Source organism: Diaphorobacter sp. LI3, assembly GCF_022807955.1.
Classification (GTDB): Bacteria; Pseudomonadota; Gammaproteobacteria; order Burkholderiales; family Burkholderiaceae_C; genus Diaphorobacter; species Diaphorobacter nitroreducens.
In genome coordinates this window covers 2540744-2595472 of record NZ_CP094346.1, presented here as the reverse complement: position 1 = coordinate 2595472, position 54729 = coordinate 2540744, and the positions used below count along the sequence as shown (strand labels likewise).

Sequence of the window (54729 nt, the reverse complement as noted above, 5' to 3'; positions counted from 1 at the left end):
GGCATCGGCATCGCCCCGGGTGCCAACCTGTCCGACAGCGTGGCGATGTTCGAGGCCACCCATGGCACGGCCCCCAAGTACGCGGGAAAGGACTATGTCAACCCGGGCTCCGAGATCCTCTCGGCCGAGATGATGCTGCGCCACATGGGCTGGACCGAGGCGGCCGACCTGATCATCAGTTCCATGGAGAAGGCCATCCAGAGCAAGAAGGTGACCTATGACTTTGCGCGCCTCATGGACGGGGCCACGCAGGTGAGCTGCTCGGGCTTCGGGCAGGTGATGATCGACCACATGTAAGCGCCCCGGCAACCACGGGTGCGTGACTGGGCCCGCCGCTGGTCGGCGGGTTTTTTTTTGCCCTAGCGCAAGGTCAGCGCCCAGCAAAAAGGCCATCCCAACAGATGCTGGAATGGCCTTGAATGGCTCCTCAACCTGGGCTCGAACCAGGGACCTACGGATTAACAGTCCGGCGCTCTACCGACTGAGCTATTGAGGAATGATCGGTGTTTGTTTTTGGCAGGCCTTGTGCAATTGCAAGGCTTGGAATTTGGCTCCTCGACCTGGGCTCGAACCAGGGACCTGCGGATTAACAGTCCGTCGCTCTACCGACTGAGCTATCGAGGAACAAGACTTAGATTATATACATAAAAAAGTGCTGCCTTGACGCTGTGCTGTGCAAGGGATGCGAAGGGCGATGTCAGCGCTGCGGCTCAGGGCGAAGCCACAGCCACACCAGTACGCAAGCCATGCTGACCACCGCGCTGATGGACGCCCAGCGCGGGATATGCACCACCAACAGCACGAGCGCGCACAGGGCCATCAGGAGGGTGGCGCTCCACTTCGCATGGCGGCTCACGCGCCCGCCGTTGGCCCAGTTGCGCAGCATGGAGCCGAACAGGGGGTGGAACCACAGCCAGCGGTACAGGCGCGGCGAACTGCGCGCGGCCGCCCAGCCTGCCATGAGGATGAACACCGTGCTGGGCAGGCCCGGCACGACGATGCCGATCACCCCCATCGCCAGGCAGAGTGCGGCAAACACCAGCAAGAGCCAGCGCGCCAGCGCGGGCAGGGGCGCTTGCTCAGGGACGGGCGGCAGTGGCTCGGGCGGCGGGGACATGCCCGCCATTGTGCAGGTGTTGCCGGGCGTTATGCTCCAAGGCAGGGACGCCGCCATGCCTTTCGCCATGCCCTGCGCTTGGCGGCTGCAGCCCGCATACCCACCATGACCATCCGCACCATCCTGAAGATGGGCGACCCGCGACTGTTGCGGGTGGCCCAACCCGTTACCGCATTCGATACGCCCGCGCTGCACCAACTGGTGAACGACATGCGCGAGACGATGCAGGCCGTGAACGGCGCGGGCCTGGCAGCACCGCAGATCGGGGAGGATTGGCAGGTGGTGATCTTCGGCTCCGGCGAGCGCAACCCGCGCTATCCCGACCGCCCCATCGTGCCGCCCACGGTGCTCATCAATCCCGTGATCACGCCGCTGGGCGCCGACGAGGAGGACGACTGGGAGGGCTGCCTGTCCGTGCCGGGCCTGCGCGGCAAGGTGCCGCGCTTTGCGCGCATCCACTACCGCGGCGTCGATCTGCTGGGCGCGCCCATCGACCGTGTGGCGGAAGGTTTCCACGCGCGGGTAGTGCAGCACGAGTGCGACCACCTGATCGGCAAGCTCTACCCAATGCGCGTGCGCGATTTCACGCAGTTCGGTTACACGGAGGTGTTGTTTCCGGAGATTGGTGCGGTAGAAGACGATTGAGCGCTCAATCAGGCTGTAGCGCCCTTGTGGCAAGCGCAAGCAGCTATCGAAATCATAGTCATTGATCGGCCAGCGCCTGCAGTAGCTCGGTCTCGATCTGGATCTGTCGCGCGTTGTTCTGCATCTCCGGGCCCTGCACCAGGAACACGTCCTCCACCCGTTCGCCCAGCGTGCTCACCTTGGCCAACTGCACGCTGAGGCCGTGGCGCGAGAGTACACGCGCCACCAGGTACAGCAGGCCGGCACGGTCGCTGGCGGAAATGCTGATGAGCCAGCGCTGGGCCTTTTCGTCAGGGCGCAGCGTGACGCGCGGCGCGATGGGGAAGCTCTTGACGCGACGCGACACGCGCTTGCGCGTAGGCTCGGGCAGGGGCCGCGGGTCTTCGATGGCGCGCAGCAGGTCGTTCTCGACCATGTGAATGAGCTCGCGGTAGGCGCCTGGCTGGCTGGAGGCAACGACCTGGAAGGTGTCCAGCGCATGGCCGTTGTTGGCGGTGTGCACACGCGCATCCAGGATGGAAAAGCCCGCACGGTCGAAGTAGCCGCAGATGCGCATGAACAGGTCGCTTTGGTCCGGCGCATACACGAGCACCTGCAGGCCTTCACCCGCCAGCGACTGGCGTGCGCGCACCACCGGCTTGCCGGCGCCCACTTGGCGCGAGAGGTGGCGGGTGTGCCAGGCGATGTCCGCCGCCTCGTGGCGCATGAAATAGCTCACGTCCAGCGTATCCCACAGCTTCTTGTGCGCCTCGTGGGGTTGGGAGGCCAATGCCAGCAGCACCAGCGCCTCGCGTTTGCGCGCCTCGATCTCGGCGGCGGCGTCGGGTGCGCGCCCGCCCAGGGTGCGCAGCGTCGCGTGGTACAGGTCTTCCAGCAGCTTGCCCTTCCAGGCGTTCCACACCTTGGGGCTGGTGCCGCGGATGTCGGCCACGGTGAGCAGGTACAGGGCGGTGAGGTAGCGCTCGTTGCCCACGCGGCGAGCGAAGGCGGCGATCACGTCGGGGTCGGACAGATCCTGCTTTTGCGCCACCTGGCTCATGGTGAGGTGCTCGGCCACGAGGAATTCAATGAGCCGCGCGTCCTCGCGCGTGATGCCGTGCGCCGCGTGCTGGCGGCAAAAGCGCCGCACTTCCTGCGCGCCGATCTGTGAATGGTCGCCGCCGCGCCCCTTGCCGATGTCGTGGAACAGCGCAGCGATGTAGAGAATCCACGGTTTGTCCCAGCCTGCGGCGAGCTGTGAACACGACGGGTATTCATGCGCGTGTTCGGCCATGAAAAAGCGCCGCACGTTGCGCAGCACCATCAGGATGTGCTGGTCCACCGTGTAGACATGGAACAAGTCGTGCTGCATCTGCCCCACGATGCGCCGGAAGGGCCACAGGTAGCGGCCCAGCACGGAGGTCTGGTTCATGAGCCGCATAGCATGCGTGATGCCTGCGGGCTGCTGCAGGATCTGCATGAATAGCGCGCGGTTCGCGGGGTCGCGCCGGAATTCACTGTCCATCACGCCACGCGCGTTGTAGAGCGCTCGCAGCGTGCGTGCCGACAGATCCTTGAGCCCTACAGTGGTCTCGTAGAGCAGGAAGGTTTCCAGGACGGCGTGGGGTTCTCTTTCGTACAGGTCGTCGCTGGCCACTTCGATCATGCCGGCCTTCTCGAAGAAGCGCGGGTTGATCGGACGCAGTTCATGCGTGGAGGGGTTCAGTCGCTCCTCGATGCCCAGCAGCAGGATCTGGCACAGCTGCGACACGGCCTTGGCGGCCCAGTAGTAGCGGCGCATCAGCGTCTCGCTGGCACGCATCGCCAGGCGCTGGCCGTCCGGTGCGGTGGAGCGGTAGCCGAAGGTCTCGGCCACTGCGGTCTGCAGATCGAACACCAGGCGGTCTTCGCGCCGGCCGGCCAGCGCATGCAGGCGTGCGCGGATCAGGAACAGCAGCGCCTCGTTGCGCTCGATCTGCTGCACCTCGAACGGTGTGGCCAGGCCGCTGGCCGCCAGTTCTCGCCAATTGCGCCCCAGGCCCGCGGCGCGCGCCACCCACTGGATGAGCTGCAGGTCGCGCAGGCCGCCGGGCGACTCCTTGCAGTTGGGCTCCAGCGCGTAGGGGGTGTTTTCGTATTTCGTATGGCGCTGGCGCATCTCCAGCGTCTTGGCGACCAGAAAGGCGCGCGGGTCCATCTGCGCGTCGTAGCGCTGGCGGAACGCATCGAACAGCGCGGCGTTGCCGCACAGCAGGCGCGCTTCCAGCAGCGATGTCTGCACCGTCACATCGGCGGCGGCCTCGCTCACGCATTCAGCCACGCTGCGCACGCTGGACCCAACCTCCAGCCCCGCGTCCCAGCAGCTGCCGATGAAGGTCTCGATCGGCGTGCAGGGCGCCGCACCTGCATGGCCCGCGGCCACGCTCATGCCGTCCGGCAGCAGCAGCAGCACGTCCACGTCGGAATAAGGGAACAGCTGTGCGCGTCCGTAGCCCCCCACGGCGACCAGCGCCATGCCTTCAGGCAACTGCGCGCGGTCCCACAGCCGGCACAGCAGGCCGTCGGTCAGCGAGGAGAGGCGATGCAGCAGGCTGCGCACGCCGCGCGTGGACGCTCCGGGCGCGCGCAGGGTTGCCAGCAGGGCGGCCTTGTCCTGGCGGTAGGCGTCGCGCAGCGCATGCAGCTGCGCGAGATCCGGTGCGGTGGCGGGGGAGCAGGGGGGGATGGAAGGCATGGAGGACGTTTAGCAAGAACCGTGCATGCCTTGCGGCGCTCTGGGCGCGGTGGCCTGGCTCAGGTCGTGGTGGCGGTGACGAAGGCCGGCAGCGCGGGGGAGCCGGCGGAGAGGGTCAGCACGTCGTAGCCGGTCTCGGTCACGAGCACGGTGTGTTCCCACTGCGCCGACAGGCTGTGGTCTTTGGTGATGATGGTCCAGCCGTCCTTGCCCAGCTCCTTGATGTCGCGCTTGCCCAGGTTGAGCATGGGCTCGATGGTGAACGTCATGCCGGGCACCAGCTCCTCGCCCGTGCCGGGGCGGCCATAGTGCAGCACCTGCGGGTCCTCATGGAATTTTTGGCCGATGCCGTGGCCGCAAAACTCGCGCACCACAGACAGGCCGTGGCCCTCGGCGAACTTCTGGATGGCGTGGCCGATGTCGCCCAGGCGCGCGCCCGGCTTGACCTGCTGGATGCCCAGCCACATGGATTCGAACGTGAGCTGCGACAGCCGCTTGGCCGCAATGGAGCATTCGCCGATGAGGTACATGCGACTGTTGTCGCCATACCAACCGTCCTTGGTGATCACGGTGACGTCCACATTGACGATGTCGCCCTTCTTGAGCGGCTTGTCGTTGGGAATGCCGTGGCAGACCACATGGTTGACCGAGGTGCACAGGTGGCCGGGGTAGGGCGGGTAGCCCGGAGGCTGGTAGCCGATGGTGGCGGACACGGTGCCCTGGGCGGCCATGCATTCCGCGCCCAGGCGGTCGATCTCTGCGGTGGTGATGCCGGGCTTGATGTGTGGGGCAATGTAGTCCAGCACTTCGGACGCCAGGCGGCAGGCCTCGCGCATGCCGGCGATGCCCTGCGCGTCTTTGATGGTGATGCTCATGGCGCAAATTATCCCATCGGCCTTTGCCCCCTGTGGGCGCGGGGCGGGCAAGGGCGGGTGCCGCCGGCTAAAATAGCGGGCTCCCACCAACACGCGCTGCCGGCGCGGCGGCCCCATTCAGCGGCTGCCTCAACCAGCAGGCGAAACGCCTCTTTCTGCCACCACACAGGCCGCTACCGTGACCTTGCACATCACCCCGCTGGAGGGCGGCAATGCCCTCAGCACCTTCCGCGCCCAGCAACTGCAACCCGCCCTGGCGGCCATTCATCCCAAGATCGACGGCATTGCGGCGCGCTTCGTGCACCTGGTGGCCGGCGACGCCGCACCCGATGCCGCCGCGCGCGAGCGCCTGGCCGCGCTGCTGACCTACGGCGACCCATACGCCGGCCCGCGGGACGGCATGGTGCTGTATGTCACTCCGCGCCTGGGCACGGTGTCGCCCTGGGCGTCCAAGGCCACGGACATCGCCCACAACTGCGGCCTGGCGGTGCGCCGCATCGAGCGCATCACCGAATACCGCATCAGCCTCAAGGGCGGCCTGCTGGGTGGCAAGCCCGAGTTGAGCACCGAGCAGCTGCAGCAGGTTGCGGCGCTCTTGCACGACCGCATGACGGAATCGGTGGTCACCACGCTGGACGAGGCACAGCGCCTGTTCACCGAGCTGCAGGCCGAGCCCATGGCCTTCGTGGACGTGCTGCAGGGCGGGCGTGCGGCGCTGGAGGCTGCGAACAAGGCCTGGGGCCTGGCCCTGGCCGACGACGAGATCGACTACCTGGTCAACGCCTTCACAGGCCTGGCGCGCAACCCCACCGACGTGGAGTTGATGATGTTCGCCCAGGCCAACAGCGAGCACTGCCGCCACAAGATCTTCAACGCGCAGTTCACCATCGACGGCGTGGCGCAGGACAAGAGCCTGTTCGGCATGATCCGCAACACCGAAGCCGTGTCGCCCCAGCATACCGTGGTGGCCTATGCCGACAACGCCTCCATCATGGAAGGCAGCGAGGTCGAGCAATTCATCGCCAAATTCGAGTCTTTCGCCCAACAGGTAAGCGCTCCAAGCTATCAAAAGCGTAGTGCAACCCACCATGTTCTGATGAAGGTGGAAACGCACAACCACCCGACGGCCATCTCGCCGTTCCCCGGTGCCGCCACCGGTGCGGGGGGCGAGATCCGCGACGAGGGCGCTACCGGCCGCGGCTCCAAGCCCAAGGCGGGCCTGACGGGCTTCACCGTGTCCAAGCTCTGGGGCAGCGAGGTGGGCAAGCCCGAGCACATCGCCAGCCCCCTGCAGATCATGACCGAGGGGCCGCTGGGCGGCGCCGCGTTCAACAACGAGTTCGGCCGGCCCAACCTGACGGGCTACTTCCGCGAATACGAGCAGGTGGTCGGAACGGGCGAGGGCGCCATCATCCGCGGCTACCACAAGCCCATCATGATCGCGGGCGGCCTGGGCACGATCGACGCGCGGCTCACCCAAAAAATCCTGTTCCCCGCCGGCACGCTGCTGATCCAGCTGGGCGGCCCCGGCATGCGCATCGGCATGGGCGGCGGCGCCGCCAGCTCCATGGCCACGGGCACCAACGCGGCGGAGCTGGACTTCGACTCCGTGCAGCGCGGCAACCCCGAGATCGAGCGTCGTGCGCAGGAGGTCATCAACCACTGCTGGGCGCAGGGGGCGGACAACCCCATCCTGGCCATCCATGACGTGGGCGCGGGCGGCCTGTCGAACGCCTTCCCCGAGCTGACGAATGACGCGGGCCGCGGCGCGCGCTTCGACCTGCGCGCCGTGCCGCTGGAGGAGTCCGGCCTGGCGCCCAAGGAAATCTGGTCCAACGAGAGCCAGGAGCGCTATGTGCTGGCCATCGCGCCCGAGTCGCTGGCGCAGTTCACGGCCTTCTGCGAGCGCGAGCGCTGCCCCTTCGCCGTGATCGGCACGGCCACCGAGGAGCGCCAACTGGTGCTGGAAGACACGGCGGTCACGTCCGGCGACCAGAAATATCCTGTGGACATGCCCATGGACGTGCTGCTGGGCAAGCCGCCCAAGCTGCACCGCGATGTGACCAGCGTGCAGCGCAGCTTCGCGCCGCTGAACGTGGACGGCCTGCCGCTGGAGAAGGCCGTGATCGAGGTGCTGGCCCACCCCACGGTGGCCTCCAAGCGCTTTCTCATCACCATCGGCGACCGCGCCGTGGGCGGCCTGACCCACCGCGACCAGATGGTGGGCCCCTGGCAGGTGCCCGTGGCCGACGCGGCCGTGACGCTGGCCGACTTCCGTGGCTTTGCCGGCGAGGCCATGGCCATGGGCGAACGCACGCCGCTGGCGGCGCTCAATGCGCCCGCGTCGGGCCGCATGGCGGTGGCGGAAAGCATCACCAACCTGTTGGCGGCACCCATCGAACTGCCGCGCGTAAAGCTGTCGGCCAACTGGATGGCGGCCTGCGGCGAGCCCGGAGAAGACGCCGCGCTGTACGAGACCGTGAAGGCCGTGGGCATGGAGCTGTGCCCGCAGCTGGGCATCTCCATCCCCGTGGGCAAGGACAGCCTGTCCATGCGCACCCAGTGGAGCGAGGACGGCGAGACCAAGAAGGTCACCTCGCCCGTCAGCCTCATCATCACCGCGTTCGCCACGCTGGCCGACGTGCGCGGCACGCTCACGCCGCAGCTCGACGCCAAGGAAGAGGACACGACCCTCGTGCTGATCGACCTGGGCCGCGGCAAGATGCGCATGGGCGGCTCCATCCTCGGGCAGGTGCTGAACCAGACCGGCGACGAGACGCCCGACCTGGACGACGCCAAGGATCTGATCGCCCTGGTGGATGCCGTGAACGCGCTGCGCGCTAAAGGTGCGATCCTGGCCTACCACGACCGGGGCGACGGCGGCCTGCTGGCTACCGTGGCCGAGATGGCCTTTGCCGGTCAGGTGGGCGTGGCGCTGAACGTGGACATGCTCATCACCGAGGGCGACGGCATCACCGACAGCCGCATGGACAGCGGCGAGGGCAAGAACTGGGGCGCCCAGATCAGCGGCCGGCGCGAGGAGCGCACGCTGCGCGCGCTGTTCAACGAGGAACTGGGCGTGGTGCTGCAGGTGAGGACCAGCGAGCGCAACGAGGTCATGCAGACGCTGCGCGCGCACGGACTGTCCACTTGCAGCCACTTCGTGGGCAAGACGCGCCCGCTGTCCTCGCCCATCGACGCGGGCAAGGGCGAGTTGCAGGTGTGGCGCGATGCCAAGGCCGTGTTCAGCGCCAGCCTGCCGGACCTGCACCAGGTGTGGGACGCGGTGAGCTGGAAGATCTGCCAGCAGCGCGACAACCCCGCCTGCGCTGACAGCGAGCACGCCGCGGCCGGCGATCCCGCAGACCCCGGCATGCACGTGCAGCTCACGTTCGACCCATTGGACAACGTGGCCGCGCCGTACATCGCCACAGGCGCGCGCCCGCGTGTGGCGGTGCTGCGCGAGCAGGGCGTGAACTCGCATGTGGAAATGGCCTACACCTTCACCGAGGCGGGCTTCGAGGCGTTCGACGTGCACATGACCGACCTGCAGACCGGCCGTGCCGACCTGGCGCAGTTTGCTGGCGTGGTGGCCTGCGGCGGCTTCAGCTACGGCGACACGCTGGGCGCGGGCATCGGCTGGGCGCGCTCCATCACGTTCAACGAGCGCCTGTCGGCCCAGTTCCAGCAGTTCTTCGCGCGTGGCGATACCTTCGCCCTGGGCGTGTGCAACGGCTGCCAGATGTTTGCCGAACTGGCCGACATCATCCCTGGCGCGCAGGACTGGCCGCGCTTCACCACCAACCAGAGCCACCGCTTCGAGGCGCGCCTGTCGATGGTCGAAGTGCTGGAATCGCCCAGCATCTTCCTTCAGGGCATGGCCGGCAGCCGCCTGCCGATCGCCGTCGCGCACGGCGAGGGCTATGCCAACTTCCAGTACCGTGGCAATGCCGACAAGGTGGTGCGTGCCATGCGCTTCGTGGACAACCATGGCCAGCCGACCGAGCGCTACCCGTTCAACCCCAATGGCAGCGCCGGCGGGCTCACGGCCGTGACGACGGCGGACGGACGCTTCACGGCCATGATGCCGCACCCCGAGCGTGTATTCCGCAACATCCAGATGAGCTGGACCGATCTGGCCGCCACGGGGGGCAAGGACGCGTTCAGCCCCTGGATGCGCGTGTGGCGCAACGCACGCAAGTGGGTGGGGTGATCGGCGCCGCGGCGCGCGGCTAGCAGCCGCCGCGCACCTGGCACTCCGGCACGATGCGCCCTTGCGCATCGCGCCACTGCATCGGCGGACTGTCGGAAGACGGCGCCGCCGGCGCGGGTGGCTGCGACGGCCGGTACGGATCGTGCAGCACGGTGGATGAGCCCACGCCGGCTCCGACGTGTGCGCCGCCCATGGGAACCGAGGCACCCACGCCCACGCCGCCAGTCACCTGGCCGCTTGGGTGCACTCCCACTCCGACGCCCACCGGCCCCACGCCGGTGCCCACCCCGGCTGATACGCCGCCCGAACCCACGCCGACGCCCACGCTGAACGGCCCCACCGGCACGCCCACGCCCAGGCGCGCCGACGGGCCGGCGCAGGCGGACAGCACCAGCGCGGCTAGCGCGGCGGCGGTGCGCGCGGGGCGCGAGGACGCAGTGCGAGAGGGCATGCCGCCATGGTACGCCTGCCCGCCTATTACAAAAACAATAGCTGTCAGCGCTTGTCCCACATGCGTTAGGGGTGTTTTCATTCAGAATGGCGGCTTCTTGAAAGGAACTCACCCATGGCCGGCGCCAGCCTTCTGACCCTGCTTGACGACATCGCCACCATCCTGGACGACGTGGCCCTCATGACCAAGGTGGCCGCCAAGAAAAGCGCCGCCATGGCCGACGACGTGTCCGTCATGACCAAGGTGGCGGCGCAAAAGACCGCAGGGGTGCTGGGCGACGACCTGGCGCTCAATGCCCAGCAGGTCACCGGCGTGCGGGCAGAGCGCGAGATCCCCGTCGTGTGGGGCGTGGCCCGCGGGTCCCTGGTGAACAAGGCCATCCTCGTGCCGGCGGCGCTGCTCATCAGCGCGTTCGCGCCGTGGGCCGTGACGCCGCTGCTCATGGTGGGCGGGGCCTTCCTGTGCTTCGAAGGCTGCGAAAAGCTCGCGCACAAGCTTTTGCACACGCCCGAGGAAGATGCCGTGCAACACGCGATCCATGCGCAGGCCAACGCCAATCCCAATGTGGACCTGGCGCGGGTGGAGAAGGACAAGATCAAGGCGGCCGTGCGTACCGACTTCATCCTCTCTGCCGAAATCATCGCCATCACCCTGGGCGCCGTCGCGGGCGCGCCTTTTGCGCAGCAAGTGGCGGTACTGGCGGGCATCGCCGTCCTGATGACGGTGGGGGTCTATGGCCTCGTGGCGGGCATCGTGAAGCTGGACGACCTGGGCCTGTGGCTCAGCCGCCAGGCCAGCAACGCGGCACAGGCCCTGGGCCGCGGCATCGTCGCGGCCGCACCCTGGCTCATGAAGACACTGTCGGTGGTCGGCACCGCAGCCATGTTCCTCGTCGGCGGGGGCATCCTGGTGCATGGCGTGCCGGCGCTGCACCATGCCGTCGAGGGCGTGGGCGCGGCGGTGCAGGGTTGGCCGCTGGGCGGACTGTGGTCGGTGCTGGTCACCAACCTGCTCAATGCCGTGGTGGGCTTGGTGGCGGGTGCCGTGGTGCTGGCGGGGTGGACGCTGGTGGGACGGCTGCGCGGCAAGGCGGCTGCCAATGGCACGCATTGAGTGAGGCCATATGCCGCCGTTTGTGACGGAATAGACACATACGAATAGACACACAGATTCTGGGTTTGATCTGCAGCAATATTGACCATATTACTCGTGGGCTTAATACGTGAACGGGGGTCGTCCCCGGTCAACCCAACGTATCGAGTCAACATGAAAAAGAATCTTCTGGCCCTGGCCGTTCTGTGTGCGATGACCTCCGGCGCTGCCTTCGCGCAGCAGGTTGCGGAAGGTTCCTGGCTGGTGCGTGCACGCGCGGTGCATCTGGACAGCGCCAACAACGGTGCCGCCGGCGACGCGGGCGTGAGCATCAACGACAAGTGGATTCCTGAAGTCGACGTCTCGTACTTCTTCACGCCCAACCTCGCTGCCGAACTGGTCCTGACCTACCCGCAAAAGCACGACGTGCGCCTGAACGGCGACAAGATCGGCTCGCTCAAGCATCTGCCGCCCTCGCTGCTGCTGCAGTACCACTTCACGAACTTCGGCGCGTTCAAGCCGTACGTGGGCGCTGGTGTCAACTACACGCGCTTTTCCAGCGTGAAGCTGCCCGCGGGCCTGGACGTGAAGCGCAACAGCTGGGGCGGTGCCCTGCAAGTGGGCTTCGACTATGCGCTGGACAAGAACTGGTCCCTGAACGTGGACGTGAAGAAGGTGTACATCGACACCGACGTGCGCGGCGTGGGCACTTTCAAGGTTGACCCGGTGTTGTTCGGCGTGGGCGTGGGCTACCGCTTCTAAGCACGCAAGTTCCGTTCTTCATGGTGGGGTGGGCCGGCGCATGCGCCGGCCCTTTTTTTTATCCTCGGCGAACGGTAAATCGATGCTCTCATTAAAGGAGCTATTTGCGCTTGGTGGGAAAGCGCTTCCGCCTGATTTGATCCTTTATTGGCTGGGCGGCGAAAAAGCCAACCACAGCGGGCAATCCGGCACAAGAGGTGCACTGTGGATTGCCCTGCAGATCGCGCGTACGTCCTACCTGAAGAGGTGTCGCTGGATTGCAGGGGCGCGTTGGCAGGTGGCCTACGCTGCAGCGCTATGTCTGCAGTTTCTCCCCTTGCTCGGCTTGACGGCGTCCTTCACCACCTCGGCCTGGCACCGCCGCGGCCGCCCGCGGGTGTGGCCTCGGCCGACGAACGCGGCGAGATCCTGGCCGGCCTGTTGCAGCCGCAGGCGGCGCTCTCACCCAAGTATTTCTATGACCAGCGGGGCTCGGAACTCTTCGAGGCCATCACCCGCCTGCCCGAGTACTACCCCACGCGTACCGAGCGTGCCTTGCTGCGGCGCCACGGGCACGCCATTGCCCAGGCCGTAGGCCCGGCGCGTGTGGTGATCGAGCCCGGGGCGGGCAATTGCGACAAGGCGCGCGAGCTCTGCGCGCTGGTGCGGGCCACGCACTTCGTGGGCGTGGACATCTCCGCCGACTACCTGCGGGATGCCATCGCGCGCCTGCGCGTGGCACTGCCGGGCCTGCATGCCCGCGCCGTGGGCGCGGACATCACCCGGGGTGTGCACCTGCCGCCGGACGTTCCCGGCGCGCGCCGCCTCGTCTTCTACCCCGGCTCGTCCATCGGCAACTTCGACCCGCCCCAGGCACTGGCCCTGCTGCGGCACATGCACGAACTGGCGCTGGACGATGGCGGCCTGCTGATCGGGTTCGACCTGCCCAAGGACGTGGCCGTGCTGGAGGCCGCGTACGACGACGCCGCCGGCGTGACCGCGGCCTTCAACCGCAACGCGCTGGCCCACGTGAACCGCCTGGTCGGCAGCGACTTCGTGCCCGCGCAGTGGCGCCACCGCGCCTTCTTCAACCCCCATGCCTCGCGCATCGAGATGCACCTGGAGGCCGCGGGGCCGCAGCGCGTGCGCTGGCCGGGCGGCGGGCGCGACTTTGCGGCGGGCGAGCGCATCCATACCGAGAACAGCTACAAGTACCCGCTGCCGGATTTCACCGCGTTGCTGCACGACGCGGGTTTCACGCGCACGCAGGCCTGGACGGACGATCGCGGCTGGTTCGCCATGGTGCATGCCCAGGCGTGATGCCGCCAGGGGATACCACATGCGCTTGCCACCCTCGACTCCCACGCTGCCGTCGTCGCCGCAGCAGTCGCAGCCCTCGATGGCGCGGCGCTACGCCGCGGTGCGCGCGGCCACCGAGGCGCTGGCGCGGCCCCTCTCGGCCGAGGACTGCTGCGCCCAGTCCATGCCCGACGCCAGCCCCGTCAAATGGCACCTGGCGCACACGAGCTGGTTCTTCGAGACCTTCGTCCTGGAGGCGCACGAGAGCGGCTTCCGAGCATTCGATCCGGCGTTCCGCGTGCTGTTCAACTCGTACTACCACGGCGTGGGGCGGCAGCACCCGCGCCCGCAGCGTGGGTTGATCACGCGGCCCGACCTGGCCACTGTGCGGGCCTACCGCGCCGACGTGGATGCGCGCATGCAGCAGCTCCTGTCGCAGCCCGAGGTACCGGGTGACGTGCTGGCGCTGGTGGAACTGGGCCTGCAGCATGAGCAGCAGCACCAGGAGCTGATCCTCACCGACGTCAAGCACCTGCTCTGGTGCAACCCGCTGTGGCCGGCCTACCAGGGCACAGCCGCGGCCGTGGTGGTGGACGCCATTGCGGCACAAGACACCGCGTGGCGGCGCCTGGAAGGCGGCCTGGCGCAGATCGGCCACGATGGCGAGGGCTTCGCCTTCGACAACGAGACGCCGCGCCACACCGTCTTCCTGCAACCCTTCGAGATCGCCACCCGACCGGTGACCAACGCGCAGTACCTGGCTTTCGTGCAGGCCGGCGGCTACCGCGAGCCGGCCCACTGGTTGGCCGAGGGCTGGGACTGGCGGCGTGCGCAAGGGCTGGAGCACCCGATCTACTGGCGCGGTGATGGGGAGTGCGGCCAAGGCGGCGGGCCGGGCGGCTGGAGCGAATTCACGCTGACGGGCGAGCGCCGGCTGCATGCTGCGCAACCGGTGGTGCACCTGTCCTATTACGAGGCCGATGCCTTTGCCCGCTGGGCCGGCGCGCGCCTGCCCACGGAAGCCGAATGGGAGGTGGCCGCGGCGGCCTGTGCCGGGCCCGCGGGCTGCGTGGACCATCCCGCAGATGCCGATGTCTTGGACGACGGCAGCCGGCTGCATCCTCGCCCCGCGGCGCCAGCGGGGGGCGGCGACACCCCCCCACCGATGGGCGGCGAGGTCTGGGAATGGACGCAGTCCAGCTACGCCCCGTACCCCGGCTTCGCGCCCGCGCCCGGCGCCGTGGGCGAGTACAACGGCAAGTTCATGGTGAACCAGTACGTGCTGCGCGGCGGCTCCTGCGCCACGCCGCCCGGCCATGTGCGCGCGAGCTACCGCAACTTCTTTCCCGCCACGGCGCGCTGGCAGTTCACGGGCCTGCGGCTGGCACGCGATGCCCGCTGAGCGGTGGGTATGCTCCTGAATCAGGAGCTACTAGCGCTTGCCAGGAAAGCGCTATAGCCGAAAATCGCTTAAACCGCGTCCAGCGCCTGGTGCAGGTCGGCCAGCAGGTCGTCGATGTGCTCGATGCCGATGGACAGGCGCACCATGCCCTCGGTCACGCCCGCCTGGGCCAGTTCTTCGGGATTGAGCTGGCGGTGCGTGGTGGAGGCCGGGTGCGTGGCCAGCGACTTGGCGTCGCCGATGTTCACCAGGCGCGTGAACAGCTGCAGCGCGTCCAGGAAGCGCGCACCGGCGGCGCGCGGGTCGCCGCTGGCCTTCAGGCTGAACGACAGGATGCCCGAGGCGCGGCCCTTCATCTGGCGCTGCACCAGGGCATGGTCCGGGTGGTTCGGCAGGCCCGCGTAGCGCACCCATTCCACCTTGGGGTGGCCCTGCAGCGCCTCGGCGATCTTCTGCGTGTTCTCGCAGATGCGGTCCATGCGCAGCGCCAGCGTCTCGATGCCTTGCAGGATCAGGAAGGCGTTGTGCGGCGAGATGGCAGCGCCCGTGTTGCGCAGCGGCACCACGCGTACGCGGCCGATATAGGCGGCCGGGCCCAGGGCCTCGGTGTAGACCACGCCGTGGTAGCTCACGTCGGGCTCGTTCAGGCGCTTGAAGCGTGCCTTGTGCTCGGCCCAGGGGAACTTGCCGCTGTCCACGATGGCGCCACCCATGCTGTTGCCGTGGCCGGCCAGGTATTTGGTCAGGGCGTGCACCACGATGTCGGCGCCGTGCTCGATGGGGCGCAGCAGGTAGGGGCTGGGCACGGTGTTGTCCACGATCAGCGGCACACCATGCGCATGGGCCACGTCGGCGAGGGCGCGGATGTCGGTCACGTTGCCCAGCGGGTTGCCGATGGATTCGACAAAGATGGCCTTGGTGCGCGCGTCGATCAGCTGGCCGAAGCTGGCGGGATCGCGTGCGTCGGCAAAACGCACCTCGATGCCCTGCTGGGGAAAGGTGTGGGCAAACAGGTTGTAGGTGCCGCCATAGAGCGTGCTGGCGCTGACGATGTTGTCGCCCGCCTCGGCGATGGCCTGGATGGCGTAGGTGATGGCCGCCATGCCCGAGGCCACGGCCACGGCGGCAATGCCGCCCTCCAGCGCCGCGACGCGCTTTTCCAGCACGTCGGTGGTGGGGTTCATGATGCGCGTGTAGATGTTGCCGGGCACCTTCAGGTCGAACAGGTCCGCGCCGTGCTGGGCGCTGTCGAAGGCGTAGGCCACCGTCTGGTAGATGGGCACGGCCACGGACTTGGTGGTGGGGTCGGGCGAATAGCCGGCGTGGACGGCCAATGTCTCGATGCGCATGTGCTTCCTTTGCGGGTGAAGGGGAGGGCGGGGCCCGGCGTCCTGGGGCGCTTCCTAGTGCGAGCCCCTGGGCGCCCTGGGGCGGAGATAGCCGCGCGATTATGGCGGCCCACCCTCCACAGGCCAACGATGCATTGGCAATGTCGATATGCGCCCGCGCGGCGCCGGGCGGGCGTTGCGTTATTCCCGCAGCCTGTGGGCTGTGCTGTGGAAAACCCCGTGGGCAACTGCGCGAAGCCGCGCCAGTCATCGCCTGGCACGCGATGCCCATGTTTTGGGCAGCAGGCCAGGATCAGGCGGAGGTGGGCGCCGGTCGCGTGCGGTAGAACTGCAGGGGCTGGGCCTGCATGTCCTTGAGGTGCTGGTTCATCACCGACTTCTTCATCTTGCCCACCACGTGCATCTCGCAGGGCTTGCAGTCAAAGCGCAGGGTGAGTTTTTCCTTGCCGTTGATGAGTTGCAGCGGCTCGGCCTTGATGGTGCCCTTCACGCCGATCACACCCTTGGCCTGCTTGGGGCACAGGCTCATGGAGAAGCGCACGCAGTGCTTGGTGATCATCAGGCTGACTTCACCTTCTTCCTCTTTCGATTCGTACGCGGCGTCGATCACCTTCACGCCATGCTTCACGTAGAAGTCGTGCGCCTTGTGGTTGAACACATTGGCCAGGTAGGTCAGCGTGTCTTCGGGGAAGGGCACGGGCGGCTGCACCGGCACGGCGCGCGGCAGGCGCACGAAGCCGGCGGTGCGCGCGTCCTCCAGCGCGACCACGGCGTCACGGCGCAACTGGTTCAGTGCCGATGCGGGTACGAACCACGGCTGCGAGAGCTGCAGCGCCATGGCGTGCACGGCGAAGCGGGTGGCGCCAAAGCGCCCGAGCTGATCGCGCAGCGTGGCCTCGGCCTTGACCGCATCGGTGGCTGGCTGGTGGGGCTGGATGACCGACGCAGTGCCCACGAAGCCGTCTTCGTCGGTGAGCGTGAGCGCAAAGCCGTCGGCGGTCTCGGCCAGATGGGCCCACAGGCCGATGCGACGGTCGCTGGATTCCTTCTCCAGCGTGCGCACCCAGTCCATGTCGCGGTTGCGGTTGATCTCCAGGCCGCGGCGCAGGTCCTTGAACTCGGTGATCTCGTTCTTGGGGAACACGCGCCAGATGCCCTTCTTGGGCGCCACGCATTCGGCGCGGTTGATGTGCACGCCCACCAGTTCCTTTTGCAGGTCGTAGTAGCACAGGCCGTCGCCGTTGTGCAGTGCGGTGGCTTTGTCGCTCACCTCCAGCTCGAACCAGTTGTCGCCGATCTGCGTCACCCAGCCGATGGCGCGGCCCGGCGTCTTCGGGGTGTCGAAGGCGCCGATGTCCTCCTTGCGGCCGTTGACGAAGTAGTCGGTGAACTCGCGGTTGAAGTTCTGGTCGGGATCGGGCTCGAACGTGAAGGTGGTGCGGCCGCTGGACGAGCGCGCCAGCGGCTCGGCCGTGAACTCGCGCTCCTCGATGATTTCGTCCAGCAGCTTGCGGTAGTGGGCGGTGATGTTCTTCACGTAACCCATGTCCTTGTAGCGGCCCTCGATCTTGAAGCTGCGCACGCCGGCGTCGATCAGCGCGCGCAGGTTGTCGCTCTGGTTGTTGTCCTTCATCGACAGCACGTGCTTCTCGTGCGCAATGATGCGGCCGGCGCCGTCCAGCACCTCGTAGGGCAGGCGGCAGGCCTGGTTGCAGTCGCCGCGGTTGGCGCTGCGCCCGGTGTGTGCATGGCTGATGTAGCACTGGCCCGAGTACGCCACGCACAGCGCGCCGTGGATGAAGAACTCGATGGTGGTGCGCGCCGGGTCGGTGGCCGCGCGGATGGCGGCGATCTGCGCCAGGTCCAGCTCGCGCGCCAGCACGATCTGCGACAGGCCCACGTCCTGCAGAAAGCGCGCCTTCTCGGGCGTGCGGATATCGGTCTGCGTGCTGGCGTGCAGCTGGATGGGCGGCAGGTCCAGCTCCAGCAGGCCCATGTCCTGGATGATGAGCGCGTCGGCGCCGGCCTCGTACACCTGCCAGGCCATCTGGCGAGCACCCTCCAGCTCGTCGTCGCGCAGAATGGTGTTCAGCGTGATGAAGATGCGGCTGTTGAAACGGTGCGCGTGCTGGATGAGCCGCTCCAGGTCGCGGATGTCGTTGCCCGCCGTGGCCCGCGCGCCAAAGGCGGGGCCGCCGATGTAGACGGCGTCGGCGCCGTGGTTCACGGCCTCAATGCCGATATCGGCGTCGCGCGCGGGGGAAAGCAGTTCGAGCTGGTGGGGCAGGAGGGACATAGGGCGTGAATTATCCCGGTCTGCGCCCGGCCGTGCCGGGGCGGGGGTACCCGGCGGCAGGTGCGCGTCTGGCAAAATTGCGGGTTTTCCCGGATGGTTCATGGACAGGGCGCTTAGCGCGCGTGTGGTTTGTGCGCCTGCCGCTTCCACCGCCAGCGGCACGGCCGGGTTGCGTCCGCCGGCGTGGTTCTTCCTCTGAGATCACATGGATATACAGTTCAGCACCTACTACACCCTGATCTTCGCGGCCATCGTGCTGCTGGTGGGTAAGTTCCTCGTGCAGCGCATCCGCTGGCTGCGCGAATTCAACATTCCGGAACCCGTGGCGGGCGGCCTGGTGGCGGCGCTCATCTCCTGGGGGCTGAACGCCGCGTTCGATGTGCGTGCGTCGTTCGACACCGGCCTGCAGACCGCCTTCATGCTGGTGTTCTTCTCCTCCATCGGGCTGAGCGCCAACTTCCTCAAGCTGCGCGAGGGCGGCATGGGGCTGATCGTCTTCCTGCTGGTCGTGGTGGTGTTCATCGGCGTGCAGAACAGCGTGGGCGTGGCGCTGGCCACCGCGCTGGGGCTGGACCCGCTGATCGGCCTGATCGCGGGCTCCATCACTCTGGTGGGCGGGCACGGCACGGCCGGGGCCTGGGGCTCGGTGCTGGAAAACGACCACGGCATCCCTGGCGCCATCACCTTGGGCATTGCCTGTGCCACCTTCGGCCTGGTCATCGGCGGGCTGATCGGCGGGCCGCTGGCCAAATGGCTGATCCAGCGCCACGGGCTGAAGCACCCGCAGGGCACGGGTGATGCCGGCGCGCTGGAGGCGGGCACGCCGAACTTCGAGTTCCCGCACAAGACGCGCCTGATCACCGCGGACGCGGCCATCGAGACCATGGCACTGTTTGCCGGCTGCCTGGCCTTTGCCGAGTTCATGAGCCAGTTGACGAAGGGCACGGCGCTGCAGCTGCCCACCTTCGTGTGGGCGCTGGGCGGGGGCGTGCTGATCCGCAACGTGCTGGACTACGTCTTCAACTTCGAGGTGTTCGACCGCGCCATCGACGTGTTCGGCAACACCGGGCTGTCCGTCTACCTGGCGATCGCGCTGCTGTCTCTCAAGCTGTGGGAGCTGGCCGGGCTGGCGGGTCCGCTGGTCATCATCCTGGGCGTGCAGACGCTGGTCATGGCGGCCTACGCGGGCTTCGTCACCTTCCGCCTGATGGGAAGCAACTACGATGCGGCCGTTCTCTGTGCGGGGCATTGCGGCTTCGGCATGGGCGCCACGCCCACGGCGGTGGCGAACATGCAGGCCATTACCAACCAGTACGGCGCGTCGCACAAGGCTTTCCTGATCGTGCCCATGGTGGGCGCGTTCTTCATCGACCTGGTCAATGCCGTGGCCATCCAGGTCTTCATCAACGTGTTCGGCTAAGCGCCCACCACGGCGCGGAGGGCAGGCGGTGCGTACAGGATTCGGACTGATCGGGCTGCTGCTGGCCCTGGCCCTCGTGGCCGTACTGGTCAAGAAGCAGATGGGCGCCACGCGCGTCGCCGTGCCGCCCGCCGTGCAGGGGCTGCCGGCGCCGGCGGAGGGCGCCGCCTCCACGGTGCGCGCGCAAAGCCAGCAGGTGCAGCAGCAGGTGAAGCAGCAGATGGACGCACTGATGCAGCAGCCACGCACCCTGCCCGAAGATTGATGACCAAAATGGCCGTTAGCGCTTATTCATCAAGCGCAAGCAGCTATTGAAAGATGAGCGAATCCGACGACGCCCACTGGATGCGCGAGGCCATCGCCCAGGCGCGCGCCGCGCAGCAGGCGGGCGAGGTGCCCGTGGGCGCCGTGCTGGTGCGCGATGGGCAGGTGATCGCCACCGGGCGCAATGCCCCCATCGCCGGGCACGACCCCACGGCGCATGCCGAGATGGCCGCGCTGCGCGCCGGCGCGGCGCAGCTCTCCAACTACCGGCTCGACGGCTGCACGCTCTACGTCACGCTGGAGCCGTGCGCCATGTGCAGCGGCGCCATGCTGCACGCGCGCCTGCCGCGCGTGGTCTACGGCGCGGCGGATGCCAAGACCGGCGCGGCGGGCTCGGTGGTCAACCTGTTCGCCGAGCCGCGTCTCAACCACCAGACCGCGGTGCAAGGCGGCGTGCTGGCCGATGAATGCGGTGCACTGCTGAGCGACTTCTTCCGCGATCGCCGCCGCGCCCAGCGGGCGCAGCAACTGGCCGCCCACCCGCTGCGCCAGGACGCGCTGCGCACGCCCGACGCCGCGTTCGCCCACCTAGGTGGCCCCGCGCCGCATTACGTGAGCGATCTGCCCGCGCTGGCCGGCCTGCGCCTGCACTACCTGGACGAAGGCCCACGCGACGCCGCCCGCACCTGGCTGCTGCTGCATGCCAGCCCTGGCTGGAGCCATGGCTGGCAGCCCATGTTGGCGGCCTTCGCGCAGGCCGGCCACCGCGTGGTAGCGCCGGACCTGATCGGCTTCGGCCGCAGCGACAAACCCAAGAAAGAAGCCGCCCACCGCCTCGACTGGCATCGACAGGTGCTGGCCGAGCTGGTGCAGCGCCTGGCCTTGCGCGGCGTGGTGCAGGTGGCGCAGCCCGGTGCGCCGCTGCTGCCCGATGCGGCGTCGGCGCCCCTGGTGCGCGTGCTGCATGTGCGGCGTGGCGCGCCCTGCGACGCCGCGCCGTTCCCTGATGCCGGCCATCGCGCCGGGCCGCGCGCCTTTGCCCGTTTTGCCGATGCCGATGCCGCGCCGCTCCTCACCGTGCCGGACGCCAGTGCCGCCTCGGCGCTGCGCGCTATGGAATACTTCACCCGCTATGCCTAACCACCCCCACGACTGCGGCCACGATCACTGCGATCACCCTCACGGCCCCCGGCACATCTACATCTACTCCCCTTCTGGCGCGGTGCGCGACAAGGCCGCGTTCAAGCGCGGCATTGCCCGCCTGCAGGCCATGGGCCACGAGGTGGAGGTGGACCCGGACGCGCTCGCGTCCCACACGCGCTTTGCCGGCGACGATGCTACGCGCCTGGCCGCCATCCACCGCGCGGCCGCCAGCGGCGCCGACGTGGCGTTGATCAGCCGCGGCGGCTACGGTCTCACGCGCATCCTGCCGGGCATCCAGTACAAGGCCGTGGCCAAGGCGGTGGAGCGCGGAACCCAGTTCGTGGGCGTGAGCGACTTCACGGCCTTCCAGTCCGCGCTGCTGGCCAAGACCGGCGCCACCACCTGGGCCGGCCCGGCGCTGGTGGGAGACCTGGGCGTGCCGGGCGAGCCCGACGACATCATGCTGGCCTGCCTGGACGATCTGCTCACCGGCCACGGCGAGGGCAGCGGCTGGCGCATGAACGCCGAGAAACCCCGCGCCGACGGCCAGCCCGCCGTGCGCGACATCTACGTGAAGAAGGCCACCCTGTGGGGCGGCAACCTGGCCGTGCTGTGCTCGCTGGTGGGCACGCCGTACTTCCCACAGGTCAAGGGGGGCGTGCTGTTCCTGGAGGACGTGGGCGAACACCCTTACCGCGTCGAACGCCTGCTCACCCAGTTGCTGCACGCCGGCGTGCTGGCCCAGCAAAAGGCCGTGGTGCTGGGCCAGTTCAATGAATACAAGCTCACGCCGCACGACAAGGGCTTCAAGCTGCAGAGCGTGGTGGACTGGCTGCGCACGCAGATCAAGGCGCCCGTGCTCACCAACCTGCCGTTCGGCCATGTGCCCACCAAGGTGCTGCTGCCCGTGGGCGCGGAGGTGTCGCTGTCGGTCGAAGGGCGCGACGCGCTCATCTACTGGGGCCACGCCCACTGAGATGCTATTGATTTAAGAGCTGCCGGCGCTTGAAGGGTGAGCGCGATGGTAGGTTCTGGCTTGAAACGCCGCGACGGCGGGGGAGGCGGCATGGGCAGATTGCAACGCATCGGCGCGGGCGCCGTGGTGGCGCTGGTGGCAGCGCTGCTGCTGGCCGGCAGCGTGGCCGCGGTGTATGCGCTGCGCAGCTTCCCGCAACTGGACGGGGCGCTGCGCGCCGCCGGGCTGCAGCACGCCGTGGCGGTGCGCCGCGACGAAGCCGACGTAACGCACATCGAGGCGCAGACGCCCTGGGACGCGTGGTTCTCCATGGGCTACGTGCATGCGCAGGAGCGCACCTGGCAACTGGAGTTCAACCGCCGGCTGATGCACGGCGAGCTGTCCGAGATCCTCGGCCCCGCCACGCTGGACACCGACAAGCTCATGCGCACGCTGGACATCATGGGTGCGGCGCGCCGCCAGTACGCCGCGCTGCCCGCGTTCGCGCGCGAGGCGCTGCAGGCCTACAGCCGGGGCATCCAGTCCTTCCACGCGGCGCGGACCCAGGCGCTGCCGCCGGAGTTTTTGCTGCTGGGTGCGCGGCGCGGCGGTGCGCAGGGCGTGGCCTGGGCGCCCGAGGACAGCGTGGCCTGGGCGCTGATGATGGCGCTGGACCTGGGCGGCAACTGGGGCAACGAGTTTGCGCGCCTGTCGCTGGCGGCCACGCTGCCCACCGAGCGGCTGTGGCAGCTCATGCCGCCCTATCCTGGCGAGGCACCCGCGACGGCGGTGGACCTGCAGGCGCTGTACCGGTCGCTGGGCGTGTACCGCGCGCCGCAGGCGGCTGCACCGGCCCCGCAGGCCGATGCCGAGTCCGCAGGCGAAGGCGCGGCGCAGGCGCTCCAGGCCTGGTCGCAGGACTTCGTGGCGGGACTGGGCACGCCCGGCGGGCGCGGCAGCAACAACTGGGTGCTGGACGGCACGCGCACGGCCAGCGGCCGGCCGCTGCTGGCCAACGACCCGCACCTGGGCCTGGGCGCGCCGGCGCTGTGGTACTTCGCGCACCTGAAGGCGCCGCAGGGCAGGGCGTCCGACGGCACGCCCGTCGCGGCCATCGACGTGATCGGCGCCACTTTACCGGGCCTGCCCTTCGTGGTGCTGGGCCGCACGGCCGAGGTGGCCTGGGGCTTCACCAACACCGCGCCCGATGTGCAAGACCTGTACATCGAGGCCATCCACCCCGACGACCCCTCGCGCTACCGCACGCCCGAGGGCTGGCAGGGCTTCGAGCAGCGCGAGCACGTGATCCGCGTGAAGGGCCGCCCCGACGTCCGCCACACCGTGCGCAGCACGCGCCATGGGCCGGTGATCAGCGATGCGCAGCCCGCGCTGCACGGCAGCGTGCTGGACCTGCGCCGGCATGTCATCGCGCTGCGCTGGAGTGCACTGGATGCCGACAACCACACCGTGCTGGCGGGCCTGCTGAGCAACCAGGCGCGCTCGGTGGAGGAGCTCTTCGCAGGCATGGCGCACTACCACTCGCCCATGCAGAGCGTGGTGGCGGCGGACGTGCATGGCGCGATCCGCTTCCAGGCCTTTGGGCGCGTGCCCCTGCGTGCGGCCGGCAACGACCTGCGCGGCGTGGCCCCCGCGCCGGGCTGGGAGGCGCGCTACGACTGGCAGGGCTGGCTGCCCCTGGCGCAGACGCCGCAGGACGACGGCGGCGCGCGCGGCTGGATCGCCACGGCCAACCAGCGCATCACGGCGCCGGGCTATCCGCACTTCCTGACGCAGGACTGGGCCTTGCCCTACCGCTACCAGCGCATAGAGCAGCAGCTGGAGGCACGGCGCCTGCACGACCTGCCGTCCCTGCGCGCACTACAGGGCGACACGGTGTCCCCCGCCGCGCTGCGCCTGTTGCCCCATTTGCTGGCGGCTCCGGTCTCGCAGCCGCTGGCGCGGCAGGCCCAGGCGCTGCTGCGCGGCTTTGACGGCGACATGCGCGCCGACCGCGCGGCGCCGCTCATCCTGTCGGTGTGGGCCGACGAGCTCACGCGCGCACTGGTCGTGCCCCGCGTGGGTGAGGAGCGCTTTGCCGCCACCTACGGCCGGCGGGACTTCCGTGCGGGCCTGGAAGGCATGCTGGAGCGCGGCGACACCTGGTGGTGCCCGCCCCACGGCTGCGCCGCACATGCCGGCGCGGCGCTGGAGTGCACCGTGCAGCGCCTGGCCGCGCGCTATGGCGACCAGCCCGAGCGCTGGGCGTGGGGCGCGGCGCATCCGGCGCTTTCCGTGCACAAGCCGCTGGGCAGCGTGCCCGTGCTGTCGCGCTGGTTCAACGTGGGCGTGCCCTCGGGGGGCGATGCGTACAGCGTCAACGTGGGCCAGTACAACGCTGCGCAGCCCGTGGAGCCCTTCGCCAGCCGGCACGCGCCCTCGCTGCGCGCGCTGTACGACCTGCAGGACCCGGAGCGTTCGCTGTTCATTTACCAGACGGGTCAGAGCGGGCTGGTGTTCTCGCCGCGCTACGCCGACATGGCCCAGGCCTGGGCCGGCGGCGGCTACCGCCCCCTGCAGCGCCAGCCGCGCCGCTACGTGCACCAGTTGCAGCTGCGCCCCTAGATACCGGGCGGGCGCACGCCGCGGTGCCGCTTGTCACGCTTGTCACGCCTGTCGCATTACAGTGGCACGGACAACCCTGAAGGAGAGCCGTCCATGACCATCCAGTTGCAGCGCATCGAGGGCACCCCCATGGCCCAGCGCCTCACCATCCGCAGCCACGAATGGGTGGTGGACGGCACGGCCGCCGAAGGCGGCGACGACACCGGCCCCAACCCGCACGACCTGTACGACGCCGCGCTGGGCGGCTGCAAGGCGCTCACGCTGCTGTGGTACGCGCGGCGCAAGGGCTGGGACGTGCAGGACGTGCGCACCGTGGTGGAGCGTGATGCCTCGCAGGAGCGCAGCGGTACCTATCGCCTGGCCACACGGCTGCAAGTGCAGGGCGACTTGAGCGATGCGCAGCTCGCCGAGCTGCAGGCCGCGATCGGCAAATGCCCCGTGCACAAGCTCATGACCCAGGTGACCACCGAGATCACCACCGTGGTGGAGCGCGCATGAGCGCCGGCGCCATTCCTGCGCAGGGTCCTCTGCGCCTGAGCGGGCACTTCAAGGACCTGGGCGGCGGCTTCACCGTGCGCCGCCTGCTGCCGGCGCTGCAGCGCCGGTCGGTGGGGCCCTTCGTGTTCTTCGACCACTTCGGCCCCGCGACGGTGGCGCCTGCATCCGCCTATGACGTACGGCCCCACCCGCACATCGGGCTGGCCACGGTCACCTACCTGTTCGAGGGCGCGATCCTGCACCGCGACAGTTTGGGTTCGCTGCAGCAGATCGAGCCCGGCGCCATCAACTGGATGACGGCGGGGCGCGGCATCGTGCATTCCGAGCGGCGCCCACCCGCGCTCGCGCACAGCACTTATGTGAACCACGGCATCCAGCTCTGGGCGGCGCTGCCGCAGGCGCATGAGGACGTGCCGCCGCATTTCGCCCACACCCCTGCGGACCAGATTCCGGCCTGCCAGCATGGCGGCGCAGCGGTGCGGGTGCTGATCGGCGCGGCCTTCGGCTGCCAGTCGCCCGTGGCCACGTTTGCGCCCACGCTGCTGCTGGATGTGCAGCTGGAGCCGGGTTCTGCGCTGGACCTGCCCGCGCAGGCCGACGAGATGGCGCTCTACACCGTGAGCGAGGGGCTGTGGCTGGACGCCGAGGCGTTGCCCGCGCAGACGCTGGCGCTGCTGGAGCCCGGCCGCTCCACCAGCGTGCGCGCGGGTAAGGCGGGGGCGCGGTGTGTGGTGATCGGCGGCGCCGCGCTGGACGGCCCGCGCCACATCTGGTGGAACTTCGTTTCCAGCCGCAAGGAGCGCATCGTGCAGGCCGCCGATGACTGGGATCGCGACGCCATGGGCCACATCCCGGGCGAGAGCGAACGCATTCCCCTGCCGCCGCGGAGGTTTCTGGGGTAAGTTATTGAAGTCAAAAGTGGCTGTAACGCTTGTTGGGCAAGCGCTAGCAGCTATTTTTTCAGGAGCGATTTGCGCCCGGTCCTTCGGGGGATGGCGTGAGCATCGTGGACTCCACCTTGTTCGCCAACTGGGCCACGGCCAGCGCGGCCGGGCAGCCGGGCATCTGCAGCATCAGCAACTGGCGGCGCATCACCGCGTCGCGCACCGAGGTGTCGGCGGGAATGTCCCCTACGTGGATCAGCCGCATGGGACGGCCGGTGTCGGTGGTCACGAAGCGGTCCAGCACCTGCTGCAACTGCCCGGTGATGGCGCGTCCGTCCCCCGGACGTGCGGCCTGGTTCACCACCAGGCGCACGTGCTGGCGCTTTTGCTGGGTGGCCAGCACCTTGATGGCGGCGTAGGCGTCGGTGAGCGACGTGGGCTCGGGCGTCGCGACGATGAGCACCTCGTGCGCCAGCGAGACGGAAAACAGCACCACGTCCGAGATGCCCGCGCCGGTGTCCAGCAGCACCACGTCAAAGCGGGGTGCCAGCGTGTGGATGACGTTGAGGAATTCGTTGCGCACCTCGGGCGTGAGGCGCGAGTACTCGACCATGCCGGAGCCGGCCAGCAGGACCGAAAAGCCGCCGGGTGCCTTGATCACGGCGTCTTCCAATTGGGCCTTGCCGGTAAAGACGTCGTGCAGCGTGACCTTGGGGTGCAGGTTCAGCACCACGTCCAGGTTGGCCAGGCCCAGGTCGGCATCCAGCACCAGCACGCGGTGCCCGCGGCGGGTGAGGGCGGCCGCCAGGTTGGCGGACACGAAGGTCTTGCCCACGCCGCCCTTGCCGCTGGTGATGGCGATGATGCGTGCGTTGGCGGGTGTGGCGGAGGGCACGGAAGCAGAAGCCGGCGCAGCGGCGCCGGCCGGTGGAGTCGTCGGGTTGGGGGACAGCGCGTCGTTCATCACTGGGCTTTCAATAGGCGCTGCCTGTGGATGGATCCAAAGGCGGGGGCAGGTCGCCCCATCCCGACGGAGTGTATAGCGGGCCGAACAGCAAACTCTTTTCTTCCGCAGTGACCGTGCTGTCGGGTTGTTCTTCGATGCTGATGCAGTTGCGGCCGCCGAGCTTGGCCTTGTACAGCTCGGCATCGGCCCGGTCGGCCCACAGGGCGGTGGTGCTGCGGATCCATTGCAGCGCGAAGGCGCCGCCGATGCTCACGGTGACATTCAACGTGAGCGATGGCGAGATGCGCACGGGCGTGGCTTCGATCGCGCGGCGCACGCGTTCGGCGATCACCCGGCCAAAGCCGAACTGGCAGGCGGGCAGCACGATGGCGAATTCCTCGCCGCCGTAGCGGGCCACGGTGTCCATGGGGCGTACGCAGCTCTCCAGCGTACGCGCGACGGACTGCAGCACGATGTCGCCGGCCAGGTGGCCATGGCGGTCGTTGACCTGCTTGAAATGGTCGATGTCCAGCATCAGCAGCAGCGCGGCTTCGCCCGAGCGCGCGACCCGGTCGATCTCGCGCTCCAGCACCGCACGCACGTGGCGGCGGTTGGCCAGCCCGGTGAGCGGGTCCTTCAGCGAGAGTTCGCACAGGCCGTCAATGAGGTTCTGCAGGTACAGCAGCGGCGTCTGGCCCTGCAGGGACACTTCGGAACCCAACGACTGCGCCACCAGGGCATGGGCCGTGGCCAGACGCAGGTCGCGCAGAGAGACGGAAGCGGGGGACGCGGTGTTTGTCACAACCAGAAACAAATATCTATCGGCAGTGTAGCAGCTATAGCTTCGGTAGCGGCTGAGCTGGGCCACTTGTGTCGGACTGCGGGGCCGAGGCAGGGTTCCCGGCGTCGGGGGGAGCCAGCCTCTGCAGTGCCGCGATGGCCTCGGCGTCGGTGCGGTACAGCGCGAAGTTGGGTCCCGGCGCCAGCGCGCCTGCATTGTCCAGCGTGTGCTGTACCGGTAGCTTGATGCCGGTCACATGCAGCGTGCCGCCGTGGCTTTGCAGCAGCGCGCGCAGGCGGATGAAGGCCTCCACCCCCGTCACGTCGATGCGGTTGATGGGCAGCGCGAACAGGCACAGGTGGCGCATGGACGGGCGCTGGGCCAGCTCGTCGGTCACGCGGCGCTCCAGCGCATTGGCGGAGGCGAAGTCCAGCTCGGCATCCATGCGCAGGGCCAGCAGCTCTGGCGCCAGCGGGGGCAGCTGCCACAGGTGGCGGTCGCGCAGGCTGCCGTCGGGGTGCAGGCCCACCTCGATGATGCGCGGGTGCAGCCGCTGGTAGAGAAAGTGGCTCAGGTTCATCAGCAGGCCCACCAGCACGCCCCAGTACATACGCGGCGCCGTGGCCAGCGTGAGGCCGAAGGTTACGAGGCCGATGGCCGTCTCCACGCGCGAGACGCGCCACAGGCGGAACATGCCGACGGGCTTGATGAGGCTGGTGACCGCCGTCACCACCACGGCGGCCAGCACCGGCTGTGGTACGTGGTACAGGGCCGGCGTGAGCCACAGCAGCGTTGCCAGCACCAGCACCAGCGCGAACAGCGTCGCCCAGCCGCTCTTGGCGCCTGCATACAGGTTGATGGCGGAGCGCGAGAACGACGCGCTGGTGGCAAAGCTGCCGCACAGGCCCGAACTGATCTTGGCCATGCCATGGGCGATCAGGTCTTGGTTCTCGTTCCAGCGGGTGCCGCCCTGGTGGTGCTCTACCTTGGCGCTGGAGGCGGTCTCCAGGAAGCTGACCAGCGTGACGACCATCACCGGCATCACCAGCGCGCCCATTTCTTCCCACGAGAGCCATCCCGGCCAGTACAGCGTCGGCAGGCCGGAGGGCAAGTGGCCGATCACGGCGCCGTCGGCATCGGCATAGCCTATGGCCCAGCTGATGAGTGCCGCCAGCGCGATCACCACGATGGCGGCCGGGAAGCTGGAGCGCCAGCGCCGCGCCAGCACCAGGCAGCCCAGGCTGCCCAGGCCGAACGCCAGCGCGCGCAGGTCGAAGTGGTGCAGCGACGGGCTGACCGCCAGGGCGCTCCAGCTGGTGCGAAGGCCCAACAGGTCGGGCAGTTGCGAGGCCAGGATCAGCAACGCCGCAGCCTGCGTGAAGCCGCCCAGCACCGGCGAGGTCACCAGGTTGAGCAGCCAGCCGAAACGCACCACGCCCAGCAGCAGCTGCAGCAGGCCCGACAGCAGGGCCATCCACACCGCCAGCGTGACCCAATGGGCGCTGCCGGGCTCGGCCAGCCCGGTGATCGACGCGCCGATGAGCAGGCTGGTGAGCGCCGTGGGCCCGACGCCCAGGCGGGTGGATGAGCTCCACAGCACGGCTACCAGTGCCGGCACCAGCGATGCGTAGATCCCCGTCACTAGCGGCATGCCGGCCAGCGCGGCGTACGCCACGCCCTGCGGCACCAGCATCAGCCCGACGGTCATGCCGGCCCAGAACTCGCCCTGCAGCAGCGCGGATGTCGGGCGGGGCCAGGAGAGAAAGGGAAACCAGCGATGCAGCAAGGATGAGGCCATGGGCCGATTGTCCAGGCTTGCGTCGGCACGTGCCTGAAAGCCGCTGTTGTCCTACTGCGGTTTCGGTCCTCTCCGACCGGCTCGGCAGCCAGGGCTTTCTACAGTGGACTCCGTACCCACTGGAAGGAGATATGCCCATGACAACCCCTCTTTTTCGAGCGTCGCGCTGGACCGTTTTCGCCGCTTCCGCTGCCCTGGCCGCCGGGCTGAGTGCTTGCAATAAGGCGGAGGAACCCACGGCCGGGCAACGCCTGGATTCCGCCATCAACAAGACCGAACAGGCGGCCCAGGATGCCAAGCAAAAAATGGAATCCGCGGCGCAGGAAGCCGGGCAGGCTTCACGCAACGCCACGGCCGACGCAGCCGCCCTTATGGACGATGCCGGCATCACCACCAAGGTGAACGCGGGCCTGGCGCAAGACCCGGACCTCAGCGCCATCAAGATCGACGTGGACACCCGTGCGGGCGTCGTCACGCTCAATGGCCCCGTGAAAAGCGAGCAGGCCCGTGACCGCGCCAGCCAGATCGCACAGGCCGTTCCGGGCGTGACCTCGGTGGTCAACAACCTCACCATCTCCAGCGGCGGCTGAGCCTGGGTGGGGGACAGGCTCTACCATCGGCGCATGAAGCAGCCCTCCCCACCCGACCTGTCCACCCGCCTCATTCACCACGAGTACACACCGCCGCAGGGTTTCCATGCCCCGCAGCCAGCGGTGCACAAGGCGTCCACCGTCATCTTCCCCAACGTCGCCGCAATGCGCGCGCGCGAGTGGAAGGACAAGAGCAGCTACACCTACGGGCTGCACGGCACGCCCACGACCTACCAGCTGGAAGAGCGCCTGGCCACGCTGGAAGGCGGGCTGCAGTGCCTGCTGGTGCCCAGCGGCCTGGCGGCCATTTCCACCGTATCGCTGGCGCTGCTGCGCCAGGGCGACGACGTGCTGATCCCGGACAACGCCTATGGTCCCAACAAGGCACTGGCCGAGGTGGAGTTGCGCCACTACGGCATCGGCCACCGTATCTATGACCCCTTGGACCCGGCGGACCTCGCATCCAAGATCACCGACGCCACGCGGCTGGTGTGGCTGGAGGCGCCGGGCTCCGTGACGTTGGAGTTCCCCGACCTGGTGGAGCAGGTGCGCATCTGCCGCGCACGCGGCGTGGCTACGGTGCTGGACAACACCTGGGGCGCGGGCCTGGCTTTCGCACCCTTCGACCTGCTGGGCCATGGTGCGGGTGCCGAGGGCGCGCTGGGCGTGGACGTGTCCGTGCATGCGCTCACCAAGTACCCCAGCGGCGGGGGCGATGTGCTGATGGGCAGCATCACCACCCGCGACGAAGGCTTGCATCTGCGCATCAAACTCACGCATATGCGGCTCGGGCTCGGAGTGGGGGCGAACGACGTGGAAGCGGTCTTGCGGGCGCTGCCCAGCATGGCGCTGCGCTACCACGCGCACGATGCGGCCGCGCGCGACCTGGCGCAGTGGATGGGCTTGCAGCCCGCGGTGGCCCAGGTGCTGCACCCGGCGCTGCCCGGATCGCCCGGCCATGCGCAGTGGAAGGCGCTGTGCGGCGCAGCCAATGGCGGGCAGGGCGCTGCCGCCGGCCTCTTCAGCGTGGTCATTGACGCACGCCACAGCCAGGCGCAAGTGGATGCCTTTTGCGACGGCCTGCGCCTGTTCAAGCTGGGCTACAGCTGGGGCGGGCCGATGAGCCTGGTGGTGCCCTACGACCTGCCCAGCATGCGCACGGGCGCCACCGCGCATCTGCGGCCCGGCACCGTGGTGCGCTTCTCCGTGGGGCTGGAGGCCGTGGACGACCTGCGTGCCGACCTGGCGCAGGCGATGCACCAGGCCTTTGGAGCTGCCTGATGCGTTGGCGGCTGGCGCGGCGAGGGTGGTAGTTTCCTTGATGGTGGTCAGGCAGTCAGGTGGTTAAGGTGGCAGCAACGCCACTGCCGCAGCGATGCCGACCGCCATGTCTGATTCTTCCGCGCCAGTCACCTCCGCGCCGGTGTCCGCACCGGTGACTCTCAACCCCTTGCGCTGGCCGGACCCGCTGCGTTGGCTCGTGCTGGGGGCGCGCGACATGATGGCCGCGCCCGGCGTGGCGCTGTTCTACGGTACGTGGTTCTGGGGCATGGCACTCCTGCTGGGCTGGGTGTTCCAGGCGCGGCCGGAATACACCATGTCGTTTGCCAGCGGCTGCCTGCTGGTGGGCCCCTTCCTGGCCATGGGGCTATACGACACCAGCCGCCGGCGCGAACAGGGATTGGCGCCCGACCTGGGCGAATCGCTGACCTGTTGGGACCGCCACCTGGGCAGCATGGGCATGCTGGTACTCGTACTTGTGGTGCTGGAACTGCTGTGGGGCCGCGCGTCGCTCGTGGTGTTTGCCGTGTTCTTCAACACCGGCATGCCGTCCACCACGGGGGTGGTGCAGGCGGTGTTCAACCCGGGCAACTGGCAGTTCGTCGCCGTGTACCTGCTGGTGGGCAGTGTGTTCGCGGCCCTGGTGTTCTCCAGCATGGTGGTGTCCATTCCGATGATTCTGGACCGCGACACCGATGCGCTCACGGCCGGCATTGCGAGCATGCGGGTGGTGGTGGAAAACCCCGGCGTGATGCTGCTGTGGGGCCTGCTCATCACGGCGCTGGTGGCGTTGTCGCTGTTCGCCTGGGGCGCGGGCTTGCTGGTGGTGGGGCCGGTGCTGGGGCATGCCAGTTGGCATGCCTACCGCGCGGCGGTGGCGGCGCCCACTGCGCCCCTTGCGCCCGCGCAGGCGCCGCAGAGCGCCGGCTGATTCTCTGACGGTGGTTTACAGCAACGCGCGCAGCGCGGGCCACACGTTGTCCAGCATGCGCGGGTGCGCCTGGGCCGTGGGGTGGATGCGGTCGGGCTGGAACAGCGCCGTGGGATCGGGCCCATCGGCCACGCCCTTGAGCAGGAAGGGCACGAGCGCCGCCTTGCGCTCCTGGGCCACGTTTTCGAAGACCTCGGCGAACTGCCGGGTGTAGTTGGCGCCGTAGTTAGGCGGCACCTGCACACCCACCAGCAGCACGCGCGCGCCCGCGGCCTGGGCCTGTTCGGTCATCCACGCCAGGTTGCCCTGGGTGCTGGCCAGCGGCAGGCCGCGCAAGGCGTCGTTGCCGCCGAGTTCGATCACCACATGCGTAGGCCGGTGCTGCTGGAGCAGTGCGGCCAGCCGCGCACGGCCGCCGGCGGTGGTGTCGCCGCTCACGCTGGCGTTGACCACCGTGGCGGGGATCTTCTCCTGCGCTAGCCGCTTGTCCAGCAGCGCCACCCAGCCGGTGCCGCGCGGAAGGCCGTATTCGGCGCTGAGCGAGTCGCCCACCACCAGGATCACGGGGGCGCGGGTGGGCTTCTTGCCACCGGACTGCGCAAGGGCGGGCGCCGCGCCCCACAGGGCCAGGGCGCCCGCCACGATAAAGTCACGCCGAACCATATGCTTCACTGCCGAGAACCTTTCATGTCCGAAACCTCCGCCGCCACGGCCCCTGCCGCCTCCAACGACCGCATGCCGCCCGAATCCATCATCGCGGTCGAGCATGTGTCCAAGTCCGTCACGGACTCCACGGGTACGCTGGAGATTTTGCGGGATATCGATTTCCGCCTGGCGCCGCGGGAGACTGCGGCCATCGTGGGCGCCTCGGGCTCCGGCAAGAGCACGCTGCTGTCCATCATCGCCGGGCTGGACACGCCCACGCGCGGCACGGTGCGCCTGGGCGGGCAGGACCTGTTCGCACTGGACGAGGACGACCGCGCAGCACTGCGCGCGCGGCAGGTGGGCTTCGTGTTCCAGAGCTTTCAGCTCATGGGCAACCTCACGGCGCTGGAGAACGTGATGCTGCCCCTGGAGTTGGCGGGCATCCGCGATGCACGCCGCCGCGCGACCGACATGCTGGAGCGCGTCGGCCTGGGCCAGCGCCTGACGCACTATCCCAAGGTGCTGTCGGGCGGTGAGCAGCAGCGCGTGGCGCTGGCGCGCGCCTTCGTGGTGGAGCCCGCCGTGCTGCTGGCCGACGAGCCCACGGGCAGCCTGGACTTCGCCACGGGAGAGACCATCATGGAACTGATGCTGGCCCTCAACCGCGAGCAGGGCACCACGCTGGTGCTGGTCACGCATGACCGCGGCATTGCCGCGCGCTGCGACCGGCGCATCACCATTGAGGCCGGACGGCTGGTCGATAACTCCTGAAAGAATAGCTGCCAGCGCTTGATGGTAGCTGGTTTTCAATGAATTTCATATTGAAACCCTTGCATAGCATGCGCTGACAGCTCTCGTATCGATAGCGAGCTGGTGGTGAATCAGAGCTGCGCCTTGCGCTCCTGTGCCAGGCAGGCGGCGGCGGTGAAGATCACGTCGGTGGAGGAATTCAGCGCCGTCTCGGCCGAATCCTGCAGGATGCCAATGATGAAGCCGATGGCCACTACCTGCATCGCCACGTCGTTGCCGATGCCGAACAGGCTGCACGCCAGCGGAATCAGGAGCAGCGAGCCGCCGGCCACGCCCGATGCGCCGCAGGCGCACAGCGACGCAACTACGCACAGCAGCAGCGCGGTCGGCAGATCCACCTGGATGCCCAGGGTGTTGGCCGCGGCCAGCGACAGCACGCTGATGGTGATGGCCGCGCCGGCCATGTTGATGGTGGCGCCCAGCGGAATGGCGATGCTGTAGGTGTCCTCGTTCAGGCGCAGGCGCTTGGCCAGGGCCAGGTTGATCGGGATGTTGGCGGCAGAGCTGCGCGTGAAGAACGCCGTCACGCCGCTCTCGCGCAGGCACATCAACACCAGCGGATAGGGGTTGCGGCGGATCGCCACGTACACGATCAGCGGGTTGACCACCAGCGCCACGAACAGCATGCAGCCCAGCAGCACGGCCAGCAGTTGGGCATAACCCCACAGCACCTGCGCGCCGGCTTCTGCAAAGGTGCTCGCCACCAGGCCCAGGATACCCAGAGGCGCCAGACGGATCACCAGCTGGATCACCTGCGTCATGGCCGCTGCGCCGTCCTGCAGCATGGCGCGCGTGCCCGCGCTGGCGTGGCGCAGCGCCAGGCCCAGCGCAATGGCCCAGGCCAGGATGCCGATGTAGTTGGCCTCCAGCAGCGCCTTGACCGGGTTTTCGACCACGCTCTTGAGCACGTTCATCAGCACCTCGGACACCGACCCCGGCCCCGCGGCGGCCTGTGCGGGCGCCTGCAGCGTGAGCGTGCTGGGAAACCACATGCTGGCCACCACACCCACGGTGGCCGCGGCCAGCGTGCCCACCGCGTACAGCACCAGCACTGGGCGGATGTGCGTCGTCTCGCCCGGTGTGTGGTTGCTGATGGCGGCCATCACCAGCACGAACACCAGCACCGGCGCCACCGCCTTCAGGGCCGAGATGAACAACGAGCCAAGTATGGCCAAGTGGGGCGTTGCGGCCGGCCATACAGCCGCCAGCACAATGCCGATGACCACGGCGATGGCGATCTGGGTGACCAGACTGGTGCGCTGCACCCAGCGCAACAGGGGAGAGAGGATCATGATCTGAACAGAAGGAGGGCCTGAGCCGCTGCGCAGGCCGCGCAGCGCGGCGCCTTGTGGCAGGCGCGGCCGCCACAGGGACGGCCATGAAGGCGGTCAGGCAAGCGGCGCCGCTTGTGGCAGCGGCCCGTTTGTCAAGGGAAGAAACGCGGATTTTAGCGGCTGTCCGGCGGTGGCCTGCGCCGCGCCACGGTGCCAGTGGGGGGCGCTGGCGGGATAATCGCAACCCATGTCCTCCCCCAAAGTCCTCTTCGGCTTTCACGCCGTGGGCGTGCGCCTGAAGACCGCGCCGCAAAGCATCATCGAGATCTATTACGAGCCCACGCGCCGCGACGCGCGCATGCGCCAGTTCCTGGAGCGCGCACGCGAGGCGGGGGCGCGCCTGATCGAAGCCGACGGCCTGCGCCTGGCCAAGCTGGCCGGCAGCCATGGCCACCAGGGCGTGGCGGCGCGGGTCGAGGCCGTGGCGCAGGTGCGCACGCTGGACGGGCTGCTGGACGAGCTGGAGGCCCGCGGCGTGAAAAACCCGCTGCTGCTGGTGCTGGACGGCGTGACCGACCCGCACAACCTGGGCGCCTGCTTGCGCGTGGCCGATGGCGCGGGCGCGCATGCGGTGATCGCCCCCAAGGACCATGCGGTGGGCATCAACGCCACCGTGGCCAAGGTGGCCAGCGGCGCGGCCGAGACGGTGCCGTACTTCATGGTCACGAACCTGGCGCGCACGCTGAACGAGCTCAAGGAGCGCAACATCTGGGTCATCGGCACCAGTGGCGATGCCGACAAGACGCTGTACCAGGTGGACCTGAAAGGCCCGGTCGCCCTGGTGCTGGGCGCCGAGGGCCCGGGCATGCGCCAACTCACGCGCAAGACCTGCGATGAGCTGGTGAAGATCCCTATGCAGGGCGCTGTCGAGAGCCTGAACGTGTCGGTGGCCAGCGCGGTGTGCCTCTACGAGGCGCTGCGCCAGCGCGCCTGAACGCCGAAGGCGCCCGGCCCCTAGCCGCGGCGCGCCGCCTCGATGGCGGCAATGTCGATCTTGCGCATCTGCATCATCGCGTCGAACGCGCGCTTGGCGGCGGCGCGGTCGGGGTCGGTCACCGCGCGGGTCAGGGCCACGGGCGTGATCTGCCAGGACAGGCCCCATCGGTCCTTGCACCAGCCGCAGTCGCTTTCCTGGCCGCCGTTGTTCACGATGGCATTCCAGTAGCGGTCGGTTTCTGCCTGGTCGGTGGTCGCCACCTGGAACGAGAAAGCCTCGCTGTGCTTGAAGGCCGGGCCGCCGTTGAGCCCCAGGCAGGGGATGCCCAGCACCGTGAACTCGACCATCAGCACATCGCCCTCGTGGCCTGACGGAAAGTCCCCCGGCGCGCGGTGCAGCGCGCTCACGGATGAGTCGGGAAAGGTTTTCGCGTAGAACCGCGCGGCTTCTTCGGCAGTGCCGTCGAACCACAGGCAGACGGTGTTTTTGGCGGGTTGCGTCATGGGGTGCTCCTGCTGAGTCGGGACTGCTGGGCCTTTAACCCGGGATGTCGGGCTCCACCAGCGCGGCCAGCTGGGTGAGAGATTCCTGCCAGCCCAGGTAGCACATTTCCAGCGGAATGGCCTGCGGAATGCCGGCCTGGGTGATGCTCAGCTCGGTGCCGCAGCTCACAGGCGTGAGCCGGACGGTGACCTCCAGCGTGCCGGGCAGGTTCGGGTCGTCGAACCGGTCGGTGTAGCGGATGAGCTCCTCCGGCACCAGCTCCAGGTACTCGCCGCCGAAGGCGTGCGACTGGCCCGAGCCGAAGTTGTGGAACGACATGCGGAAGGTACCTCCCACGCGGGCGTCGAGTTCTTGCACCCTGCAGGTAAAGCCGTGGGGTGGCAGCCATTTGGCCATGGCGTCGCCCTCCAGGAAGGCGCGATACAGCTTGTGCGGCGTGGTGCGCAGCACCCGGTGCAAACGAACGGTGCGGTCGGACATATGGCCTCCTTGGGTGTGGGGCATCAGGCCTGTGCCGTCACGTTGACCATCCACGGCGTGCCGAAGCGGTCGCGCGCCATGCCGAAGCCGGGTGACCAGAAGGTCGCGGCAAATGGCATGACGGTCTCGCCGCCGGCGCTGAGCGCATCGAACAGGCGGCGCCCCTCGGCCGCGTCGGCGGCCTGGATCGACACCCACAGACCCTGCGGCAGTTGGTAGCCGCCACCACAGGCATTGGGGTCCTGCCCGGGAATGGCCGGCATGGCGTCCGATCCCATCAACGACTGATCCTTGATCTGCAGCTGCACATGCATGATGCGGCTCTTGGCGGCCTCGGGCAGCGGGGGCATGTTTTCGGAGGGAGGTATCTCCCCAAAGGTGCTCTGGTGGACGATGGTGCCGCCGAACAGCTTGGCGTAGAAGGCAAAGGCCTCGGCACAGTTGCCGTCGAAGTTGAGGTAGGGCGTGAACTGCATGGTGTCTCCTTGGGGTGGTTTGAGTGGAGTAGAAGGGGAAGAGGTGCGCGCCGTTTACGCGTGTACCAGCACGCGAAACCCGCCATAAATCACACGCTGGCCGTCGAAGGGCATGTCCTTGGGGCAGAGCGGGTCGTCCATGACGGCCTGCATGCCGGCATCGCGCACCGCGCGCGAGGGCCACACGACCCAGGAAAAGACCACGGTCTCGTCGTCCTTGCGCTGTACGGCCAGGGGCATGGAGGTGAGCTTGCCCTCGGGCACGTCGTCGCCCCAGCATTCCACGATCTCCAGGGCGCCGTGCTTCTTGAAGATCTGCGCGGCCTCGCTGGCGTGCTGGCGAAAGGTCTCCTTGTTGGCAGTGGGGACGGCAAGCACGAAGCCGTCGATGTAGCTGTCGGGTTCCATGGCGCAACTCCTTTGTGGACAATGTACACTTGCAGTGTATTCGGGCTGCGTCGATAAATGTGGACGGTGTATCTGTAAAAACTCGTAAATGCCGAATGAAGACCTGAGCCCCGCGCGTGCCACGTACCGCCATGGGGATTTGAAGCGCGCGCTGCTGGACGCCGGTGTGGCGCTGGCGCGCGAAGGCGGCCCTGCCGCGGTGGTGCTGCGCGAAGCCACGCGCCGTGCCGGTGTCGTGCCCAATGCGGCGTACCGGCACTTTCAGAACCACCAGGCGCTGCTGGAAGCCGTGCGCGCGGTGGCGCTGTCGGAACTGGCGCGCGCGATCGAGGCCGAGATCCATGCCACGCGCCGGCTGCGCGATCCGCGCCAGCGTGCACGCGCCGCGTTCCGCGGCGTGGGCCTGGGCTATCTGCGCTTTGCGCGGCACGAGCCGGGCCTGTTCCGCACCGCTTTCGTGGCGCGGCCCTTTGATGTGGACGAGCGCGCGCCGGACGATGGTGCGGCGCGCGGGGCCAGCGGCATGGATCCGTTCGAACTGCTGGGGCACACACTCGACGGCATGGTGCAGGCCGGTCTGCTGCCACCCGCACGCCGCCCGGGCGCCGAGTTCATGGCCTGGTCCGCCGTGCATGGCATGGCGATGCTGATGCTGGACGGGCCCTTGCGCGGCCTGGACGAGGCCGGCTGCCAGGCGCTGGCCGAGCGACTGGTCGCCATGGTCGAGCAGGGCCTGCTGGCCGAGGCCGCGGCATGACGGACGATGCCGGAACGTCCGGCCCCTGCACCCCGCTGGACGAGGTGCGGGCGTGGGTGCGCGATGCGCGCCGCATCGCGGTGCTGACAGGCGCAGGCATCAGCGCCGAGTCGGGCGTCCCCACGTTCCGGGATGCGCAGACGGGCTATTGGGCGCAGTTCAACCCCATGGAGATGGCCAGCGAGACCGGCTTCAGGGCCCAGCCCGCGCGGGTGTGGGACTGGTACGCCCACCGCCGCGGCTTGCTCGCGGGCGTGCAGCCCAACGCGGGCCACCGGGCGCTGGCGGCGTTTGCGCAGCACGGGCGCGGGCGGCTGACGCTCATCACCCAGAACGTGGACGGCCTGCACCAGCGCGCCGGCAGCCCGGATGTGCTGTGCCTGCATGGTGACCTGACGGCCGACCGCTGGCTCGACCGTCCGCGTGCCTGCTGCGATCTGGCCCACGTCGCGCCCGGCCACCCGCCGCGCTGTCCCACCTGCGGCAACCTGGTGCGCCCTGGCGTGGTCTGGTTCGGCGAGGCCTTGCCGCTGCCGGTGCTGGCCGCGGCGCAGGAGGCGGCGCAGTCCTGCGAGCTGATGCTGGTGGTGGGCACCGCGGGCGCCGTGTACCCGGCCGCAGGGCTGGCGCACCAGGCGCGCCATGCCGGTGCGCGCGTGGTGGTGGTCAACACCGCGGCCAGCGAACTGGACGGTATCGCCCACGCCGTGCTGCGCGGCCCGGCGGCGCGGCTGTTGCCGTTGCTGCTGGACGGGCCGCCGATGGTTGGGGCGCCATAATCGGCAGGTCTTCAGGGCGGGGTGGAATTCCCCACCGGCGGTAGGCGGCGCATGGAGGTTTTCTTGCACCGCGAGCCCGCGAGCGCCCCGGTTGCCATCAGTGCAACCGGGGGTCAGCAGACCCGGTGCGGGGCGGCGCAGGCCACTCCCAGTCCGGGGCCGACGGTCATAGTCCGGATGAAAGAAGACGTGCCGCGACCGGGGCCCAGCGCCCTGGGCGCGGCCGTGTGCTTCGCACGTGCCGGGCCCCGGCCCCATGGCGCGCGTGGGTGCTTCTTGCATGCCTTGAGGCGTTTCTTCATTTCAACCGAGGAGCGTTTCATGTCTTTTCCCGCCACTTTCTTGTCCGCCCCTGGCGATCTCCCACAGGAGGTCACGCTCGCGCCCCTGCCCGCGGTGATCGCCGCGATCGCGGCCGGCCGCCCTGTGCTGGTGCTCGATGACGCCGACCGCGAAAACGAGGCCGACCTGGTCTGCGCTGCCGCCAACATGACCGAGGCCACCATGGCACTCATGATCCGTGAGGGCAGCGGCATCGTTTGCCTGTGCCTGACGCCCGCGCATGCCAAGGCGCTGGGGCTGCGGCCCATGGTGGAGGTGAACCGCTCGGCGTTCTCCACCGCGTTCACCCAGTCCATCGAGGCCGCGCATGGCGTGAGTACCGGCGTGTCGGCGGCCGACCGCCTGCAGACCGTGCGGTGCGCCCTGCGCATTCCGGCGCCGGGGTGCGCGCCCGAGGTCGTAAGCCCGGGCCACGTGTTCCCACTGGTGGCACGCGCGGGCGGCGTGCTGGAGCGTGACGGCCATACCGAGTCGGCCGTGGACCTGGCCGTGCTGGCCGGCCTGCCGCCTGCGGGCGTGCTGTGCGAGCTCATGAACCCCGACGGCAGCATGGCGCGCGGCGCACAGGTGGCCCGCTTTGCCCGTGCACATGGCTTGCTGTGCACCACGGTGCGGGCGCTGGCGGACTACCGTCGCGCGCGCCAGCCCTGACACCGCGCTAGACCCAGCCGAACGCGCCCAGCAACGCCCCCGCGCCCAGCAGCCATAACAGGTGGATGCGCGTGCGCCACACCAGCAGGGTGGTGGCCGCGCTCAGCAGCCACAGTGGCCAGTCTTGCGCGGGCTCGCCATGGGCGCTGCCCAGCACCCAGGCCGTGGCCAGCAGCAGGCCGATCACCAGTGGTGCCATGCCTTGCTTGAAGGCGCGCACCGAGCGGCGCTCGCGGTTGCGGTGTGCCCAGCGCGTGGCGGCCCAGGTCAGCAGGCTGCTGGGCAGCAGCACCCCCAGCATGCAGACCGCCACGCCCAGCGCGCCGAAGGCCCAGGCCGCATGCGTGCCGGTGCCGGCTGCGTTCAGGCCCACGTTCCAGCCCAGCAGGGCGATGAACAGTACGTTGGGCCCGGGAGCCGACTGTGCGATGACGATGGAGGTGTTGAACTGCACCTCGGTCAGCCAACCCTGGCGCTCCACCAGGAAGCGGTGCATGTCCGGTGCGGTGGCGATGGCGCCGCCCACGGCCAGCAGCGACAGCGACAGGTAGTACAGGAACAGGTTCAGCCAGTCCAGCGGCTGCAGGTGCAAGGTCAGCGGTGCGGCCATGGCTGCGTCAGTGCCCCGCGGAAGCGAGCTTGCGCCAGGTGAGGGCGCAGGCCGCGCCGCCCACCACGGGCAGCACCCAGGCCAGCGGCAGGCGCAGCACGCTCATGGCGACGAAGGTGGCGGCCGCGATCGCGCCGCAGGCCCAGGGCCCCAGCGGATGCTTGCGCAGCGATGCGGCCAGGCGGCAGCCCACGCCCGCCACCAGGCCTGCGGCCACGGCGCCCATGCCGCGCAGAGCGCCGGCCACCATGGGCTGGTCGGCAAAGCCGGCGTAGACCACGGCCAGCACCACCACCAGCAGCATGGGCAGCAACAGCATGCCCGCCACGGCCACCAGCGCGCCGCGCAGGCCGAAGTAGCGGTCGCCCACCATGATGGACAGGTTCACCACATTCGGGCCCGGCAGGATCTGCGCGGCGGCCCAGTCCTCGACGAACTGCTCGTTGCTCATCCAGCGGCGGCGTTCCACCAGCTCGCGCTGCACCACGGCCAGCACGCCGCCAAAGCCCTGCAGCGCCAGCCAGGTGAAGGCCCAGAACAGCTCCCGCAGGCTGTGCGGGCGTGGGTGGTCGTCCGCGGGGGGGCTGGCGGGCGATTCGGGGATGTGAGGGTGCATGGCGGGGCGGCGAAGCTGCGCATCGTACGCGTGCCGCGCGGCGGCCGTGCCGGCCTCGCCATCGCCAAACGCGATGCGGCCATCAGTCGATGCGATGGATGAACGGGATGGCGTGCATAAGATCGTCCCGATCAAACCCACGGAGACACCCATGAAACTCGTCCGCCACGGACAACCCGGCGCGGAGCGCGCCGGCCTGATCGACGCCCAGGGCGTGCTGCGCGACCTGTCCATGCTGCTGCCGGACATCGGCCCCACGCAGCTGGCGCCGCGCACGTTGGCCGCGCTGGCCGCCATCGACGCCGCGCGCCTGCCCGCGGTGGAGCCCGGCACACGCCTGGGCTGCCCCGTGGGCGGTGTCGGCAAGATCGTCTGCGTGGGCCTGAACTACGCCGACCATGCGGCCGAGGCCGGCTTGCCCGCGCCCGCCGAACCCGTGCTGTTCATGAAGGCGACCAGCGCGCTCAGCGGCCCCACGGACGCCGTGCGCATCCCGCCCGGTGCGCTCAAGACCGACTGGGAGGTGGAGCTGGGCATCGTCATCGGCACGCGCATGCAACAGGTGGCCGAGGCCGATGCGCTGGCCCATGTGGCCGGCTATGTGCTGGCCAACGACGTGTCCGAGCGCAGCTACCAGATGGAGCGTGGCGGGCAGTGGGACAAGGGCAAAGGCTGCGACACCTTCGCGCCCGTGGGCCCCTGGCTGGTGACCACCGACGAGATTCCCGACCCGCACGCCATCGGGCTGTGGCTGGAGGTGAACGGCCAGCGCATGCAGGACGGCCACACGCGCAATTTCATCTTCGGCGTGCCCCGGGTGCTGGCCTACGTCAGCCAGTTCATGACGCTGGAGCCGGGCGATCTGGTGCTCACTGGCACGCCCGCCGGCGTGGGCCTGGGACAGAAGCCCGCGCCGCGCTTCTTGCGCGCGGGCGACGTGATGCGGCTGGGCGCGACGGGGCTGGGCGAGCAGCGGCTGGTCTGCACGGGCGGGTAGGGTGTTGCGTGGGAATTTCAAGCCAAATATGCCTGGAGCGCTTTCCCATCAAGCGCGAGCAGCTATCATTTTGATAAATCTCGCACGCACCGCACTTTCTTACCCATGCATCCGTACCTTCTGCTCGGCATCTCCATCGTGGCGGAGGTGGTGGCCACCTCGGCGCTCAAGTCCTCGCAGGGGCTCACGCGGCTGGGGCCCAGCGCGCTGGCGGTGCTGGGCTACTGCGTGGCGTTCTACCTCGTCTCCAAGGTGATGAACCACATGGCCACGGGCGTGGTGTACGCCGTGTGGTCGGGGCTGGGCATCGTGCTGATCTCGCTGGTCGGCTGGCTGCTCTATGGGCAGAAGCTGGACCTGCCGGCCGTCGTCGGCATGGCCATGATCGTGGGCGGCGTGCTGGTGATCCAGCTGCTCTCCAAGGTCACGGGGCATTGACCCGTGCGGCCTGTCAAGCTATCGAAGCCATAGCGCAAATGCGCGGCGGGGCAGGGTGCCCGTTCCTACAATGGCTCACACCTTGACGCTGGAGAACCCCATGACCGCCACGCCCGAACGCCCCGCCCTGGATGAAGCCACCCTGGCCTTTGCCGAGAAGGTGTTCGACGCCGCGCGCCAGGGCGACGCCGCGCGTCTGGCGCTGTGGCTGGACAACGGCCTGCCGCCCGACCTGCGCAATGCCCAGGGCGACAGCCTGCTGATGCTGGCCAGCTATCACGGCCATGCCGAGGCCGCGCGGCTATTGCTGGCGCGCGGAGCCGACGCGGGGCTGGTGAACGGCCGCGGGCAGACGCCGCTGGCCGGCGCCGCCTTCAAGGGCGACGTGGACATGGTGCGCCTGCTGCTGGACGGTGGTGCGGCCGTGGACGGGCCTTCGCCCGATGGCCGTACGCCGCTGATGTTCGCCGCCCTGTTCAACCACCCGGCCGTGGTGGAACTGCTGCTGTCACGCGGCGCCAACCCGCGCGCGGCCGACCTGCAAGGCAACACCGCCTTGGGCTGCGCCCTCGCGATGAAAGCCGACGCGGCGGCTGCCCTGCTGCGCTCGGCAGGTGCCGAAAGTTCTGAGTGAAAAGCCGATCCGGCGCTGGTTGGATAAGCGGTTGAAGCTACTTTATTGATAGCAAAATGGGTGGCATATGCCCGGCAGCGGATGCCACCGCCGGGGCAATGCGCTTTGGCGCCCAAGCCGTTAACCACCCCACAACTGCAACACCACCTGCGTATACAGCGGGATGCCCAGCAGGATGTTGAGCGGAAACGTCACGCCCAGCGACAGGCTGACGTACAGCGAAGGATCTGCCTCGGGTATCGCATAGCGCACCACGGCGGGCACGGCGATATACGACGCACTGGCGGCCAGCACCATCAGCAGCACGGCGTCGCCCGCGGGCACCTGGGCGAGCCACGCCAGGCCGACCGCCACGCTGGCATGCACCAGCGGACCCCACACTGCGTAGGCCAACAGCCAGGGCGACTGTTTGCGCACGGCGGGCAGATTGCGCGCGGCAGACAAGCCCATGTCCAGCAGGAACAGGCAGAGCATGCCCTTGAACAGGTCACCCGAAAACGGCTGCATGGCAGCCTTGCCTGCCTCGCCCGTGACAAGGCCGATGAGCATGGCGCCCAGCAACAGCAGTTGGGTGCCATCGGTGAACGATTCGCGCAGGATCTTCCCCACCGACAAGGCCGGACCGCCCTTGCCCGCTGGGGTGGGGCCCGCGGCACCCAGCCCGCCGGGGCCGGCCAGGGCCGCGGTGCCTGAAGGAGAAACGGCCATCACGGGCGCAGCATGGGCTGCGGGCACCGCCTGGCGCTGGCGCAGCGCATTGGCCAGCATCACGGCCAGGAGGATGGCGGGCGACTCCATCAGCGCCATGGCCGCTGCCATGTAGCCGCCGTAGGAGATGGATTGCGATTCCAGGTACTGCGTGGCGGTCACGAATGTCACCGCGCTGACCGATCCGTACGTGGCCGCCACGGCCGCCGCGTTGAAGCCCGACAGCACCCGCCGCAGCAGCGCGTAACCCACCAGGGGCACCACCACGGCCAGCAGCACCGCCAGCCCCAGGCTGCTGGCCACGCTGGCCGTGAAGCCCGAGGCCGCCAGCGCAAAGCCGCCCTTCAGGCCCAGCGCCGTGAGCAGATAAATCGACAAGAACTTCGAGATGGCTGCAGGCATCTCCAGGTTGGACCGCACTAGGCCCGCAAAAGCGCCCAGCGCAAAAAAAAGGACCGCAGGGTCCAGCAAACTTTGCATTCTTCAACTCCACATGGGTGATGGGAGGCGATGCTAGAGAGGGCAGGGGGCAAAGTAAAATCGATTCGAATGCGGTTATCTATAGATAAAAATCTATGAATATCACTTTTCGCCAACTGCGCCTGTTTCTTGCGCTGGCCGAGACGGGCAGCGTGAGCGCCGCCGCCAAGCTCATGCACGTGACCCAGCCCACGGCTTCGATGCAGTTGCGCGAGGTGGCGCAAGCGGTGGGCGTGCCGCTGTACGAGGTGGTGTCGCGCCGCGTGTACCTGACCGAGGCGGGCCAGGCCCTGGCCCGCACCGCCCGCGCCATCGCCAGCGAGTGGGATGCGTTTGAGCAGGGCATTTTGGGCGCCAAGGGCCTGACCAGCGGCCGGCTCAAGGTGGCGGTGGTGAGCACCGCCAAGTACTTCGTTCCCCGCTTGCTAGGCAGCTTTTGCAAGCTGCACCCACAGATCGACATTTCGCTGGAAGTGCTCAACCGCGACCATGTCATCACCCGTCTGCGTGCCAACCAGGACGATCTTTACGTGATGTCCATGCCGCCGGGCGATTTGCCGCTGGAGGACCACGTGCTCATGCCCAACCCGCTGGTGGTCATCGCTCCCGCGGGGCACCGGCTGGCCGCCAAGAAACGGGTGGCCTTGCCGCAGTTGCAGAGCGAGCGGTTCATCCTGCGCGAGAAAGGCTCAGGCACACGAATGGCGACGGACGCCCATCTGCGCCAGTTGGGCTTTGCGCCCGCTGCGGTACTGGAGCTGGGCAGCAATGAGGCCATCAAGGAGTCGGTGCAAGGGCAGCTGGGCGTTTCCATCGTTTCGCGGCACGCGCTGGGTCCGCACCTCGATGGCCTTGCCATTCTGAACGTGCAGAGTTTTCCCATCCAATCGCAGTGGCACCTGGTCTGGCCCAAGGGCAAGCGGCTGTCGCCCATTGCCGAAGTGTTTCGCGGGCATTTGATGGATGAGGCTGCTGGATGGATGCAGAGCCGCTGAGGGACCGCGGCGGGGCTTGGCTTATCCCTTGGCCAATGAAGGCGCGGTCGCCGCCGCCTCATGGCTGTGACTGACGATGGCCAGACTCGGGGCAGGCACCGGTTTGCACGTCCATCTAGGCAGCACCCTGTGGCAAAGGCTGTCGGGCAACGGACTGCTGCGCCGGCTCCTGCGCGTGCGGGGCGTGGCCTCACAGGCTTTTCACCGACGGGGGTGGGTGCCGCACCCGGCTGGACCGGGCCCGACTGTTATGGGTGCGTGAGTGCGATGCCACCCGCCAGCCGCGCCTGCACGGTGCGCTGCAGCGTGGAGGGGGCGTCAGCGAGCAGTGCGGGCCAGTCGGCCTGCGCGCGGCGTACCACGTCCCGCAGCAGTGCCAGGTGGCGCGGTATGCGCAACAGGCCGGCGGTCTTGATGAGAGCCTGCAGTGCGTCCCAGTCCAGTGCGCGCATGCTGCGGTCGATGGCGCGATTCACCGCGTACTGGTGTTCGGTCGCTCCCTCGAAGAACGCAGCCACGCACACCGGGTCGTACAGCGGCGCCAGGCGCGGCGTGTGCCCGTCGGGGTAGACCAGGGCCCAGTTCTTCAGGTGCGCGTCGGTGTTGCCCATGAGGATGAACGCCACCATGCGGCCAGGAACTCGCGGGTGTCCTGCACGGGCTGGTCGCTCAGGCGATCGACCACGCGCAGCATGGTGGCCCAGTCCTGCAACAGGCCCTTGCCGTACTTCTGGCGCGGCGCGTAGCCCAGGGCCTGGTTGAACTCCTCCATGTGCACGCGGGTGCCGTCGGCCAGATGGTCGAAGCGTTGCACGGCCAGGATGTTGTCGAACGGCACGGCCTCGGGCAGCTCCGCCTCAGCGCGGGTGATGATGCGCGCCTGGGCGCAATGCAGGCCCAGGCTACCGGCCAGCTGGTAGCAGGTGAACTCGTTGGCCACTAGGTCCGGGTGGGCGGTGGTGGGCAGCTTGAGGATCACGCTGCCGGCGGCGCCGCGGCGCTTGACAAGGTAGCGGCGCCCGTCCTGCACGGCACTGAACTTGGTGACCACACCGGGCAGCGAGGCGGCGTCTTCCACCGGGTATTCGACAAACCCGGGCTCCAGCACGTCCAGGCCCTGCGTGGTGTGCCAGTAGCGCACCACGTCGGGCACGCCCTCCTGGGCGGGCACGGGTTCGACCTCCAGCGCGCCCATCAGGTCGTGGCCGGCGGCGGCCAGCAGCTCGAATTCGTCGTCGGGCGCGCAGCCGCGTTCGCGCGCCAGGCGGTCGCGGTTGTGGCCCTCGGGCAGCAGATTCTGGAAGTACGCCGGCCAACGCCCGTCGGTGCGCACCAAGCGGGCGTCACGCGCCGAGCGCAGGATCTGCTGCGTGTCCGCCTCGTTCGCGCCGCGGTAGCTCAGCGACAGGGTGGGGCGCTGCGGGTCGGCGATGTAGTCCTCATCGAAGGACACGCGCAGGATGTCGCCGTACTGGGACAGGTAGCCGATACCGCGCCGCCCGCCTCCCTGCGCTGCAGGGCGGTGCAGGTACAGGCGCAGGTAGCGGATGGCGGTGCTCATCGTGTGTCTCGCTCAGCGACCCAGGCTCTCCACCACTGAAAGTGGCGCGTCCGCCCCCGAGGGCTGGCCCAGGAACTTACCCCCCGACTGGATGAAGGCCTGCAGCGCGGGGCCCAGTTCGGTCGGCACGGCAATCAGTTCCATGCCGAGCACGCGGGCCATCTCGGCCAGGGTGGAAAAGCGCGGGTCCACGTCCCCCGTCTCGGTGCGCTGCACGGCCATGCGCGACAGGCCGGCTTGTGCGGCCAGGTCGGCCTGCGTGATGCGCCGGGCTTTGCGCACTTCTGCCAATGTGGTGATCAACGAATGCGTCATGCCATCCTTTATACGCTTTTTTATTAAAAAGCGCTTTATAAGTTTCTTCTTTCAAGCGGGATACGGCAGCAGAGCCCCGCGCAACTCCGCAAAGCGCTGTGCCTGCAGCGCCAGCCATTCCTTGACCAGCAGCATCGGCGGGCTGGGATGCGCCGTGGTGACGAAAGAGTACGACGCCCGCGAGCGCACGCTGCACCCGAACAGCGGCACCAGCCGCCCGTGCTGTACGTCTTCCAGCACGAGGGCCGCGCGCCCCATGGCAATGCCTTGGCCCGCCAGGGCGGCACTCAGCGCCAATTGCGACAGGTTGAACTGCTGCCCGGCGCCCCAGGCGGGCGGCGCTGTGTCCGTGCAGGCGCACCAGTGTTGCCATTCCTCGAATGGGTCGGCACCCTCCCAGGCACTGCTGTCGTGCAGCAGCCATTCACCGCGCAATTGCGAGGGTGACTGCAGGTCAGGATGGGCGGCCAGGAAGGCGGGGCTGGCCACGGGAATCAGCCACTCATCCAGGAACACGCTGGCGCGCAGGTCGGTGTAGCCGCCCAGGTCGAAGCGCACTGCCGCCTCGACCCCGTCGCGCACCATGCGGGTGCGGTCCAGCCGGTGGAACTCGCCAAACACGCGCAGGCCCACGTCCGGGTGCTCACGAAAGAAATCCCCCAGCCGCGGCGTGAGCCATTGCATGGCAAACGAGGGGGAGCAGCTCAGCGTGGCCACCGGCGTATCGTCGGTCACACGCATCTGCGACAGGGCGTCCTCGATGGCGCCGAAGCTCTCACGCAGCACCACGGCCAGCCACTTGCCCTCGGGCGTGGGCATGAGGGTGCGGGGCGTGCGCACGAAGAGGGGGCGCCCCAGCCAGGTTTCCAGCTGCTTGACCTGCTGGCTCACCGCGCCCTGGGTGATGCACAGCTCCGCCGCCGCGCGCGTGAAGCTGCCGTGGCGTGCGGCCGCTTCAAAGCAGCGCAGCCACGCGAGCAGGGAAGGAAAAAGCCGTGAATTCATTATTCAAACTAATGCACTCGTCAATATAAATGAGTTGTATCGGTGCCGGGGCGTGCCAAGAATGCCGTCTATATCCACCTTCCACCGACCGCAGCCCATGCCCTCCGTTGTTTCCCCACAGGACCGCTTGCAGGACGACACTCCGGCCGCACAGCTGCGCCGCGCCGAGCCCTGCCTATGGCTCAACCCGCACAGGCAGCCCATACCCGCCGCACGGCAGGCCGTGGCCGGTGATCACATTAGTCTGGATGATACGGAGAAGGCAGCGGCACGCTTCGCGCGCTTTGCGCCGCTGCTGGAGGGCGTGTTCCCCGAGTTGCAGGCGACGGGTGGCGTGATCGAGTCGCCCCTGTTACCAGCGTCCAGCCTGCGCGCAGCGGCGGGGCTGGCCGCGGGCCAGGGCGCGCTGTGGATCAAGGCGGACCACCGGTTGCCCGTGGCCGGGTCCATCAAGGCACGCGGAGGCATCCATGAAGTGCTGGAGCTGGCCGAGCGCCTGGCGCTGCAGCACGGCCTGCTGACGCCGCAGTCCGGCACTGCCGACTACCGTGCCCTGGCAAACCCCGCTGCGCGCGCCGTGTTTGCGCGCTACACCGTGGCCGTCGGCTCCACGGGCAACCTGGGCCTGAGCATCGGCGTGGCGGCATCGGCGCTGGGCTTTCGTGCCGTGGTGCACATGTCGGCCGATGCCAAGGAATGGAAGAAGCAGCGTCTGCGCCAGCGCGGCGTGCAGGTGGTGGAGCACGCGGGTGACTACGAGGGCGCTGTGGCCGCGGGGCGTGCGCAGGCGGCGCAGGACCCGTTCAGCCATTTCGTGGACGACGAACGCTCGCTGTCGCTGCTGCTGGGTTACAGCGCCGCGGCGCTTCACCTGCGCCAGCAGTTGCGGGACGCAGGCATCGTCGTGGATGCGCAGCACCCGCTGTTCGTTTACTTACCCTGCGGGGTGGGGGGGGCGCCGGCGGGCATCACCTTCGGCCTGCGGCAGGTGCTGGGGGCGCATGTGCACTGCTTTTTCGCGGAGCCCGTGCAGTCGCCGTGTTTCATGGTGCAAATGATGGCCGGACAGGGCGCACACCCCTCGGTGTACGACTGGGGCCTCACCAACCGGACGGAAGCCGACGGCCTGGCCGTGCCACGCGCGTCCCTGCCCGCGGCCGAGCTGATGGAGCCGTTGCTGGCGGGCTGCTTCACCGTGTGCGACGACACCCTGTTTCGCCAATTGGTACAGGTGCTGGACGCCACCGGCGAGCGCATCGAGCCGTCCGCAGCGGCGGGCCTGAGCGGCCCCGGTTTCCTGACGGGCACCGAGACGGGCCGCACCTGGCTGCACGCGCAAGGTCTGTGGCCCCACCTGGCGCAGGCCACGCACCTGGTGTGGACCACCGGCGGACTGTACGTGCCGCCCGAGGCCTACGCGCGCTTCGAGGAACGTGGCCGGGCCCTGGGTTGACGCGCCTTCGCCGAGTCCTGGCCCCGCGAAAGGATCTGTTTTTTTAACTGGCTTGACTGGAGAGAACGCCATGAACCGCAAGACGATGTTGTCCATGCTGGCCTGCGCCCTGGGTGCCGCCGCTTTCGCCCCCGCCCATGCGCAGGAGGCGTTTCCCTCCCGGCCCATCACGCTGGTGATTCCGTTCCCCGCGGGTGGAGCCACCGACGTGCTGGGGCGCCTGGTCGGCAAGAAGCTGGGCGACAAGCTGGGGCAGAGCGTGGTCATCGACAACCGCGCTGGCGCGGGCACGGTGATCGGCGCGAGCTACGTGGCCAAGGCCGCGCCGGACGGCTACACGCTGCTGCTGAGCTCAGGCACCACCTTCACGGTGAACCCGGCGGTGCGGCCCCGGCTGCCGTATGACCCCGTCAAGAGCTTCGATCCCATCGGCATCACCGGGCGCACGGGGCTGATCCTGCTGGCCAGCAAGAGCGTGCCGGTCAACGATGTGAAGCAGTTCGTCAGCGCCGTGAAGGCCGCGCCCGACAAGTATTCCTATGGCTCCTTCGGTGCGGGCACGACCTCGCAGTTCGCGGGCGAGATGTTCTTTCATGCCGCGGGCCTGAAGATCCAGCACGTGCCCTACAAGGGCAGCGCGCCGGCCATGGTGGACCTGATCGGCGGGCAGATTCCGTTCACGGTGGACACGGTGTCGGCCGCGCTGCCCCAGCTCAAGGAGGGCAAAGTCAAGGCGATTGCCGTCACCACCGAGAAGCGCTCGACCCTGCTGCCCCAGGTACCCTCGCTGGCCGAGAGCGGCTACCCCGGCCTGAACATGGACACCTGGCTGGCCCTGGTGGCGCCCGCAGGCCTGCCCACTGCGGTGAAGGCGCGGCTGGAGAAGACGCTGGCCGAGGTGGTGGCCGACCCGGACACGCGCGAGCGCCTGCTCGCGCTGGGCTTCGAGCCGGCATTCGCCTCGTCGGCCGAGCTGGCTGCCCTGATCGAGCGGGAGCTGCCGCTGATGCGTGCCATCGCCCAGCGCGCGGGCATCACCGCCGACTGAGTAACCGTCTTCGAAGTCAAGCGCAATGAAGCGACTTGTCCCAAGGTTTTCCAGTGCGCACCATGGCGTTGAGCGTGGTGAGCAACTTGCGCATGCAAGCGACCAGGGCGACCTTGGGCAACTTGCCAGCGGCCTTCAGACGCTCGTAGAAGGCCTTGATGGCCGGGTTGTAGCGGGTGGCCGTGAGCGTTGCCATGTACAGCACGCGGCGGATCTCGAAGCGCCCGCCTTGTACGCGCCGCCTGCCCTTGCTGCCGCCGGAGTCATTGGCCATGGGCGCCACGCCCACCAATGCAGCGATCTCGCGCCGGTTCAGCCGGCCCAGCTCTGGCAGCTCGGCAATCATCGTGGCACTGGCCACCGGGCCGACTCCCGCAGCCGACTGCAGCAGCGTGTCGAGCTCCCCAAAGTGCTCGCGCACATGCGTGACCATCTGCTCTTCGATCTCATCGAGCTGCGCCTTGATCGCCGCCTCGATGGCCTCGATGCTGGCGTGCAGCTTCTTGGGCGTGATCTGCAGCCGTTGGCGCTCCGAATGGAGCATGGTCAGCAACTGGCGCCTGCGCGTGACCAGGGCCGCGAGCCACTGCTGGCGCTCATCGGCCAGGGGGCGCAAGAAGCGCTGCAGATCGTCGCGGCGCAGCAGCACCGCTGCCAGCTCGGCCAGCGTGCGCGCATCCACCGCGTCGGTCTTGGCCAGGCGTCCCATGGATTTGGCGAAGTCGCGCGCCTGGCGCGGGTTGATGACCGCCACGGGCAGGCCTGTGGCCTGCAGGGCACACGCTAACGCGGCCTCGTAGCCGCCGGTGGCCTCCATCACCACCAGACCCACGTCCAGGGGCTGCAGGGCAGCCGCCAGCGCCGAGTGGCCTTCGGCATCGTTGTCAAACCGCTGGGCGCTGCTCTTGGCACCCAGCACACAGACATCCACGTGCGCCTTGGCCACGTCGATGCCCACCGTCACTGAGGTAACAGACATGATCTTCAGATCCCTTGCTTGTGCATGCGCGCTCAATCAAGGCGCGCGTAACCGTTCGGGCTTCACGAAGACCAGCGCGGCGGCCATGCGTTCTGTACTCAGTCACGGGCTCTATCACCCCAGCGCCTACCAAACTGCACGGGCCGGTCTGGCCGCCTCAACGGCGTTCAGACTCTACCGCGCTGGTCTGGTTTAAAGATACAAGGCGCGGCTCATCCACAATGGCCCCTGGACCTTCTTCACGACCATGACTGCTGATCCCACGCTGGTGGAACTGTCTGCCAATGAACTGCGCCACCGCATCGGCACGGGCGAGATCTCGCCCGTCGAGCTGCTGCAAGCCTGCATCGACCGTATCGAGGCGGTGAACCCCTATGTGAACGCCGTCACGGCCACCTGCTACGACCGCGCCCGCGCCGAGGCGCAGGCCGCCGAGCGGGCGGTGCGCGCCGGCGAGCCCCTCGGCCTGCTGCACGGGCTGCCCATGGGCGTGAAGGATCTGGAGGCCACCGCCGGCCTGCTGACCACCTACGGCTCGCCCATCTACCGCGAGAACATCCCCGCGCAGGACAACGTGCTGGTGGCGCGCCTGCGCGCGGCCGGCGCCATCGTCACGGGCAAGACCAATATTCCCGAGATGGGCGCGGGCGCCAATTCGCGCAACGTGGTCTGGGGCGCCACGGGTAACCCGTTCGATCCGCGCCTGAACGCGGGCGGCTCGTCCGGCGGGTCGGCCGCGGCGCTGGCCTGCGACATGCTGCCGGTGTGCACGGGCTCGGACACGGGCGGCTCGCTGCGCATCCCCGCGGCCAAGTGCGGCGTGGTGGGCTTTCGGCCGTCGCCCGGCGTGGTGCCCAGCTCGCGCAAGCTGCTCGGCTGGACGCCGATCTCCGTGGTCGGCCCCATGGGCCGCACGATGGCCGAGGCCTGCCTGCAGCTGGCCGCATCGGCCGGCCTGTCGGCGGGCGACCCGCTCACCTATCCGCTGGACCCCCACAGCTTCCTGCACCTGGAGCCGGCCGACCTGGGCGGCTTGCGCGTGGGCTACACCGAAGACTTCGGCGCCTGCGCGGTGGACGACGGCATCCGCGCGGTGTTCCGCGCCAAGATCGGCGCCATGCGCCACCTGTTTCGCTCCTGCGACGAGACCCGGCTGGACCTGGGCGACGTGCACCGCTGCTTTGACGTGCTGCGGGCCGAGAGCTTCGTGGCCGGCATGCGCGAAGCCTACGAGCGCGACCCCGCCAGCCTGGGCCCCAACACGCGCGCCAACTACGAGATGGGCGCGGCCATGTCGCTGCTGGACAGCGCCTGGGCGCAGGCCGAGCAGACGCGCATCCTGGCGCGCTTCCAGGAGGCGTTTGCCAACTTCGACGTGATCCTGGCACCCACCACGCCGGTCTCGCCCTTCCCGTGGACCGCGCTGTACGCCAGCCACATCAACGGGGAACCCCAGGCCAACTACTACCGCTGGCTGGCATTGACCTATGTGACCACGCTGACCACGCACCCCGCGCTCAGCGTGCCCTGCGGGCGCGATACGGCCGGGATGCCGTTCGGCCTGCAAGTGGTGGGGCGCTTTCGGGACGACCATCGCCTGCTTTCCATCGGCCTGGGGCTGGAGCAGGCCTTCGCCCGCATCGATGGCCTGCAGCGCCCGCGGCCCGACCTGGCCCGGCTGGGGCCGGTGCAACCCGCGCTCACCTCCATCGTCACCCATGCGCCGGACCCCGATGACGCGCGCGGCGTGCCGCGGCTGGGCGCACGCGGTGCCGCGGAGCAGGCATCGGCGGTCTGACAGTGATTGGCGAGGGAACCCATGCAACCCTATGACTTCGTGATCATCGGCGCGGGCATTGCCGGCGCCTCCGCCGGTTGGGAACTGGCCGCGCACTGCCGCGTGCTGCTGCTGGAGCGCGAGGCCCAGCCCGGCTACCACACCACCGGCCGGTCGGCTGCGCTGTACTCGGCCACCTATGGCACGCCCAACATCTGCGCACTCACACGGGCCAGCCGCGCGTTCTACGATGCACCGCCGCCCGAATTCGGCAGCGCCCCCATCCTCACGCCGCGCGGCGTGGTGTACCTGGCGGGGCCCGACCAGCTCGACCTGCTGGAAGCCGCCTACGCCGAGGCGCTGCCGCGCAACCCGCAGGTGCGCCGCCTGACGCGCGAGGAGCTGCTGGAGCAGGCCCCGTGCCTGCGCCCCGAGGCCGTGGCCGCGGGCATGAGCGAGCCCGGCGCCGCCGACATCGACGTGCATGCGCTGCACCAGGGCTACCTGCGCGGCCTGCGCCAGCGTGGTGGCGAGATCCGCACCCATGCCGAGGTGACGGCCCTGCAGCGGGGCGAGGAGGGCTGGCACATCACCCTGGCCGATGGCGAGGTGCTGCGCGCGCGCGCCGTGGTCAATGCCGCAGGCGCCTGGGCCGACGTGGTGGCAGCCCAGGCGGGCGTGCCG

Annotated in this window: 51 protein-coding genes, 2 tRNA genes, 1 pseudogene and 1 riboswitch (2 of these 55 only partly in view); of the genes and pseudogenes, 30 read left to right on the top strand and 24 right to left on the bottom strand. The window is 68.7% G+C overall.

The annotated features are described in order from the left end of the window. A protein-coding gene (gene icd / locus MRB47_RS11995; RefSeq protein ID WP_015913129.1) for an NADP-dependent isocitrate dehydrogenase crosses the window boundary here: on the top strand, positions 1-297 show its 3' portion. 963 nt of this gene lie to the left of the window's left edge; the window shows 297 of its 1260 coding nt (coding positions 964-1260); its start codon lies beyond the left edge, outside the window; its stop codon occupies positions 295-297. A gap of 123 nt (positions 298-420) precedes the next feature. On the opposite strand, the gene MRB47_RS11990 is transcribed toward icd, so the two are convergent. The 3 genes from MRB47_RS11990 to MRB47_RS11980 form a co-directional block, all read right to left on the bottom strand. Further along, a tRNA-Asn gene (locus tag MRB47_RS11990) sits at positions 421-496 on the bottom strand. A gap of 52 nt (positions 497-548) precedes the next feature. After that, positions 549-624 (bottom strand) — tRNA-Asn (locus tag MRB47_RS11985). Positions 625-697: 73 nt separating this feature from the next. Continuing rightward, complete coding sequence (locus MRB47_RS11980) at positions 698-1117, bottom strand: YbaN family protein (protein ID WP_252100818.1); 420 nt, start codon at positions 1115-1117, stop codon at positions 698-700. Positions 1118-1222: 105 nt separating this feature from the next. Here MRB47_RS11980 and def point away from each other — a divergent pair, with 105 nt between their 5' ends. Next, entirely contained in the window at positions 1223-1762 is a 540-nt protein-coding gene (gene def / locus MRB47_RS11975; protein WP_011805502.1) for a peptide deformylase, read from the top strand. A gap of 58 nt (positions 1763-1820) precedes the next feature. Here def and MRB47_RS11970 read toward each other — a convergent pair whose 3' ends face one another. Both MRB47_RS11970 and map read right to left on the bottom strand, forming a co-directional pair. Beyond that, positions 1821-4475: a [protein-PII] uridylyltransferase gene (locus MRB47_RS11970; RefSeq protein WP_252100817.1), complete on the bottom strand. Its 2655-nt coding sequence runs from the start codon at positions 4473-4475 to the stop codon at positions 1821-1823. Positions 4476-4534: 59 nt separating this feature from the next. Continuing rightward, a complete protein-coding gene (gene map, locus MRB47_RS11965; protein ID WP_011805500.1) occupies positions 4535-5350 on the bottom strand; it encodes a type I methionyl aminopeptidase in 816 nt (271 codons plus the stop codon). A 178-nt stretch (positions 5351-5528) separates the two neighbouring features. Here map and purL point away from each other — a divergent pair, with 178 nt between their 5' ends. Further along, the gene (gene purL / locus MRB47_RS11960; protein ID WP_252100816.1) at positions 5529-9563 is read left to right on the top strand and encodes a phosphoribosylformylglycinamidine synthase; all 4035 of its coding nucleotides are present in this window, start codon (positions 5529-5531) and stop codon (positions 9561-9563) included. Positions 9564-9582: 19 nt separating this feature from the next. On the opposite strand, the gene MRB47_RS11955 is transcribed toward purL, so the two are convergent. Continuing rightward, complete coding sequence (locus MRB47_RS11955) at positions 9583-10014, bottom strand: hypothetical protein (RefSeq protein ID WP_252100815.1); 432 nt, start codon at positions 10012-10014, stop codon at positions 9583-9585. 114 nt (positions 10015-10128) lie between these two features. Here MRB47_RS11955 and MRB47_RS11950 point away from each other — a divergent pair, with 114 nt between their 5' ends. The 4 genes from MRB47_RS11950 to egtB all read left to right on the top strand — a co-directional run bounded on the left by MRB47_RS11950 (position 10129) and on the right by egtB (position 14548). Further along, positions 10129-11127, top strand: coding sequence for a DUF808 domain-containing protein (locus tag MRB47_RS11950; protein ID WP_011805497.1), 999 nt, complete (start codon positions 10129-10131; stop codon positions 11125-11127). A gap of 153 nt (positions 11128-11280) precedes the next feature. After that, on the top strand, positions 11281-11868 hold the full coding sequence (locus MRB47_RS11945; RefSeq protein WP_011805496.1) for an OmpW/AlkL family protein: 588 nt from the start codon (positions 11281-11283) through the stop codon (positions 11866-11868). A gap of 297 nt (positions 11869-12165) precedes the next feature. Next, complete coding sequence (gene egtD, locus MRB47_RS11940; RefSeq protein ID WP_252100814.1) at positions 12166-13167, top strand: L-histidine N(alpha)-methyltransferase; 1002 nt, start codon at positions 12166-12168, stop codon at positions 13165-13167. A 19-nt stretch (positions 13168-13186) separates the two neighbouring features. Beyond that, a complete protein-coding gene (gene egtB, locus MRB47_RS11935) occupies positions 13187-14548 on the top strand; it encodes an ergothioneine biosynthesis protein EgtB (protein WP_252100813.1) in 1362 nt (453 codons plus the stop codon). Positions 14549-14616: 68 nt separating this feature from the next. Here the strand turns inward: egtB and MRB47_RS11930 are convergent, their stop codons facing one another. Both MRB47_RS11930 and MRB47_RS11925 read right to left on the bottom strand, forming a co-directional pair. After that, positions 14617-15897 (bottom strand): O-acetylhomoserine aminocarboxypropyltransferase/cysteine synthase family protein, encoded by a 1281-nt coding sequence (locus tag MRB47_RS11930; protein ID WP_015913148.1) that lies wholly within the window; start codon positions 15895-15897, stop codon positions 14617-14619. A 292-nt stretch (positions 15898-16189) separates the two neighbouring features. Next, positions 16190-18193 carry a peptidase U32 family protein gene (locus tag MRB47_RS11925; protein ID WP_252100812.1) on the bottom strand — a complete coding sequence of 668 codons (2004 nt, stop codon included), beginning with the start codon at positions 18191-18193 and terminating at the stop codon, positions 16190-16192. Positions 18194-18398: 205 nt separating this feature from the next. Between MRB47_RS11925 and gltS the strand changes: the two genes are divergently transcribed. The 7 genes from gltS (at position 18399) to MRB47_RS11890 (ending at position 25997) form a co-directional block, all read left to right on the top strand. Further along, the gene (gltS, locus tag MRB47_RS11920; protein WP_011805491.1) at positions 18399-19613 is read left to right on the top strand and encodes a sodium/glutamate symporter; all 1215 of its coding nucleotides are present in this window, start codon (positions 18399-18401) and stop codon (positions 19611-19613) included. Positions 19614-19641: 28 nt separating this feature from the next. Further along, a complete protein-coding gene (locus tag MRB47_RS11915) occupies positions 19642-19878 on the top strand; it encodes a hypothetical protein (protein ID WP_015913150.1) in 237 nt (78 codons plus the stop codon). 53 nt (positions 19879-19931) lie between these two features. Next, complete coding sequence (gene tadA, locus MRB47_RS11910; RefSeq protein ID WP_252100811.1) at positions 19932-21017, top strand: tRNA adenosine(34) deaminase TadA; 1086 nt, start codon at positions 19932-19934, stop codon at positions 21015-21017. After that, positions 21010-21996: an LD-carboxypeptidase gene (locus MRB47_RS11905; RefSeq protein WP_103738730.1), complete on the top strand. Its 987-nt coding sequence runs from the start codon at positions 21010-21012 to the stop codon at positions 21994-21996. Before tadA ends, MRB47_RS11905 begins: the two co-directional genes overlap by 8 nt. Positions 21997-22086: 90 nt before the next feature. After that, positions 22087-24597 (top strand): penicillin acylase family protein, encoded by a 2511-nt coding sequence (locus MRB47_RS11900; protein ID WP_252100810.1) that lies wholly within the window; start codon positions 22087-22089, stop codon positions 24595-24597. Between the two features lie 93 nt (positions 24598-24690). Further along, positions 24691-25095 (top strand): OsmC family protein, encoded by a 405-nt coding sequence (locus MRB47_RS11895; protein ID WP_252100809.1) that lies wholly within the window; start codon positions 24691-24693, stop codon positions 25093-25095. Next, positions 25092-25997: a pirin family protein gene (locus tag MRB47_RS11890; protein WP_252100808.1), complete on the top strand. Its 906-nt coding sequence runs from the start codon at positions 25092-25094 to the stop codon at positions 25995-25997. The genes MRB47_RS11895 and MRB47_RS11890 overlap by 4 nt, the downstream gene beginning before the upstream one ends. A gap of 58 nt (positions 25998-26055) precedes the next feature. Here the strand turns inward: MRB47_RS11890 and MRB47_RS11885 are convergent, their stop codons facing one another. From MRB47_RS11885 to MRB47_RS11875, 3 genes are read right to left on the bottom strand one after another with little or no spacing between them, the layout of a single operon-like run. Beyond that, positions 26056-26943, bottom strand: coding sequence for a MinD/ParA family protein (locus tag MRB47_RS11885; RefSeq protein WP_088886920.1), 888 nt, complete (start codon positions 26941-26943; stop codon positions 26056-26058). 10 nt (positions 26944-26953) lie between these two features. Continuing rightward, positions 26954-27727 (bottom strand): GGDEF domain-containing protein, encoded by a 774-nt coding sequence (locus MRB47_RS11880; protein WP_103738755.1) that lies wholly within the window; start codon positions 27725-27727, stop codon positions 26954-26956. A gap of 34 nt (positions 27728-27761) precedes the next feature. After that, positions 27762-29504, bottom strand: a complete 1743-nt coding sequence (locus MRB47_RS11875; RefSeq protein WP_252100807.1) for a SulP family inorganic anion transporter — start codon at positions 29502-29504, stop codon at positions 27762-27764. Positions 29505-29641: 137 nt separating this feature from the next. Between MRB47_RS11875 and MRB47_RS11870 the strand changes: the two genes are divergently transcribed. From MRB47_RS11870 to MRB47_RS11860, 3 genes are all read left to right on the top strand, one after another. Beyond that, on the top strand, positions 29642-30094 hold the full coding sequence (locus tag MRB47_RS11870) for a BON domain-containing protein (protein WP_252100806.1): 453 nt from the start codon (positions 29642-29644) through the stop codon (positions 30092-30094). A gap of 33 nt (positions 30095-30127) precedes the next feature. Continuing rightward, positions 30128-31375, top strand: a complete 1248-nt coding sequence (locus MRB47_RS11865; protein WP_252100805.1) for a PLP-dependent transferase — start codon at positions 30128-30130, stop codon at positions 31373-31375. A 94-nt stretch (positions 31376-31469) separates the two neighbouring features. After that, a complete protein-coding gene (locus MRB47_RS11860) occupies positions 31470-32306 on the top strand; it encodes a DUF2189 domain-containing protein (RefSeq protein ID WP_015913159.1) in 837 nt (278 codons plus the stop codon). Positions 32307-32321: 15 nt separating this feature from the next. On the opposite strand, the gene MRB47_RS11855 is transcribed toward MRB47_RS11860, so the two are convergent. Then, positions 32322-32969 carry an arylesterase gene (locus tag MRB47_RS11855; protein ID WP_011805479.1) on the bottom strand — a complete coding sequence of 216 codons (648 nt, stop codon included), beginning with the start codon at positions 32967-32969 and terminating at the stop codon, positions 32322-32324. 24 nt (positions 32970-32993) lie between these two features. On the opposite strand from MRB47_RS11855, the gene MRB47_RS11850 reads away from it, so the two are divergent. Next, on the top strand, positions 32994-33722 hold the full coding sequence (locus tag MRB47_RS11850; RefSeq protein ID WP_047350314.1) for an ABC transporter ATP-binding protein: 729 nt from the start codon (positions 32994-32996) through the stop codon (positions 33720-33722). 110 nt (positions 33723-33832) lie between these two features. On the opposite strand, the gene sstT is transcribed toward MRB47_RS11850, so the two are convergent. After that, a complete protein-coding gene (gene sstT / locus MRB47_RS11845) occupies positions 33833-35053 on the bottom strand; it encodes a serine/threonine transporter SstT (protein ID WP_252100804.1) in 1221 nt (406 codons plus the stop codon). Between the two features lie 229 nt (positions 35054-35282). On the opposite strand from sstT, the gene rlmB reads away from it, so the two are divergent. After that, the gene (gene rlmB, locus MRB47_RS11840) at positions 35283-36029 is read left to right on the top strand and encodes a 23S rRNA (guanosine(2251)-2'-O)-methyltransferase RlmB (protein WP_252100803.1); all 747 of its coding nucleotides are present in this window, start codon (positions 35283-35285) and stop codon (positions 36027-36029) included. Between the two features lie 20 nt (positions 36030-36049). Here rlmB and MRB47_RS11835 read toward each other — a convergent pair whose 3' ends face one another. From MRB47_RS11835 to MRB47_RS11820, 4 genes are read right to left on the bottom strand one after another with little or no spacing between them, the layout of a single operon-like run. After that, positions 36050-36535 (bottom strand): VOC family protein, encoded by a 486-nt coding sequence (locus tag MRB47_RS11835; RefSeq protein ID WP_252100802.1) that lies wholly within the window; start codon positions 36533-36535, stop codon positions 36050-36052. 34 nt (positions 36536-36569) lie between these two features. Beyond that, a complete protein-coding gene (locus tag MRB47_RS11830; protein WP_252100801.1) occupies positions 36570-37016 on the bottom strand; it encodes an SRPBCC family protein in 447 nt (148 codons plus the stop codon). 23 nt (positions 37017-37039) lie between these two features. After that, complete coding sequence (locus MRB47_RS11825; RefSeq protein WP_011805473.1) at positions 37040-37492, bottom strand: VOC family protein; 453 nt, start codon at positions 37490-37492, stop codon at positions 37040-37042. Between the two features lie 54 nt (positions 37493-37546). After that, positions 37547-37900 (bottom strand): DUF1428 domain-containing protein, encoded by a 354-nt coding sequence (locus MRB47_RS11820; RefSeq protein ID WP_011805472.1) that lies wholly within the window; start codon positions 37898-37900, stop codon positions 37547-37549. Positions 37901-37988: 88 nt separating this feature from the next. Between MRB47_RS11820 and MRB47_RS11815 the strand changes: the two genes are divergently transcribed. The 3 genes from MRB47_RS11815 (at position 37989) to ribB (ending at position 40429) form a co-directional block, all read left to right on the top strand. Next, on the top strand, positions 37989-38657 hold the full coding sequence (locus MRB47_RS11815) for a TetR/AcrR family transcriptional regulator (RefSeq protein WP_088886909.1): 669 nt from the start codon (positions 37989-37991) through the stop codon (positions 38655-38657). Then, the gene (locus tag MRB47_RS11810) at positions 38654-39436 is read left to right on the top strand and encodes an SIR2 family NAD-dependent protein deacylase (RefSeq protein WP_252100800.1); all 783 of its coding nucleotides are present in this window, start codon (positions 38654-38656) and stop codon (positions 39434-39436) included. Before MRB47_RS11815 ends, MRB47_RS11810 begins: the two co-directional genes overlap by 4 nt. Before the next feature lie 3 nt (positions 39437-39439). Further along, positions 39440-39629, top strand: a riboswitch (FMN riboswitch). Positions 39630-39757: 128 nt separating this feature from the next. Continuing rightward, positions 39758-40429 carry a 3,4-dihydroxy-2-butanone-4-phosphate synthase gene (gene ribB, locus MRB47_RS11805; RefSeq protein ID WP_011805469.1) on the top strand — a complete coding sequence of 224 codons (672 nt, stop codon included), beginning with the start codon at positions 39758-39760 and terminating at the stop codon, positions 40427-40429. Between the two features lie 7 nt (positions 40430-40436). Here the strand turns inward: ribB and MRB47_RS11800 are convergent, their stop codons facing one another. Beyond that, positions 40437-41039, bottom strand: coding sequence for a chromate transporter (locus MRB47_RS11800; protein ID WP_015913169.1), 603 nt, complete (start codon positions 41037-41039; stop codon positions 40437-40439). Between the two features lie 7 nt (positions 41040-41046). Continuing rightward, positions 41047-41655, bottom strand: a complete 609-nt coding sequence (locus MRB47_RS11795) for a chromate transporter (protein ID WP_252102622.1) — start codon at positions 41653-41655, stop codon at positions 41047-41049. A 151-nt stretch (positions 41656-41806) separates the two neighbouring features. Here MRB47_RS11795 and MRB47_RS11790 point away from each other — a divergent pair, with 151 nt between their 5' ends. From MRB47_RS11790 to MRB47_RS11780, 3 genes are all read left to right on the top strand, one after another. Next, a complete protein-coding gene (locus MRB47_RS11790) occupies positions 41807-42652 on the top strand; it encodes a fumarylacetoacetate hydrolase family protein (protein ID WP_252100799.1) in 846 nt (281 codons plus the stop codon). A 105-nt stretch (positions 42653-42757) separates the two neighbouring features. Then, positions 42758-43090 carry an SMR family transporter gene (locus MRB47_RS11785; RefSeq protein WP_088886905.1) on the top strand — a complete coding sequence of 111 codons (333 nt, stop codon included), beginning with the start codon at positions 42758-42760 and terminating at the stop codon, positions 43088-43090. Positions 43091-43160: 70 nt separating this feature from the next. After that, complete coding sequence (locus MRB47_RS11780; RefSeq protein ID WP_411275689.1) at positions 43161-43724, top strand: ankyrin repeat domain-containing protein; 564 nt, start codon at positions 43161-43163, stop codon at positions 43722-43724. Between the two features lie 120 nt (positions 43725-43844). Here the strand turns inward: MRB47_RS11780 and MRB47_RS11775 are convergent, their stop codons facing one another. After that, on the bottom strand, positions 43845-44912 hold the full coding sequence (locus MRB47_RS11775; protein ID WP_252100797.1) for a sodium-dependent bicarbonate transport family permease: 1068 nt from the start codon (positions 44910-44912) through the stop codon (positions 43845-43847). A gap of 95 nt (positions 44913-45007) precedes the next feature. On the opposite strand from MRB47_RS11775, the gene MRB47_RS11770 reads away from it, so the two are divergent. After that, a complete protein-coding gene (locus MRB47_RS11770; protein WP_252100796.1) occupies positions 45008-45907 on the top strand; it encodes a LysR family transcriptional regulator in 900 nt (299 codons plus the stop codon). A gap of 248 nt (positions 45908-46155) precedes the next feature. On the opposite strand, the pseudogene MRB47_RS11765 reads toward MRB47_RS11770, so the two are convergent. The 3 genes and pseudogenes from MRB47_RS11765 to MRB47_RS11755 form a co-directional block, all read right to left on the bottom strand. Beyond that, positions 46156-47468 (bottom strand): annotated as a pseudogene (locus tag MRB47_RS11765) (type II toxin-antitoxin system HipA family toxin). Positions 47469-47480: 12 nt separating this feature from the next. Beyond that, positions 47481-47783 carry a helix-turn-helix transcriptional regulator gene (locus MRB47_RS11760; RefSeq protein WP_252100795.1) on the bottom strand — a complete coding sequence of 101 codons (303 nt, stop codon included), beginning with the start codon at positions 47781-47783 and terminating at the stop codon, positions 47481-47483. 51 nt (positions 47784-47834) lie between these two features. Beyond that, positions 47835-48788, bottom strand: a complete 954-nt coding sequence (locus MRB47_RS11755) for a LysR family transcriptional regulator (RefSeq protein WP_252100794.1) — start codon at positions 48786-48788, stop codon at positions 47835-47837. Positions 48789-48885: 97 nt separating this feature from the next. Between MRB47_RS11755 and MRB47_RS11750 the strand changes: the two genes are divergently transcribed. Further along, a complete protein-coding gene (locus tag MRB47_RS11750) occupies positions 48886-50241 on the top strand; it encodes a D-serine ammonia-lyase (RefSeq protein ID WP_252100793.1) in 1356 nt (451 codons plus the stop codon). 70 nt (positions 50242-50311) lie between these two features. Continuing rightward, the gene (locus MRB47_RS11745; RefSeq protein ID WP_252100792.1) at positions 50312-51289 is read left to right on the top strand and encodes a Bug family tripartite tricarboxylate transporter substrate binding protein; all 978 of its coding nucleotides are present in this window, start codon (positions 50312-50314) and stop codon (positions 51287-51289) included. A 16-nt stretch (positions 51290-51305) separates the two neighbouring features. On the opposite strand, the gene MRB47_RS11740 is transcribed toward MRB47_RS11745, so the two are convergent. Next, positions 51306-52268: an IS110 family transposase gene (locus MRB47_RS11740; RefSeq protein ID WP_011804582.1), complete on the bottom strand. Its 963-nt coding sequence runs from the start codon at positions 52266-52268 to the stop codon at positions 51306-51308. A gap of 247 nt (positions 52269-52515) precedes the next feature. Between MRB47_RS11740 and MRB47_RS11735 the strand changes: the two genes are divergently transcribed. Then, positions 52516-54066, top strand: a complete 1551-nt coding sequence (locus MRB47_RS11735) for an amidase (RefSeq protein ID WP_252100791.1) — start codon at positions 52516-52518, stop codon at positions 54064-54066. A 21-nt stretch (positions 54067-54087) separates the two neighbouring features. Beyond that, positions 54088-54729, top strand: partial view of an NAD(P)/FAD-dependent oxidoreductase gene (locus MRB47_RS11730; RefSeq protein WP_252100790.1) — the 5' portion only. 486 nt of this gene lie beyond the right edge of the window; the window shows 642 of its 1128 coding nt (coding positions 1-642); its start codon is at positions 54088-54090; its stop codon lies off the right edge, out of view.

Excerpts from the sequence above, each read along its gene's own strand:
- MRB47_RS11980 (WP_252100818.1), bottom strand. The coding sequence starts at position 1,117 with ATGTCCCCGCCGCCCGAGCCACTGCCGCCCGTCCCTGAGCAAGCGCCC.
- def (WP_011805502.1), top strand. The coding sequence starts at position 1,223 with ATGACCATCCGCACCATCCTGAAGATGGGCGACCCGCGACTGTTGCGG.
- MRB47_RS11970 (WP_252100817.1), bottom strand. The coding sequence starts at position 4,475 with ATGCCTTCCATCCCCCCCTGCTCCCCCGCCACCGCACCGGATCTCGCG.
- map (WP_011805500.1), bottom strand. The coding sequence starts at position 5,350 with ATGAGCATCACCATCAAAGACGCGCAGGGCATCGCCGGCATGCGCGAG.
- MRB47_RS11955 (WP_252100815.1), bottom strand. The coding sequence starts at position 10,014 with ATGCCCTCTCGCACTGCGTCCTCGCGCCCCGCGCGCACCGCCGCCGCG.
- MRB47_RS11950 (WP_011805497.1), top strand. The coding sequence starts at position 10,129 with ATGGCCGGCGCCAGCCTTCTGACCCTGCTTGACGACATCGCCACCATC.
- MRB47_RS11945 (WP_011805496.1), top strand. The coding sequence starts at position 11,281 with ATGAAAAAGAATCTTCTGGCCCTGGCCGTTCTGTGTGCGATGACCTCC.
- egtD (WP_252100814.1), top strand. The coding sequence starts at position 12,166 with ATGTCTGCAGTTTCTCCCCTTGCTCGGCTTGACGGCGTCCTTCACCAC.
- egtB (WP_252100813.1), top strand. The coding sequence starts at position 13,187 with ATGCGCTTGCCACCCTCGACTCCCACGCTGCCGTCGTCGCCGCAGCAG.
- MRB47_RS11930 (WP_015913148.1), bottom strand. The coding sequence starts at position 15,897 with ATGCGCATCGAGACATTGGCCGTCCACGCCGGCTATTCGCCCGACCCC.
- MRB47_RS11925 (WP_252100812.1), bottom strand. The coding sequence starts at position 18,193 with ATGTCCCTCCTGCCCCACCAGCTCGAACTGCTTTCCCCCGCGCGCGAC.
- gltS (WP_011805491.1), top strand. The coding sequence starts at position 18,399 with ATGGATATACAGTTCAGCACCTACTACACCCTGATCTTCGCGGCCATC.
- tadA (WP_252100811.1), top strand. The coding sequence starts at position 19,932 with ATGAGCGAATCCGACGACGCCCACTGGATGCGCGAGGCCATCGCCCAG.
- MRB47_RS11905 (WP_103738730.1), top strand. The coding sequence starts at position 21,010 with ATGCCTAACCACCCCCACGACTGCGGCCACGATCACTGCGATCACCCT.
- MRB47_RS11900 (WP_252100810.1), top strand. The coding sequence starts at position 22,087 with ATGGGCAGATTGCAACGCATCGGCGCGGGCGCCGTGGTGGCGCTGGTG.
- MRB47_RS11895 (WP_252100809.1), top strand. The coding sequence starts at position 24,691 with ATGACCATCCAGTTGCAGCGCATCGAGGGCACCCCCATGGCCCAGCGC.
- MRB47_RS11890 (WP_252100808.1), top strand. The coding sequence starts at position 25,092 with ATGAGCGCCGGCGCCATTCCTGCGCAGGGTCCTCTGCGCCTGAGCGGG.
- MRB47_RS11885 (WP_088886920.1), bottom strand. The coding sequence starts at position 26,943 with ATGAACGACGCGCTGTCCCCCAACCCGACGACTCCACCGGCCGGCGCC.
- MRB47_RS11875 (WP_252100807.1), bottom strand. The coding sequence starts at position 29,504 with ATGGCCTCATCCTTGCTGCATCGCTGGTTTCCCTTTCTCTCCTGGCCC.
- MRB47_RS11870 (WP_252100806.1), top strand. The coding sequence starts at position 29,642 with ATGACAACCCCTCTTTTTCGAGCGTCGCGCTGGACCGTTTTCGCCGCT.
- MRB47_RS11865 (WP_252100805.1), top strand. The coding sequence starts at position 30,128 with ATGAAGCAGCCCTCCCCACCCGACCTGTCCACCCGCCTCATTCACCAC.
- MRB47_RS11860 (WP_015913159.1), top strand. The coding sequence starts at position 31,470 with ATGCCGACCGCCATGTCTGATTCTTCCGCGCCAGTCACCTCCGCGCCG.
- MRB47_RS11855 (WP_011805479.1), bottom strand. The coding sequence starts at position 32,969 with ATGGTTCGGCGTGACTTTATCGTGGCGGGCGCCCTGGCCCTGTGGGGC.
- MRB47_RS11850 (WP_047350314.1), top strand. The coding sequence starts at position 32,994 with ATGTCCGAAACCTCCGCCGCCACGGCCCCTGCCGCCTCCAACGACCGC.
- sstT (WP_252100804.1), bottom strand. The coding sequence starts at position 35,053 with ATGATCCTCTCTCCCCTGTTGCGCTGGGTGCAGCGCACCAGTCTGGTC.
- rlmB (WP_252100803.1), top strand. The coding sequence starts at position 35,283 with ATGTCCTCCCCCAAAGTCCTCTTCGGCTTTCACGCCGTGGGCGTGCGC.
- MRB47_RS11835 (WP_252100802.1), bottom strand. The coding sequence starts at position 36,535 with ATGACGCAACCCGCCAAAAACACCGTCTGCCTGTGGTTCGACGGCACT.
- MRB47_RS11830 (WP_252100801.1), bottom strand. The coding sequence starts at position 37,016 with ATGTCCGACCGCACCGTTCGTTTGCACCGGGTGCTGCGCACCACGCCG.
- MRB47_RS11825 (WP_011805473.1), bottom strand. The coding sequence starts at position 37,492 with ATGCAGTTCACGCCCTACCTCAACTTCGACGGCAACTGTGCCGAGGCC.
- MRB47_RS11820 (WP_011805472.1), bottom strand. The coding sequence starts at position 37,900 with ATGGAACCCGACAGCTACATCGACGGCTTCGTGCTTGCCGTCCCCACT.
- MRB47_RS11815 (WP_088886909.1), top strand. The coding sequence starts at position 37,989 with ATGCCGAATGAAGACCTGAGCCCCGCGCGTGCCACGTACCGCCATGGG.
- MRB47_RS11810 (WP_252100800.1), top strand. The coding sequence starts at position 38,654 with ATGACGGACGATGCCGGAACGTCCGGCCCCTGCACCCCGCTGGACGAG.
- ribB (WP_011805469.1), top strand. The coding sequence starts at position 39,758 with ATGTCTTTTCCCGCCACTTTCTTGTCCGCCCCTGGCGATCTCCCACAG.
- MRB47_RS11800 (WP_015913169.1), bottom strand. The coding sequence starts at position 41,039 with ATGGCCGCACCGCTGACCTTGCACCTGCAGCCGCTGGACTGGCTGAAC.
- MRB47_RS11795 (WP_252102622.1), bottom strand. The coding sequence starts at position 41,655 with ATGCACCCTCACATCCCCGAATCGCCCGCCAGCCCCCCCGCGGACGAC.
- MRB47_RS11790 (WP_252100799.1), top strand. The coding sequence starts at position 41,807 with ATGAAACTCGTCCGCCACGGACAACCCGGCGCGGAGCGCGCCGGCCTG.
- MRB47_RS11785 (WP_088886905.1), top strand. The coding sequence starts at position 42,758 with ATGCATCCGTACCTTCTGCTCGGCATCTCCATCGTGGCGGAGGTGGTG.
- MRB47_RS11780 (WP_411275689.1), top strand. The coding sequence starts at position 43,161 with ATGGCTCACACCTTGACGCTGGAGAACCCCATGACCGCCACGCCCGAA.
- MRB47_RS11775 (WP_252100797.1), bottom strand. The coding sequence starts at position 44,912 with ATGCAAAGTTTGCTGGACCCTGCGGTCCTTTTTTTTGCGCTGGGCGCT.
- MRB47_RS11770 (WP_252100796.1), top strand. The coding sequence starts at position 45,008 with ATGAATATCACTTTTCGCCAACTGCGCCTGTTTCTTGCGCTGGCCGAG.
- MRB47_RS11760 (WP_252100795.1), bottom strand. The coding sequence starts at position 47,783 with ATGACGCATTCGTTGATCACCACATTGGCAGAAGTGCGCAAAGCCCGG.
- MRB47_RS11755 (WP_252100794.1), bottom strand. The coding sequence starts at position 48,788 with ATGAATTCACGGCTTTTTCCTTCCCTGCTCGCGTGGCTGCGCTGCTTT.
- MRB47_RS11750 (WP_252100793.1), top strand. The coding sequence starts at position 48,886 with ATGCCCTCCGTTGTTTCCCCACAGGACCGCTTGCAGGACGACACTCCG.
- MRB47_RS11745 (WP_252100792.1), top strand. The coding sequence starts at position 50,312 with ATGAACCGCAAGACGATGTTGTCCATGCTGGCCTGCGCCCTGGGTGCC.
- MRB47_RS11740 (WP_011804582.1), bottom strand. The coding sequence starts at position 52,268 with ATGTCTGTTACCTCAGTGACGGTGGGCATCGACGTGGCCAAGGCGCAC.
- MRB47_RS11735 (WP_252100791.1), top strand. The coding sequence starts at position 52,516 with ATGACTGCTGATCCCACGCTGGTGGAACTGTCTGCCAATGAACTGCGC.